The following is a 57,671-nucleotide window of genomic DNA, read 5'->3' as shown; positions in this document are numbered from 1 at the left end:
CCCAATTATTTTAGGCTGGGATGTCGCAGGGGATATCGTAGAAATAGGCGCTGACGTGACAGAATTCAAAGTTGGTGATGCAATCTATGCCCGCCCTGAAACGACTCGTTTTGGGACGTATGCTGATTATACCATCGTGGATGCTGAGTTAGCAGCGATTAAACCAGAAAACCAAAACTACGCAGAAGCAGCTGCAGTGCCATTAGCTGGTTTGACTGCTTACCAAGCGTTGTTTGAACACGGTCATTTAAAAGAAGGGGAAAAAGTCTTGATCCATGCCGGAGCAGGCGGAGTTGGTACCTATGCGATCCAACTGGCCAAAGCAGTTGGCGCTTACGTCATCACGACGGCTAGTCCACGTAACCATGAGTTATTGCAAAAACTTGGTGCCGATGAGATCATCGATTACCACACGACAGATTTTGAAGAAGTCTTGCAAGACATCGATTTGGTCTTTGATACGATGGGGGGCGACACCCAGAAGAAAAGTTTCACTGTCTTAAAACCTAAGGGCCGTCTGATCTCGATTTTGAGTATTGAAGACGAAGACTTGGCAAAAGAAAAAGACATCTTCGCCAAAGCAGTTTGGTTACGAACCAACGGCAAACAATTGGCAGAATTGACAGAGCTGATCGAAGCAGAAAAAGTCAACAGTGTCATCGGTGCAACCTTCCCATTGACGGCACAAGGAATTTACGATGCCCACACATTGAGTGAGACACATCATGCGGTCGGCAAGATCGTTATTGAAAATCAAGACAATTTCATCAGCCAAGACGCAGAATAAAGGAGGCTGAACCGATGCGCTTATGGCATGAAGCACTGATACCTGCTTTGCCTCGGCAGCAGCTGTTAGGCCAGCATCGTGAAGCAGCAGCCTTACGAGGGTTAGGCTGGGGCAAGAAGCATGCAACCGTCGATTACGTTTTTACTCATCCACCCTATAAATTGTTTCAATACCATCAGTTAGTGCTGGATGAAATGACCCGTCGAGGCTATCGGCCAGCACCTGAATGGTACGATCCGGCGTATCGTGGCAAAAATCTGCCGCTGGAATCATCCGTTCAAGCCGTCCCTTTGACTACGCCGATCTATCCAGAACATGATGAAGCATACTTGGAAGAATGCTTAGTGAATCTCCATCGTAAGGGGATCTATCTTTAAAGACCAAACACTTTCCTGAATTTTTGTTCGGGAAAGTGTTTTTTTCGCTTTAAAATCGTTAACTTACAAAAAGTAAGCATATTGTTCGCAACTTTTTTTGTTCCTTGTTATAGTGAGAACAGAGAATCAGTAATGAGAAATGAGAAATGAGGAAAAGAAAATGACCATCAATCACAGAAATCTTGAATTTGGGTTAGATACTTTTGGCGATCTAGCCTTTGATGATACAACGAAAGAACGAATCAGTTACAGCGAATCGTTGCGCAATATCGTAGCAGAAGGAAAATTAGCCGATGAAGTCGGCATCGATGTCATTGCCTTAGGGGAGCACCATCGGGAAGAATATTCGATCTCAAGTCCTGATACGGTACTAGCGGCTTTAGCAATGGTTACCAAAACCATCAAATTAGGTACCGGTGTAACTGTCTTGAGTTCGGATGATCCTGTGCGGGTCTACGAACGGTTCGCGACCGTTGATGCGTTGTCGAACGGTCGCGCACAAATCATGCTGGGACGAGGATCTTTTACTGAATCATTCCCTCTATTCGGCTACGACTTGCAAGATTATGAAGAACTATTTGAAGAAAAAACAGCAATGTTCAGTGAATTGAGAAAAGGCAAACCATTAACTTGGGAAGGCAAGTTTACGCAATCCTTAAAACATGCCGACGTTTTTCCAAAAATTGAGGGGCATCAACTAGATACCTATGTGGGTGTCGGTGGAACCCCTGAATCGATCATTCGTGCCGTCCGTTATGGGTTTCCTGTTATGTTAGCGATCATCGGTGGCGAACCCGCTCGTTTTGCGCCCTATGTTGACCTATATAAAAAGGCAGCGCAGCAACTAGGGCAACCGATTTTACCAATCGGCATGCACTCTCATGGTGTGATCGCCGATACCGACGAAGAAGCCTATGAAATCGGCTGGAATTACATCAAAAAGAGCATGGACAAAATCGGTCTTGATCGCGGCTGGCCAGCCATGAGCAAAGAGCGCTTTGACTTTGAAGTCGAACATGGGTCTTATTATGTAGGCAGTCCAGAAACCGTGGCGCAAAAAATCGCTCGTATGATGCCGCAAGTCGGTGTAGAACGCTTTGATCTGGTTTACGGTACTGGCGGCCAGCTGCAAAAAGACCGTTTCAAAACGATTGAATTGTATGGAACCAAAGTGATTCCACGGGTGAAAGAATTGTTGGCAGCAGGTGATGGCAATGCCTAAAACCATCGGTATTTTAGGCGCAGGCAAGTTAGGCTTAGCGCTCGCAAATCTTGGTGCCCAGGCGGGCTATCGGGTCTTGATCGCCAGTACGAAGCCAGCAGAAAAAATCGCCTTGTCCGTTTCTGTGTTGGCTCCGGGAGCGATCGCAAAAAATGCCGCTGAAGTGATGACAGAAGCCCAAACGATCATTTTGGCAATCCCATTGAGTAAGTACCAACTGCTGCCGGCAGAAGCATTGGCTGGCAAGCTAGTGATCGATGCCATGAATTATTGGTGGGAAGTCGATGGCAAAGAAACAGAATACTCATCCATCGAGCAGACTTCTTCGGAACGTGTGCAACGCTATTTTTCCCAAAGTAAAGTAGTCAAAGGATTCAATCATATGGGGTACCACGATATCCAGGAGGAATCCTTGCTGACGAGAACGGCTGCTCAAGGAACTGCCAAAAAAGCCATCGCCATTGCTGGTGATGACCAAACCGCCCTCGATCAGACAGACGAAATCGTTGACGCTTTCGGCTTTGATCCCTTTCCTATCGGTGCTTTAGCTAATGGCATCATGTTGGAACCCGGCAGTCCTTTCTTTGGTGCCAATCAAACCAAAGAGGGATTGACGGCATTGATGAAGGAGTTTTGGAGCAGTGAGAAAGGGCAAGCGTTTCTGGCGCGTCCTTCCGCTGTGAGTAACAAGCAGCAGGCTTCGCAGTAAAAGAGCCGCCTCCATGTACGACTGGATACGATAAAAACAACCCTCTTCTCAAAAAAGAAGAGGGTTTTTCCCATCCAGTCAAATCAGCACGTGGTCGCTAAAAAATACAATGTGATTGTTACGATTGTGATTCGTAAGCAGTGGTTGTTACGTTTACGTCTCTGCCAGACGTTCCATAGTGTACATATCAGCCTGTACCTGCTTTGTGCTCGCCTTTGACACCCACCCATATTGATTAAAGATCTACCAGCCAGTTGGTTTGTTGGATCTTTCCATCTAATTCTCGCAGCTGCTTGGCGGTCGCATTCAATTGCTCCGTTAGCGTTTTTGTATCGATCGTACGCACCAGTCGAATTTCGTTGCGACCTATTCGGGGAGCTGCTTTGGTTTCATCCAGTGCTTGCGTTAGCAGTGCATGCTTGCGCCGCAGCTGTTCTCGCTGTTCTAGTGCTTCCATCAGTAATAACGCACTATCTGCTAAAGAGGCAGTCGCATTTTTCCGATTGATGGCAACGACTAATTCTGAATATTGTTGATTGATCTCATCGTATTCCTTGAACAATTCTGTGATACTACGATCCAAGGTATCGCCTTCTTGGACTAACACACTGCTAGAGATCTCGTTACGTAATTGAAACAGACGATTGTTCAAATCCCGTCTTAAAAGTAACGCTTCTGCTAATTTCATTTTGGCACACTCCTTTTTACAAATGAGAACAGCTTATCTAGTTCTTATCCTAGAGAAGAACGTGATGAAAGGCAAGCAAGATGCAAAAAAAGTCTGCCAGAAAAATCATAAAAAACTGAATATTCGCAATTCTTGTTGACTTCCAAAAACACCAATAGTATACTTTATAACAATCATGAAATAGACAAAAAAACGTCATTTACCTGTTTTTTAGATAAAAAGAAAGACGATGAAGAGAAGAGTAGCTTTGGAATCTGTTAGAAGAGAACCCGGATGGTGAGAAAGGGCAGCAGAAAAAAAGTGAAGATGAGCTCTGAGTGATCTGATTTGTTCACGCAAATCAGACGGAAAGCAGCCGTTATCGTGCCAAGTATCTTAGCGTACTGTTGAGGTGCCATTTGTGAGGATGGTGCGAAAAAGGGTGGTAACACGAAAATCTCGTCCCTTTGTTTGTCAAAATTGATAAGCAAAGGGATGAGGTTTTTTCTTTTTATCGATGAATGCGTTTTTTGCCGTCATGAAAAACACTTGCGTTGGTTGCGCAATCACATAGGAGGAAGAATGGAAATGATCTGGAAGAAGCGTTTATTGGTTGCAGCAGGAGTGATTGGGTTGACCCTTTCCGGCTGCACGACAACAGGAAATACCGAGGGATCAGAGGCTGAAACTAACGGAGCGCCGAATCAAGCGATTGCGGTGAGTCTACCGGCTGAGCTGACGACTCTCGATACGACTCAAACGACGGATAAAGCAACATTTACCATCGTTCAACATTTATTCGAAGGGCTTTACCGTTTCGATGAAAACAGTGAACCAGTTCCGGGCTTGGCAGAAGGAGTCGAAATCAGTGAAGATGGCAAAACCTATACCTTTACCTTGCGAGAGGATGCGAAGTGGAGCAATGGCGAAGCGATCACTTCAGCTGACTTTGCTTATTCGTGGAAAAAGTTAGTCGATCCAGCAACGATGGGACCTAACGCCTATTTGTTAGATAATGTAGTTAATAGTAAAGACATTCGTGAAGGCAATGCTGATATAGAAACGATTGGTCTGGAGACCCCAGATGACGCGACCTTTATCGTGCAGTTGGAGCAGCCACAGCCATCCTTTTTATCCTTGATTTCCATCGGCTGGTTGGCACCGCAAAACCAAGCCTTTGTTGAAGAAAAAGGTGATACCTATGCTCGTACAAGTGAAGATTTGCTGTATTCTGGTCCCTTTACCTTGACCGATTGGCAACAGACTGGGGATGAGTGGACATTGGTGAAAAATGACCAATACTATGATGCTGATGTCGTTCAATTGGAGGAGATCAAAGGCTCCACCATCAAAGAAGAAAATACTGGGATCCAATTGTTTGAAAGCGGCGACCTGGATTTGCAAAAAATCAGTGGGATCTACGTTCAACAATATGGAGACAATGAAGAGCTAGTTACGCAAAATGATGTTGCGAACTTTTTCTTAGACTTTAACAAAACGGCCAACGATGCCTTGGCAAATGTTCATGTGCGTAAAGCGATCGCGTTGGCGATCGACAAAGAAAGTCTCGTGGATAATGTGTTGAACGATGGAGCGAAAGTTTTAAACGGGCTGGTCCCCACCGGCTTAGCTACGAATCCAAATACTGGCGAAGATTTTCGAGCATATAGCGGTGATTACAACTTGTATGATTTAGAGGCGGCCAAGGAAGAGTGGGAAAAAGCCCAAGCGGAAATTGGCGAAAGTACGACGTTGCGTTTATTAGTGACAGATGATGACAATGGTCAAAAAATCGGGGAGTACTTGCAAAGCCAACTGCAAGAAAACTTGCCAGGCTTGTCGATCTCCATCAACAAACAGCCACGTGCCAGCTTGAATCAATCAAGAGCAAATAGTGATTACGAGCTTTCCGTTTCTGGCTGGATCGCTGGAAGTAGTGACATGGATATGTTCTTTATCTTATACAAAAATGGCGCTTCCTTTAACTACGGCGGCTATGTCAACGAAGAATATACGGCATTGACGGAAGATGCTCGCACCGTTCATGCCAATGACCCCGATCAATATTTTGAAGATTACAAAGCGGCAGAAGAAATTTTGTTGGAACAAGATGCTGCGCAAGTCCCTCTATACCAGAGTGCTTCAAATTATCTGATCAAATCAAATGTAAAAGACATCCAATTCCCAGCCTATGGCGCGCATTTCTTTTTCCGCACCGCCTATGTCAGTGAATAAGGAGAAAAATAGCTGAATGAAGAGCGCATGTTTATTCGATGAACATGCGCTTTTTGCAACAAAAAAAGCAGTTCAGAAAGCTGAACTGCTAAATGCGGAAGATGGGAGTTGAACCCACACGAGATAAACTCACACGCGCCTGAAGCGTGCGCGTCTGCCATTCCGCCACTTCCGCATAAGATAAAGATAATCCTTTCTAGGAAGAAATGCAAGTCCAATCTCACAAAAAGGAGCCCGCCAGCGGGGACTGGCGGGATAGGAGTAAAAATGAAAAAGTGTTAGGGTTGTTTGTTGGTATGCATTTATAATAGCGTGTAAATGTGAAAAAAAATTGACGAATCAAACAGAATTCTGAGAAGAAATCGCCAAGAAAAAGTGAAACTAGATAAAACAATCAGAAGACAAAAAGGAGCCCGCCAGCGGGGACTGACGGGATAGGAGTAAAAATGAAAAAGTGTTAGGGTTGTTTGTTGGTATGCATTTATAATAGCGTGAAAATGTGAAAAAAAGTTGACGAATCAAACAGAATTCTGAGAAGAAATCGCCAAGAAAAAGTGAATCCATGTAAAACAGTCAGAAGACAAAAAGGAGCCCGCCAGCGGGGACTGGCGGGAAGGAGTAAAAATGAAAAAGTGTTAGGGTTGTTTGTTGGTATACAAGTATCATACCGAGAAAATATGAAGAATTTTCGAGCGAAATTTAGGAATTGCGTGAATCTTTTGACAAATTATGCCTTCTGTTTGAAATTTTTCTTAAAAGAGAATTGACAAAAGGCACAAGCTTTGATAATTTAAATGAAACAAAATGCAAACGCGATGAAAAAGAAAGTAGAATCAAGGAAGTTGTCTAGCAGAGAGTTCCGGTAGGTGGGAAGGAACGACAACGAATGATTTGAAAATGACTTTGGAGCGGATTTTCTGACTAATTAGGAAAATACGGTTGCCCCGTTAACAAGCGACAGTCTCCGAGTGTTTTCGGGTACTGAATGAGGTGAAGCCTGTGAAGGTTTTGCAGATTAAGGTGGTACCGCAGGTGATGCCCTTAGCTTTGGCTAAGGGCTTTTTTTGTGTCTGCACGGTCAGCTGTTTCAAGCGCAGGTTTTGTTAAAAAGGAGAAAGGTTGTTGGGAGGAGAGAAAAATGCACAAATTAGTGGTTCAAACCGATTTTGGTTTGCAAGATGGAGCGGTTAATGCGATGTACGGGGTAGCTTATCAAGTGGCACCAGAGCTGGTCATTGCTGATTTGACTCATGAGATCGAGCCATACAACATTCATGATGCCAGCTATCGTCTGCTGCAAAGCGTCACCTATTGGCCGGCAGGAACGGTCTTTGTTTCAGTGGTCGATCCTGGCGTAGGGTCTGATCGACGAAGTGTGGTTGCCAAGTTGGCGACCGGACAGTTGGTTTTGACACCAGATAATGGCACACTGACTTATTTAGCGACTTATATCGGAATCACTGAACTACGGGTGATCAATGAGGCAACTGAGCGGTTGGCAGGATCAGCCGAAAGCCATACATTTCATGGTCGGGATGTTTATATGTATAACGCCGCGCGTCTCGCCAGTGGCGCCATCAGCTTTGATGAGCTAGGAACACCCGAACCTAAAAAAGCGATCCAAGTCTTTGCCATTGAAAAGCCAAGCCAAACAGCAGAAACGATCACTGGCACGATCGATATTCTTGATATTCGTTTTGGTTCGTTGTGGACGAATATTCCCCATACGTTCTTTAAGCAATGGCAGGTACAGTACAATGAGCCGCTGCTCGTCAGTATTTATTACCAAGATACGCTGCGTTATCAAGAAGAAGTGCGTTTCGGACGCTCTTTTGCGCAAGTGTCGGAAAATGAACCTGTCTTATATGTCAATTCCCTATTGAATATTGGTTTAGGGCTCAACTTGGCTTCATTTGCTGAAACCTATAAAATCGGGACTGGCACGAATTGGAAAATTACCCTCAAAAAAAGGAGAAATGAAAAATGAATCAATCAAAATTTACAGTAAAACACATTGTTGCTATCGGAATCGGTGCTGCCGTCTTTTTCGTCTTAAAACGTTTCGTCACGATTCCGACTGGTTTTCCAAATACAGATATCGCCACAGCCTATCCTTTCTTGGCATTATTAGGCGTTGTCTACGGTCCAATCGTTGCTGGTTTAGCGGGCTTTATCGGCCATGCCCTAGGAGATTTGACGACTTATGGTCCGTGGTGGTCTTGGATCGCCGCCTCTGGGATCTTAGGTGTGTTCTTCGGACTTTTGACTCGTTGGATTCCAATCCAGCAAGGAACCTTTGGCGCTAAAGAAATTCGGACCTTCTTGATTGGTGAATCGATCGCAAATTTGGTCGTCTGGGTGATCATTGCCCCAATCGGTGATATTTTGATCTATGGCGAACCAGCGAACAAAGTCTTTGCGCAAGGAGTCATTGCGGGATTGACCAACGCAGTCGTAACTGGGATAATCGGAGTGATCCTGCTAAAAGCCTATGCCCAAACCAAAACCAAAAAAGGCAGCTTGAGCAAGGAATCCTAAACAAAGAAATGTGTGAAGGCTAAAAAATGAAACAAAAAATCATTCAATTTACGAATTTTTCTTTCCAATATGATGCACAAGCGGAACCGACCTTGAAAAACATCGATCTAACGATCTTTGAAGGAGAAAAAGTCCTGATCGTCGGTGCTAGCGGTTCTGGCAAAAGTACATTAGGAAAATGTTTGAACGGTTTGATCCCGCAAAATGACGAAGGTAGTAGTACCGGAGCATTGACGATCGGTACCAATGCCTTTGGGCAAGCTTCCATCTATGAGCTGTCTTTGACCGTTGGCACGGTGCTGCAAGACACCGATAGCCAATTTGTAGGTTTGACCGTAGCAGAAGATATCGTGTTTTCCTTGGAAAACGATCAGCGTAGTCAAGCTGTGATGCAGGAGGCGCTGCGCGTTTGGGCAGAAAAGACCGACTTAATGGATCATTTGGCAAAAAAACCGCAGGAATTATCGGGTGGCCAAAAGCAGCGTGTTTCAATGGCAGGTGTTTTGATCGACGAAACACCGATTCTACTATTTGATGAGCCCCTAGCCAACTTAGATCCGCAAACAGGTGTGGAAGCCATCAAAATGATCGACCAGCTGTATCAAGAGAAGCGTTTTACCACCATCATCATCGAACATCGCTTAGAAGAAGTGTTAGCCGCCGCTGTCGATCGCATCATCGTGATGGAAGAAGGCCGCATCATTGCCGACAGTACACCGAATGAACTATTAAAAACGGACATGCTGCAGCAAGTCGGCATTCGTGAACCACTGTATTTAGCCGCCTTAAAAAAAGTGGGGGTTCCTGTGACCGATGCTGCTGATTTGGTCGCGATAGAAGCATTTGCATCACCTGAGATTGCCGAAAAACTGACTAGGTTTCAAAAGGAATATCCGAAATCGGCACTTCCTAGCCAACAGCCGCCGTTGTTGGAAGCGAAGAATTTATCGTTTTCTTACCAAGTGGGCAAACCAATCTTGCAGGCACTGGATTTTACCATCCATCAAGGAGAGATGATTAGTTTGGTTGGGCATAATGGCGCAGGAAAATCGACCTTGTCCCATTTGATTACCGGCTTTTTGACACCGACTTCTGGCAAGTTGCTTTGGCAAGGAACAGACATGGGCAATGATTCCATCAAAGAACGAGCGCAAAAAATCGGGTATGTTTTGCAAAACAGCAATCAAATGCTGTCAAAAAACTTCCTGTTTGACGAAGTTGCCTTAGGCTTGCGCAACCGAAATGTCCCAGAGGCTGAAATCACAGAAAAAGTTCATCAGACCTTGAAAATTTGTGGTCTTTATCCGTTTCGCTCATGGCCATTGTCGGCACTAAGTCATGGGCAAAAACGCCGAGCCGCCATTGCAGCGATCCTCGTCTTAGATCCTGAACTCATTTTATTGGATGAGCCGACAGCGGGACAAGACTATCGCCATTACACCGAAATGATGCAATTTTTACAGGAGTTGAACCAGCGGGGATTAACGATTGTTATGATCACCCACGATATGCACCTGATGTTGGAGTATACACAGCGGACGATCGTTTTGACGCAAGGAACGATTTTGCTGGACGCACCGCCAGAAGTTGTTTTAGCAGACAAACAAGTGGTGAGTGCCGCGAACCTTAAAGAAACCAGCTTGTATACACTGGCGACCCTTAACCAGTTGACAGATCCCGCCGCTTTTACTGCCGCCTTCATTGCCAGCGAGAAGGAGGGACACGATGGAGAGTAATCTAATCGGCTATCTTGACCGCAAAACGTGGATCCACCAATTAAGCGGTGCCGCAAAACTGATTTGTTTTTTGCTGCTATCCGTTATCGGGATGATCTCTTATGATACGCGTTTTCTTATTGGACTGGCATTGTTTTCGGTCTTTCTATTTGCCAGTGCTGGAATTCGCTACCGAGATATCGCTTTTGTGTTGAAATTTATCATCTTCTTTTCGATTTTGAATTTGGTGGCGGTCTATCTTTTCGCTCCAGAATACGGGGTGGAGATCTACGGGACGCGCCACGTGATTTTCGAAGGGATCGGTCGGTATACATTGACCCAAGAGCAAGTGTTTTATGAGTTGAATCTGTTGATCAAATATTTTGTCACGATTCCGCCAGGGTTGATTTTCCTGTTTACCACTAATCCAAGCGAGTTGGCGTCCAGTATCAACCGCATCGGGATTTCCTACAAGATCGCCTATGCAGTCGCACTGGCTTTGCGTTACATCCCTGATATTCAAGAGGATTTTCGAACCATTGCCAAAGCGCAGCAAGCACGGGGCGTGGAGCTTTCTAAAAAAGCACCTTTGCGCAAACGAGTGGCAGGCAATGTCGCGATCGCGATTCCTTTGATTTTTTCCAGCTTGGAACGGATCGACCATATTTCTGCTGCCATGGAGCTAAGAAGGTTTGGCAAGCATAAGCAGCGTACCTGGCTGAAAGCTAAGCCGATCCAAGGCAAAGATCTCTTGGCGATTGCTGTCGTTTGCTTGATCGTGGCGCTTGGATTGTTCTTGATGGTCCTTAATGGCGGACGCTTCTACAATCCGTTTCGTTAACAAATCAACACATGAAAACTTAAAAAAACGGACTCATTGTCAATAATGAAAGTGGGACGGATGAATCAACTCTGATTCATCCGGTCCCATAAATGATCGAGACAAAAAACGCAGGACAGTCAGTCAATTGACTTTAGCGAGTGCTACATTTGCTAAAGCCAGTTGCTGCTAGGTCTGCGTTTTTTTGCCGATAAAAAAAAGGAGCCCGCCAGCGGGGACTGGCGGGATAGGAGTAAAAATGAAAAAGTGTTAGGGTTGTTTGTTGGTATGTATTGATAATAGCGGGAAAATGTGAAAAATATCGGAAGAGAAAGTAATAGAAGTGTGTCAATCTTTTGATGATTTTCGTAAAACATTCCAGCGGAACCCTTTTAGATCTTTGATTGACGGAAACACGAAATAAGGCTACACTGATGGCATCAAAGCAGTACAAGGAGGGGACAGGATGGATGCCATTACGATCAACGGATTAAGCAAACAATACAACAAGAAGTACGCCATCGAGAATGTATCATTGCAAGTGGCAGAAGGAGAGATTTTTGGCTTTATCGGACCAAATGGTGCGGGAAAATCAACGACCATCAAAGTATTGTTGAATTTTATTAAACCGGATGCAGGGCATGCGGCGATTTTTGGACGAGATTGCCAACAAGCAGCCAAAGAAATCAAGACGTTTACTGGATATGTTTCCAGTGATGTACGGTTTTATTCAAAAATGACGACAGCAGAATTGCTGGCATTTACGGCAGATTTTCATCAAGTCAAGCAGCCAAAAAAAGAGATTCAGAATTTGATGGAGCTTTTTCAAATTGATCCAAACAAATCGATCGCAGAACTTTCTTTGGGCAACAAGAAAAAAGTCGGGCTTGCGAGCGCCTTGATTGCACAACCGAGAATGTTGATTTTAGATGAACCGACCAATGGCTTAGATCCCTTGATTCAAAAACGGCTGTTTGAAGAGCTCCTTAGAAGAAACAAACAGGGGATGACGATTTTTCTATCTAGCCATGATTTGCATGAAATTCAGACCTATGCCCATCGGACCGCCTTTATTCGTGAAGGACAGATCATCACCGTGAAAGAACTGAGTGAGGAAGAAAATTTCGGCAAAGTTGTAACGCTCACGAATGAGGGGAGCCTCTCATTAGCCGGCTTGGAAAACGTGCAAGTTCTTGCTCAGGAATCACACACCTTGCGTTTTTTCTATCAAGGGGACATGAATCAGCTGGCACATTTTTTAACCAATCCTGCCATTAAAGAGTTCACGATCGAACACCCAACCCTTGAACAGCAATTTATGCTGCTCTATGAAGGAGGTTCTCAAAAATGACTTTAATGAAAATCGACCTTAAAAATACCTTCAAAGGCTGGCTGGTCTGGACGATCCTTTTTGCAGCAATCATTTTTGCATTTACGGCTATCTATCCTCAAATGATCACGCCAGAAATGAAAACGTCCTTAGACCAGATGTTGGGCTCTTTCAGCCCAGAATTACTAAGCATCTTTAACATCCAACTGACAGGACCCTCAAGCTTGGTTTCACCGACAGGCTTTTTCGGGTACTACTTTCAATACTTATTTATCGCCGCGTGTATTTATGGGATACTTTTAGGCTTGAACAGTCTGATCACTGAAGAATCAGAAGGAACGATCGAGTATTTATATGCTCAGCCTATTAGCCGCAGAGAAATCGTTGGGTGGAAGTTCCTCGCCCGATTGTTGCTGCTGACTGGCTTTTGGCTGATTGCCTATGGCAGTAGTCTGGCCTCGTTTGCTCTATTCAAACTACCAGGAGACGACCTGTCCTCTTTTATAGAAGAAATCAGCAAAATCTTCGTTGCCGAGTATGGTGTCTTAGTCTTCTTCCTCTGTCTAGGTTTCTTTTTATCCACGATCTTGCGTTCCAGCAAACAAACCGCAAGTGTCGGCTTAGGCTGCGTGTTCGGGCTGTATTTGCTTGGCATCGTGGGGGAACTCTACGATAAATTGGAATGGCTGGCAGGACTTTCGCCTGTGCGGATGGCATTACCCGTTCAACTCATGGATAACGGCGCCACATCAGTCCTATGGGTCCTGCTGATCGGTGTATTGTGTTTCTTTGGCACCTTTTACCGTTACGAGCGCAAAGACTTGCAGGTCTGAGCACAACAATCAAAAGACAAAAAAAGAGCCTGTCAGCGGGGACTGACAGGCAAAGGAGTAAAAATGAAAAAGTGTTAGGGTTGTTTGTTGGTATGCTTATATAATAGTCTCGAAATGTGAAAAAAGTATGACGAAGCAGGCACGTTTTTGCGAAAAAATCATTGCGAAAGTTAAGAAAGCGTAAAGCATCCCTTCACCAAAAGGCTTGAAGGGACAACAAGAACCTAAAATTACTCCGAAGCAGCAGGCGGTTCATGCTGTTTCGGAGTGATTTTTTAGTTGAAGCTACTTGCTCAAATCAAGGCTATCGACATTGAAGGTGTCGCCATGTGCTAAGTCACCATAATGATAGCCACGGTTAAACCAGTCCACGCGCTGCTGCGATGTGCCGTGCGTAAAACTATCTGGAACAACATAGCCTTGGTATTCTTTTTGCAGCGTATCATCCCCGATGGCATTGGCAGCCGTGATCGCTTCTTGAATATCGCCAGCTTCTAAAATCGGCTGTCCTTGATAGGTTTCGCCTTGCAAATATTTCGCAAAGGTACCAGCTAAGTAGTCAGCTTGCAACTCCAAGCGAACGCTGTACTGGTTGTACTCCTTCTCTGAAACTTGCTGGCGGATTTTGTCCAATTGTTGGGTGATCCCCAGCTCATTTTGCACATGATGACCGACTTCATGGGCGATGACATAGGCCATTGCAAAGTCGCCGCTTGCGCCATATTTATCAGAAAGCTCATTGGCAAAACTCAGATCAAGGTACACATTCTCATCTGCTGGGCAATAAAACGGACCAACCTGTGACGTGGCATAGCCGCATGCCGACTGGACACTTCCCGTAAATAATACGAGTGTTGGGTCTTGATAGGTTTCTTGCCGCTCTTGAAAAACGTCTTGCCAGTAATCTTCTAAATAGCCGAACACGACTGCGGAAAACTCTTTTTCTTCCGTGTACTCACTGGTGCCCACATTTTCTGTCTGGTAATTGGCTGCTTGTCCGCTGCCACCCAAGACATCCGGCAGCGAATTTAAATCACCACCGCTAAACAGGAAAAATAAAACAGCGATGATCACCGTACCGATCCCGCCACCAGCAGCCAACATCCCACCTGAGCCAGATGATCGCCCCGTTCGATCATCGACATTGCTGCTTTGTCTACCCCCACGCCATTTCATGTTATCTCCTCCTATAGAAATCCTAGCTTAATTATAAGAGAAAGGCGGCAGATTGTGAAAAAAAGCGCCTTGAAATTGTTATAAAATGCCTTCAGGAGCCTTAAAAATCAAAGTGTACACTCCTTTTAATCATTCTTTAATCTAACAATTAGCCTTCTAATTTGGTACAGTAGCAATAAAATAGATGTAGAGGGTGAGCGTATGAAAATGAATTATTCGGGGACATCGGAACGAAGGATTTTGATTTTTAAACGGTTGATTGCTGGCGAGCACCTCAGCTATCAGCAGTTAGCAGAGGATTATTTCGTTTCCCGCAGCAGTATTGCAAAAGATATTTCTTATTTAAAAGAGCTGTTTCAAAAAGAAAGCTTACGTCTGAGATTTGATAATTCAGGTACATTTTTTGAAGGAAGTGAATCCCAGATCCATCGAGTGCTCAAACGCTTTTGCTTAATGATGCTGGATCAACCAGCGGCGTTTTCCTTGTTGGTGGAACCTGCGAAATACCAGGAAGTAAATCAGGCCTTTCGTCGAGCGTTAATGGAAAAACAAGTGGAAATGCCCGACAGCTATATCCAAAGTATTGTCCTTTCCATCGTGCTGCTGATCGAGCGGGCGAGTCATGCGGAAAACTTAGTGATTGAAGAAAACCGCCAAGTGGGGAAGCTGTTTTTGGAGTTCGACAAATATCCGTTAGTCTATGAGCTACTGAAAGAAATCGAAGAACAACACATTTATCAATTTTCACCAAAAGAAGTGCAATATCTAACCTACCTGATTGTCGGTAGCGGCTTGAAATTTTTTATGAAAAGTGAAAAAGTTCCTTTCGTCTTTCGGGGAAAAGTGCGTAACTTGATTCAAAAAATCAGCGAAGGCTTAGGCACCGACTTGACCCAAGACAATCGATTGGAAGAAGATGTGACGATCCATCTGTATCAACTGCTGTTGCGGATCGAAGCGCAAACCACAGTCATCAACCCTTTGTTAGAGGAAATCAAACAAAACTATCCTGCCTTGTATGGCGTGGTCTGGTTCTCGCTCCATGATTTTTTGAAAGCGTATCAAGTGGGGATCTCTGATGATGAGATCGGATTTGTCACAATCCATTTTCAAGCAGCGATCGAGCGAATGCGCCGCATGAACAAAATCATTTTTGTCTGTCCTAATGGCGTCGGCACTAGCTCGTTTGTCTCTGCGAAAATTCGTCGCATTCTGCCAGAGATTGACAGTATCGAAACCGTTTCAGTAGAAAAATTAAAGCAGATGGACATCTCGGCGATCGATTTTATTATTTCAACCATCGATCTTGTCGGGATTCAAAAACCTGTGGTGCGGATCTCGCCTATGGTGACCAATCGCGACATGAAGCGGATCATGAATCACTACATCGATTTAGTCATCGATAATGAGGCGGTGGTCGATCAAAATGGTTTACTTCTTCAAGCCCAATCGATGATCCAGCCAACCGTCTTTTTCGAGCGATTTGCCAGCAAAACAGAAGCCATCAATTTTCTGATCGAACAAACCCCTTTTAGTGATGAAAAACGAAAAGCGCAGTTTCGGCAATCCGTCATTGAAAGAGAGCAGCTACAATCAACCTATTTAGATAATGGCTTTGCCATCCCTCATGGCAATCCGAATTATGTCGAAAAAACAGCGATCTCGATCCTGCTTTTGGATCAGCCAGTAGAATGGGGCAACCAAAAAGCCGACATCATTATTTTATTGATGATCCGAGAGGATGAGACGCAAAAGGTGGAACCAATGATGAAATTGATCATGCAAGGAATCGAAAACAAAGAATGGTTCCTATCAAAAATGTTGGAGGTTAAATCAGAATGAAAGTGAAGGATTCTTTGCCTGAGAAGCATATACAGACGGATGAGACAGTGGCAGATTGGCGCTCAGCCGTAAAATTAGCCAGTCAGCCCTTGCTCGATGAAGCGCTGATCACGTCAGCTTACATCGAAGCGATGATTCAAAGCGTGGAAGAAAATGGTCCTTACATGGTGTTGGCGGATTACTTTGCTCTGATGCATGCCCGTCCTGGAGAAGGGGTTTTGGAGCAAAGTATGAGCCTTTTAGTAACGAAACAGCCCATCGATCTTGAGGGCAAACCGGTGCGGATATTTCTTGTCTTAGCCGCCGCAGATAGTGAAAGCCATCTAGAAAGCTTGAAAGAGATCATGGCGATCTTTATGGATGAAGAAAAATACAACGTGATATTAAATGGCGATCGGGAACAAATTTGTCAATTATTCCAATAGGAGGAAAAGGATATGAAAATTTTAGCAGTATGTGGATTTGGTGTAGGAAGCTCAATGGTATTGAAGATGACGATCGATAAGGTGATCAAAGAGTTAGGGTTGACGGCAACTGCCGAGAATACTGATTTATCAACGGCAAAAGCGACACCAGCAGATGTTTATTTTACGAGTAATGAATTATTGAATGAGTTAAAAGCATCCGTGAAAGCACCCGTTTATCCAATCAAAAAGTATATGGATAAAGAAGAAGTCAAACAGCAAATGGAAAAATTTTTAGCTGAAAGAGAGGGATAATCATGAATTTTGTCACGGATTATATTTTAAAAAATCCGCCAGTCCTATTGGGGATCATTGCCATGATTGGGTTATTGGTACAAAGAAAGCCCTTCGCAGAAGTCGTCAAAGGAACCTTAACAGCTTCCTTCGGGATGGTGGCATTGACGGCTGGGGTAAACATGTTGGTGGGAACGATCGCACCGATCAATGCTGCGGTTCAAACCCAATTAGGCGTTGCTGTGTCAGATGGACTCTCTGACATCACCTTTACGGCAGAATATGGCGGAACAGTTGGTTTAGCGATGTTTTTCGGCCTGATCATTCATCTATTGATTGCTCGCTTTACACCTGTGAAGACGATTTTCCTCACCGGTCACATGTTGTGGTGGTTCCCATTCGTCATCGTCGCTGGGGGCGTTGAAGGCGGACTTACCGGAATCCCACTGTTGATCTTAGGGGCGGTTCTATCTGCTTGTTACTGGTCCTTCATGCCATGGATCATGCGTAAATATGTGTGGGATGCCACAGGCGATGATTCATTCTTGATCGGTCATCCAACGGGGATCTTGTCATTGGTTTCAGGCTTTGTTGCAAAACGGGTCGGAAACAAAGAAAAATCGACGGAAGATTTGAAAGTGCCAGAAAATCTATCGTTTTTCCGTGAAATATCGATTACTGGCGCGTTAGTGATGTTTTTGATGAATATCGTTATCGGTCTGATTGCGCCCGTATTAGTTCCTGAAGGGGGCAACTTGGTGATGTTTGCGGTTGATGCTGGCTTGAACTTCGGTGCAGGATTATTGATCATGTTGTATGGGGTACGTCTATTGATCAACCAAATCATTCCCGCCTTTCAAGGGATCGCAGAAAAAGTCGTTCCTGGAGCAAAACCAGCTTTTGATGTGCCAATCTTGTTCAACTACCGTCCAAATGCTGTAATCATCGGCTTTATCGTGGCGATGATCACCTCAACGATTTTAGTGGTGATTGCCAATACCACCAACGTCTTTGGCATTTTGATCGTTCCTTTAGTCATCACCAGCTTCTTTGAATGTGGCGGTGCTGCGGTGATCGGTGAAGGACAAGGGGGCTTGCGAGGGGCCATTATTGGTACGATCACAGCTTCTGTCGTTATGGTAGCACTCGTTGGGATCTCTGCAGCGTTATTCTCAACGACGATTCAAAACTGGATCTTGATTTTCGGTGGGAACGATTTATCTCTATGGGGCATCCTTGGTGAATTGATCGGCAAGCTGTTTGGAGGGTTTTAAATGTTTCAATACTTTGAAAAAGCAAAAGAACTATTGTCTATTGTAGAAGAAAAAGAAGCACCAGCGATTGAGCAAGCCATTGAATTGCTGACGCAAGCCAACTTGACCAAAAAAGCCATCTACATTTTTGGCGCTAGTCACGCTGGGATCTTAGCCGAAGAGATGTATTATCGAGCAGGCGGCATGATGACGATCAACGCGATCTTTGGAAGAGAACTGATGCTTGATCGCAGCCCAATCACCTTCACTAGTAAAATGGAGCGCTTAGAAGGCTACGGTAGTGCCTTGGCGGCGACCCAGCCCTTTACAGCAGGCGAAGTGCTGATCTTGCATTCGGTGTCTGGGCGAAATCCAGTTATCATCGATATGGCGCTTCATGCCAAAGAAAAAGGGGTCAAGATCATCGCATTAACGAACCTTACCTATTCGAAAACAGTCAGCAGCCGTCATACATCAGGCTTGCGTTTGTTTGAAACGGCGGATATCGTCATCGACAATCATGGGGAGATTGGCGATGCTGCGTGTACGATTTCAGACGTAGAACAAAAAGTCGGACCTACATCCACCGTAGTCGGCGCAACGATCTTAAATGCGATTATCGTTGAAGTTTGCCAAAAACTAAAAGAAGCCGGTGTCGACTATCCGCCGATTTTTTACTCAGCGAACCTAGACGGCGGGGATGAATTGAACCAGTCCCTGTTTGAAAAGTACCAAGAAGCGATCCATTATCAGCTGTGACTGTATAAGTAACTTATCTTTTTATTAGAACGATCAGAACGAAAAATTTGAAAACTACTAATAGAACGAATTTTCTTGGGGGAATCAATTCGTAAATGTAGTGGTCAAATCTCGTTCAGATCGTTTTTTTTGTATTAGAATTTTAGAGCTTAATGAATTTTATTGGTACGATAAGTACCAGGTGTCGACCCTTCAAATTGTTTGAATACCCGAATAAAGGAATTGGTATTTTTAAAGCCGACTTTACTAGCAATTTCATTGATTGAACTTTCTTGTTCGCTCATCAGACGTTTGGCTTTTTCGACACGTAGTTGATTGACGTATGGTTTGAAGGACATGGACAGTCGTTCTTTAATCAACCGGCTTAAATAGGCTTCACTTAGATGAAACTGCTGGGCAATATCTGTTAAACTGAGGTCACTGCAATAGTTGCTATTAATATATTGAATGATTTCATCTATTTTGGATCCATTATTTTTTTCCATGGTTTCGATCTGAGTGATCAGCGTGTCAAAAAGGGAAAAAATCGTTTTTTTCACATCGGGATCTGAAAAACCTTTTCTTAAATAAAGAAATTGTTTCTTATTTTGATTGTAGAATTCAGGATAGGAAATCTCTTTGATCACAGCAATTCGTTTTATTGTTAAGATCAGAGCGGTTGAAAATTCCTGAAGGAAGCCTAGGGAATGGTTGCTGGAAATATTGATCTCCACGATTTGTTGCAATAATTCTCTGGCATGGACAAAATCATCTACTTTGAAATACTGGATCAATAACTGTTCCTCATCAACGGTATAATTGATTTTATGAAGAGCATTGGATGTTGGAACCGGTATTTGATGGAACTGATCTTCGCCATTGCATTCATCTGACCACTGACAGGTTTCATGAAAGACTTCGATAAAATGTTCAAGAGAATGAAAAGGTTTTGATAGCAAGTAAGTCATTCTTAAGTTCAAACTGTCTTCGATTGTTAGTTTCAATTGATCGATCTCTTTCATGATTTGTGAAAATTCCTGATCATAAAAAAGAATGGCAAGGTGTTTTTCGGAAAAACTGATGATATCATAACACTTGATATGAAGATTTTTCTTGATCAACTGTTTTCGCACATGAATGATCTCTGTTTCATTAAAAGTGGCTTCTTCCGCCATCTCGCCTGAGAAGGTCAGAAAAGCAAAACTCCCACGTTTTTCTATGCCTTCAAGATGGAAAGTGGGCAGTAAACTCTTGCTCATATTGTACGTATATTTTCCGTAAAGCAGATTCTTCAAGAATAGTTCCTTTACTTCTTCTGAGACAGGGGATTGGAGCTGGTTGATCGAACTAGACGACTCGATTATCTGGTGCAAAGCTAAGTTGATATCATCAACTGTTAAAATATCAACATTACTCTTTTTGATTTCATCTAATATTTCTAGATAAGGTTTGTACATCCGCTTACTCAAGAAAATGACGATCAAAGCACCCAGTACGATCAAAACCATTAATGGAAGGAGAAAGGACGAAATTGTAGAGAGTGGAAAACTGCTTTGAATCGCGGTTGTCAATTCATAATTGGCAAAAGGGAGCACCTCTGAATTTTTTATAAAAACGATAGTATCTGATTGGGTCTCTTGCTGAATGGTATTTTGTGTAAAATCAGTAAGTATCGGTGAACTAGTCTTACTAGAAGGATATTGTTGATCGATAACTTGTAGTCCTTGATTCATTGGAGACAGTAGTTCATTTTTTTTCCAGTAGGCAAAGAAGTAGAGGGTCTGATTCTCTACTTGCTCTTTATGAAGCATGATCAGCCGTTGATCAAGGGTTTCGAAGATGGAGGAACTGAAGCTGGCATCTGCCAGCATTTCGGAAAGAAGCCCGGCTTTTGTTTCTATATTCAAGAAGGAAAAGAAATCATTGTAAACAAAATAGCCGTCAGAACTTACGATGATATGATTTTCTGGATTCAAGATTCCGATAGAGTATTCAAACTGATTCATTAATAAATAGTTTTCACGAATTTCATCATACATCGCTGAAAACAGCGCATAATCAGATTCAGTACTTTGGGAAAACAGTATAATACTTTCTTTTGTTGCTAAAGATTTCATTGAATTGAGGGCAAATCGAAGTTGCTGATCAATGCGAAAAGCACTGTTTTCTAGCGTCATAATACTTTGGGTAGTTTGTTCAGTTTTCCGCTGATTAACTTCATTATTGATGACAATCACCATAATAAAAATAGTATATGCAATGATTACCGTTAAAAAGGTTAAGAATATTTTTCGATATGTTTTTGATTTCATAAGTGCTCCTTTCTTTTTTTGGTAACGTTTACATTGATTATAGAGATAAATTAGCTTGAGTCAAATCATCATTATTTGTAGTTGTCTACAAAACTTGATATTAAGAGTAAAAAGTGTATATTTCAACGAATAATAATGATATTCAACAATGGCTAAACAGGCTATATTTAAAGCGCTTACTTTAAGCAAGAGAAAATGAAAAAATTTAGGAGGAACGATTATGTCGATGAAAAGAAAAGCTGTATCATTACTGTCTCTACTGACACTACCAATGGTTTTAGCTGCTTGTGGGAACAGCGACGGCTCGTCAAATGGGGACGGGGCAGAGGGGAAAACCGAGATAAAGGTTACTTGGCGCAATACCGGGGAAAACGATAAAATGACCCAATATTTGGAAGAAACATTTATTCCACAATTTGAGAAAGAAAATGAGGACATTAAAATCGTACTTTCTCCGATTACCGCAAGTGAGGGAGACTATTTTTCAAAAGTTGCTCTTTCTATGCAATCGGAGAGCACAGCACCCGATGTAGTGGCAGAGGATTCGTTTATGTTGAATTCTGATGCAAACGCTGGTTACTTAACCAATCTTGATGAATATGTTGCTGACTGGGATCAATGGGATAAATATACAGAAAACTTAAAAGCTGGTGTTATTGCTGAAGATGGTAGTACGTATGCCATTCCAGGAACTTCTGATTCTCGCGGGATTTGGTACAACAAAAATGTCTTTAAGAAAGCCGGTCTGCCTGAAGAATGGCAGCCAACAACTTGGAGGGAGATCATTGAGGCAGCTGAAGCAATCAAAGCTTCCGATGAGAATGTGATCCCCTTAGGATTAGGTGTGGCTAAAGCCAATGGTGAGTCGGTTTCCATGCAGACTTTCCAGATGCTCTTATATGGTACTCAAGATACATTATTTGATAGTGAAACGCGTAAATGGCAAGTAAATACACAAGGAATCATTGATTCATTGGCTTTCATTGATGAAGTGTATAACCAAAAACAATTAGGACCATCATTATCCGTTGCGATCAACAGCAATTACGGATCTGTGATGTTCCAAGATAAATTTCCTAATGACGAAGTTGGTATGCTTCTAGATGGCTTTTGGAGTGCCGGTAACTGGGCCGAAAATGGGGCAACTCCTGTTGAGAATATGACAGAACGCTTTGGTTTTGCAGCCATGCCTACACAAAATGGTGGTGAACCGCCATTTACGACCATGTCCGGAGGTTGGACATGGGCCATTCCTGAAAAAGCACAAAATAAAGAAGCTTCATGGCGAGTAGTTCAAGCACTCGGTGGAAAAGAACAGCAAGCTGCACGAGCAATCGCTGAAGGGAATTTAACCGTCCGAGACGATTCAGCAGAAATAGCTGAATATAAGGAGCAACCTTTTATTGAGCAAGCAACCTCTTTCTTACAATATGCTCATTTCCGTCCGGCAGATGACAAATATCCTAATGTTTCAGTAGAAATCCAAACAATGGTTGAAGCAGTTGCCACTGGCAGCAAGACACCGGAAGAAGCAGCTAGTGATTATGCCGCCAATGTAACAAGGATCGTTGGAGACGATGCCGTTAACTAAATCATTAATAAAGAGAAGGAATTGCAGCAAACAATCCGAATGGAGGCTAACGTTTCTTCTCTTTAAAAAAAGAAAGGAGAAAAGAATGGAAAATTCGCTAAAACGAGAGCAGCAAATGTCCAATAGTAAAAAAGCGTTGATTTTTTTATTTCCCAGTTGGCTCTTGCTGCTGATATTTTTTGTTGGTCCAGTTATCTTAACTTTTATCTTTTCCTTCACGAACTTGGCTCTGACCGGTGCTGAAGCAAGTCAATTGCGGTTCATCGGCTTTGAAAATTTTGTGCGCATGTTCAATGATCCGGCTTTTCAAACTAGTGTCGTACGAACCTTGATTTTTGTCATTTTTTCTGCAGTGATCGGTCAATGTTTCTTGGGTTTTTTGATTGCATTTATGATGCGGGAGAAAAATCGAGCCTTTCGGCGAGTCGTTGGTCTGATCATCATTGCTGCATGGGTTACGCCGGAAGTCGTTGTTTCCTTTTGCTGGGTCGCTTTTTTAGGAGATAGCGGAACAGCTAATTGGTTGATGGGACTGATGGGATTTGAGCCGGTTGCTTGGCTGTTTGCTTTTCCTATGATAAGCGTTGTGGTTGCCAATATTTGGCGAGGAACCGCTTTTTCAATGATGGTGTTTCAATCCGCTTTAGATGAGATCCCTAAGGAAGTAGAGGAAGCTGCAGTTATGGATGGCGCCAGCCGCTGGCAAGTGATTCGAAAAATTACGATACCGATGGTCAAAGGTACCATTGCAACGAATTTGATGCTCGTCACTTTGCAGACATTGGGTGTCTTTACGTTGATTTATACTATGACTGGTGGTGGTCCCGGCAATCAGACTGCAACCCTGCCGGTCTTCATGTACAAACAAGCTTTTGTGAGCTATCAGCTAGGATACGGAACAGCGATTTCGCTGGTCTTGCTACTGATTGGTGCTGCCGCAAGCTTGATTTATATGAAAATGCTGAAAGTGAAAGTGTAGGTGAAAAAAATGGTAAAACGCAGTGAAAAATTGGAGACCATGATTCATTATCTGCTTTTGGCAGTATTAGCCTTATTGTTTTTGCTCCCATTGTTGTGGATGCTGATCGCCTCTATTGATCCGGGCGCTATTCAAACTTTGAAATTACCTGAAGCAGTATCATTTGAAAATTTTGCTTCGATCCTTTCTGATCAAACTATCATTCGGTCATTCGGAATCGGCTTGCTTTTGTCCGGCTGTCAATCGATTTTAGTTGTTGTCTTATGTGTTTTGGCAGCATATCCCTTGTCGAGGTATCAGCTAAGATATAAAAAAAGTTTTTTGATGGCGGTGCTGTTCATGACCTCATTACCGATGACTGCTGTCATCGTGCCGGTCTATCAACTGTTTATCTTTTTGAAGTTTCAAGATTCGTTACTGGCGGTGACGTTCTTCTTGACGGCGTCCTCACTGCCTTATGGGATTTGGATGATGAAGAACTTTATGGATTCGGTACCAATCGACTTAGAAGAGTCCGCTTGGGTCGATGGGGCTTCAACATGGCAAGGGGTGCGAAAAGTCGTAGCGCCGCTAATGGTTCCAGGTATTTGTACGGTTGGTATTTTTACTTTTACTGGAAGCTGGGGCAACTTCTTTGTTCCTTATATTTTGATTCAGTCACCCGAAAAAATGCCGGCATCAGTCTCGATCTTTCAGTTTTTCGGCAACTTTGGTATGGTCAATTATGGCCGTTTAGCCGCTTTTTCGGTGCTATATACCTTACCAGTCGTCATTTTATATGCTTTGTCACAAACGTATATGTCTAAAGGATTTAGCATGGGAGGAGCGACGAAAGGATGAAAGATCCATTTCATACGACAAAAAAATTAACGAAACGAATCGCTGAACTAAAAGCGTATCGTTTTCAAAAAGTACAAGACCTTACAATGTGGTCGGCAAAAGAAGATAAGTCAAAAACGGAAAAACACCCACCAGAAGAGTGGGACTTTACACTTTCAGTTAGCGATTTCTGGCAAGGGAGAGACCGTTATATTTGGGCTCATCATGAATTGACAGTTCCAGAGGAGGAAGACTTATGGTTACTGATCGATTTTGGTCGTACAGGTGGTGGCTATAATTCAGGCTTTGAGTCCTTGCTGTTGATCGATGGTGAACCTTATCAGGGTGTCGATTCGAATCATACAGAGATTTTTCTGGCGGATCATTACCGAGGGGAAACCATCCGACTTGATTTAAAACTATGGTCGGGCTTGGAAGGCGGTGGGTCTGAAGTCATTCAACGGCATGAGTTTCGGCAAGCTTGTTTGGCAAAACGACACTTAGCTGCTGATGACTGTTTCTTTCTCGCTGATATGATGGCGAAAACTATCGATGGGTTACCGGAAAATGAACCGATACGATACAAGCTGTTGAATCTTTTAGATGATGCCTTTCGTTTGATTCAGTGGCAGGTACCCGGATCTATCTCTTTTTACCATAGCGTTGAGGAAGCTGATCATTATTTAAATCAAGAACTGCAAAAAATACCTAAACTTTCGGAGATCACTGTGACGGCTATCGGCCATACACATATCGATGTTGCTTGGTTGTGGCGGCTGAAGCATACAGGGGAAAAAGCTGTCCGCAGTTTTTCAACGGTTTTACGTTTGATGGAACAATACCCAGAATATATTTTCTTGCAAACCCAACCTCAGCTATACAAATATGTCAAAGAAAGCTATCCAGCACTTTATGAGAAAATCAAAAAGAGGATCAAAGAAGGCCGTTGGGAAGTGGACGGAGCCATGTGGCTGGAAGCCGATTGCAATATACCGTCAGGCGAATCCTTGGTCCGTCAGATACTCCATGGGAAGAAATTTGTGAAGGAAGAATTTGACAAAGAAATGCATTTCTTGTGGCTTCCGGATGTGTTCGGTTATTCTTGGGCACTGCCCCAAATCTTGAAAAAATCCGGCATTGAGACGTTTATGACGACCAAAATCAGCTGGAATCAATATAACCGGATGCCTCATGATACCTTTTATTGGCGGGGAATCGATGGGACAGATATTTTGACGCATTTTATCACCACGCCAGTTGATGGTAAAACGGATGAATGGGCAGAAGAATGGTTTTATACCTACAATGGAACGCTTTCTCCGGAGACCGTTCAAGGAATTTACGACGGATATCAAGACAAGCGTTTGAATCAAGAATTTCTGCTGTCTTACGGTCATGGGGACGGCGGAGGCGGTGTCACTAGAGAGATGCTGGAAAATCGACGACGCCTTGACCAGATTCCAGGATTGCCGCAAGTTAAAACAGGAAAAGCGAAAGCCTTTTTTGAACGACTGCATCAGACAGTAGAACAAAATAAGCCGCTGGTCTCTCGTTGGGATGGCGAATTGTACTTGGAATATCATCGAGGAACCTATACCTCGCAAGCGTTTGTCAAAAAAATGAATCGAAAAGCTGAAATTGCTCTACGGGAACTTGAGATTCTCTATACATGTTTAGCAGCCAGCAAAGAAGACGAGTATCCTAAGGATCCGCTTTTTGAAACATGGGAGACGGTTCTTCGTAATCAATTCCACGATATTATTCCTGGTTCTTCGATCAAAGAAGTTTATCAAGACCATAGAGCAGAGTTTGCCGTCGTGACTCAGACCATTCAACAGTTATTTGAACAATTAGATGGACCTGCTAATCAAAAGTATACAGTCATCAATACAGCTAGCTGGTCAAGGAATGAACTGATTGAACTTCCACTTTTACAAGAAGGTCGCTTTATTGATTCACAAGGAAAAGAACTTCCGGCTTATTTTGATGGAGAAAAACAGTCTGTTCTTGTGACAAATGTTCCGCCAATGAGTCAGGTGATGATAGAGTTTCAACCGATAGCAGAAAATAAAGACATCAAACCGCTCGCTGAGTTCACAGAGGGAGCGCTTGAGACCGATCGTTTGCGAATTTTATGGGAAACATCGGGAAATTTGATCAGCATTTTTGATAAGAAACTAGGTAGAGAAATGTTGGAAGGAAAAGGGAATGTTTTTCAGCTATTTGAAGACAAACCTTTAAATTACGATGCATGGGATATCGATAGTTTTTATCAAGAAAAAGCAACAGTGCTTCAAGCCGATCAAATACGATTACGCTCAAATAATGCGCTTTACGCTTCCGTAGTATTTGAGTATACGTTTGGTAATTCGCAGATACATCAGGAAATGCGGGTCTATGCTCATACACAACGAATCGATTTTTTAACAAACGTGCCATGGCATGAACGCCAACAACTGTTGAAGGTAAACTTTGATGCAGCAATTCGATCAACTGAAGCAGTATTTGACATTCAGTACGGAAATGTAAAACGAGCTACCCATGCTAATACCAGTTGGCAATTGGCTCAGTTTGAAACAGTAGGCCACCAATGGGCAGATCTTTCAGAAAAATATTGTGGGGTAAGTTTATTGAATGACTGTAAATATGGTTATGCTGTTAAGGAAAATCAATTAAGCTTGACCTTGCTTAAAGGCGCTATCTATCCTGATCCACTGGCTGACGATGGCGATCACAAATTTACTTACAGTTTTTATGCCCACGAGCACGATGCCATCGATGGGGGAACAATGGAAGAAGCATGGTCGCTCAACTCGCCATTAACGGTTATTAACGGAGAACATTCTTGGTTGCTTCCGTTGCAAATAGACTGTGAAACCTCAGTTACCATCGACGCCATCAAGCAAGCAGAAACCGGCAAAGGGTGGATTTTACGCTTACATGATCACACGGGAGGAACTAGAAAGGTTACATTGCAGTTGCCAAGCAGTTTTTGGCAAGAAACAGATTTAATGGAGATACCTTTAAATAATGAGCAGTGGAAAGATAAAGTCTCATTTACCTTGTCACCCTTCGAAATAAAAACATTTCATTTTTATCTAGACTGAAATAACACAAGTGGGTCTACCTATTAAATGTGTCGTGTGTTTAAAAAAGTATTAGGTTTCGCACCTGTCTGATACAGAGTACTACTTCTTATAAGTCTTAAAAACTTAGAAGGTTTTATAAAAAACTAAGAGAAACAAAAAGACATTTTTTCATTACGAGAGAATGTCTTTTTTGGTGATTGCTTGCTAGAGGAGGATATTGGTATAGATGGGACAAAGTGGTTTAAGTAAATAAATAAAGATTGATAGAGGTCTGGAGTTCATTTGCGGTATAATGGTCTTTAAAAATAAAAATACGTAAAATGATATATAAAATATGAATAAAATTCTGCGAAAACGATTGTTGTTTAACTTCCCGCTCGGTATAATTAGCTTGGGAGCTACAGCAAGACAACAAATAATGAATAAAAAATCTACAAACCGTTGATTAGAAAGGAGCAGCTTATGGAGTAGGTAGAGAGGAAGATCGAAAAAAGACAACATTGTAAGAGTAACAGATGGTGAATTCTTCCATATCTCTAACTTCCAACAATTAGCGGAAATTTTTGAAAAAATTCGTTACGAACTATTTGACGAAGATATCCAAAAGCTGCAAATCGAACTTTCAGATACTATTGCTCAAAATCTTCAGACGATCAATGTGGAGTCTGAACGTTTAGCAGCATAAGGTTCTTTTTAAGGAATCTGAATTTGTTGTTCATCAAATGGTTGTCAATTAGTTGATGTTTAACTAATGAAAAAATAATCATTTGATGAACATTTTTCATAAACTTCCAAAACCTTAGATGTAAGGAGTGAATTGAATGCAATCAGATAAACGCATAACCGCAATGAGTAAGAAAGAGGCTGATAGAGCAGATCCCTTATGTATCATTCTTTGTATTTTATTTATCTATTTCACCATCTGTCACTTTTTAGTTTTACCTGTAAAAGCAGCCGAGGTTTCAGATGCTGATTCAATTCAGATAGAAGGCACCTTAGCCGCCATCCTCAACAGCGAAAGGAATACCCCAGAGCCCACAGAGCCACTCACTGAACCATTGCTGGAAATCGTCACAGAGTTACCCGATTCAGAACTAATGATTCCCTTTTTTGAATTGATTTATGCAGTGACACCAAGTGAGGGGGAAATGCTGAAAGAAGTCTATGTCAATGTGAACGGTGAATATGATCGGCATTTGTATCAGAGAGCGATAGGGGAGACGAAGGTCATGGAGCGAACATTCGGTGAAGCTCGTCTCTTTCTTTCTGCCGATGAACAGGAGAGCCGATTTGAATTAGTCGCTGTCGATAGCAGTAACAAAAGGACTTATTATCCCATAGAGCAGTCATTTTGGTTATCCGAAAATCCCGAACCGCCGTTGCCGACTATTGCCGACATATCAATACTTGATCGTTATGAAGGAAAGATAGCTTTTGTACATAATCGTCTCCATCTCCAATATAATGACGAGATACTTACAGGAATAAACGAGCAAAACGGCGAAACGAGTTTAGATCAGCTGTTGGATGAACTTTCTTACTATGACATGGAGTTGATTGCTGGACCAGACAAGAATGAGAGAGTAACGATTCAGTTAAAGCAAACTCCTTATAGAGAGCTTAATAGATTTATTTATGATTTAGAAACATTTACTTCTGGTATTGTTACCGATGGAGAAATTGAAGAGATGACTTTAGCTGAGGTGGACCAGTTACCCAAAACAGCAGCATCCGTCGATCGCTCGGTTGAGTTTAAACGGCATATGTTAAAAATCGGCTGGGTACCGGGCTTGTTTTTCCGAAGGTATCAGGACAACGTGGTAGGTTTCAAGCTGCATGAAGAAACCATTTTTTTAAATCCCGAGTCGTTTCCTGAAACTTATCTCAGTAAGAAACTGATAAATGAAAAAATCGACGAAGCTGTTGCAGCGATTGACGGCATTCGTTTAGAAGAAAATCGACTTTATTATCCTTATGTGCAAATAGCTGTAAGAGGAAATACACCAAGGAATTTAGTGAAGAAAGGGCAGCAACTACTGACGAATTATCCCGAAGTCTTTTCAAAAGGGTATGTAATAATCAGAGGAAGGCAAAATATTTATGGCTATACTACCACAGCCGAATACAAACGACGATGGCGTGTTAGGAGTAATTTTGAAGAACGAAACTACCCTATCCGGGCAATCATCAACCCGAATGGCACAGTTTCTTCGTTAATGGATATAGGTTGGCACGGCGTGACTGTTAGCATGGCGTTAGTGATAGGATTTGGTTCTATCGGCTTTATTGTATTTATATGTGAACTTTTTGCTTGTCAAAGGGCAGAAAAACGAAAAAGGAATAGGCAATCAGGTAGAAACTGATACCCGTTTGTCATTCTTAAATTCTAATAGAATTCTGTTACCTCCAAAGAAGAAAGGAGCAAAGTGAATGCAATCCGCTGCGCAAATAAATTCAAACGACGAGAAAGGCATTAAAAACCTCTTTCGCAACCATAAAATCTTTAGTCTGTGTTTCTTTGCTCTTACCATCTATCATATGTCCAGTTGGCAAGTATTAGCAGCCGAAGAACCAACCGACCAGTCCCAAGGCGTCTTAGCCGACATCCTCAACAGCGAAAGGATTACCCCAGAACCCACAGAGCCACTCACTGAACCATTGCTGGAAATTGTCACAGAGCTACCCGATTCAGAACTAATGATTCCCTTCTTTGAATTGATTTATGCGGTAACACCAAGTGAGGGGGAAATGCTGAAAGAAGTCTATGTCAATGTGAATGGCGAATACGATCGGCATTTGTATCAAAGAGCGATGGGGGAGCCAAAGGTCACAGAGCGGAAATTTGGCGAAGCACGACTTTTTATTTCTGAAAATCAACAAAAAAGCCGATTTGAATTGGTCGCCGTCGATAGCAGTAACAAAAGGACTTACTATCCCATAGAACAGTCATTTTGGTTATCCGAAAATCCCGAACCACCATCGCCGACTATCGCTGATGTAACGACGGAAGAGTATTTCGATGAAGAAGTGACCTTCATTAACAATCGGATCCAGTTTCAACTGGATAGGGAGCGCTTTAATCAAGAATTCGGGTCAAACCATGAAACGGTTTTAGACAAATTGCTTTATGAACTTTCATATTTTGGTGGTGAACTTCTATCCGGTCCAGATAAAAATGATTTTGCAACAATTCGTTTGAAGGGAACTTCTTATGAAGAGCTTGAAAGGATTATACAGAAGTCAATCTCAGAATCCTATGGATTTATCGCTGATGGAAAGATCCAAGAGATAGCTTTAGCCACATCAGACTTATTGCCTAGTGAGGAAGAACCTGTCAACCGCTTCTTTGAGTTAAAACCTGAAATGGTGCGAGTTGGTTTTGTTCCTGGATTGTTTTTGAGAAGGTACCAAAACAATGTGTTGAGCTTTCAATTGCATGAAGAAACATCTTTTTTGAATGCTGAAACGTTTCCAGAGACTTACCTTAGTAAAAAACTGATTGAAAATAAGATTGATGAAACAATTACAGCAATAGATGGGATTCGATTGGAAAGAAATCCTTCTAGTTATTCTCTTTTCCGCGTAAAGGTTGCTGATGGGACACCTAGAGAATTGATAAAAAAAGCCCAAAAACTATTGGCAGAGCACCCCAACATTTTTGCAGAAGCACGTTTAGCTATATTGGCAGACATAAAAACACCACGTTATGCCACAATTCCTGAATACGAAAGAAAACCTCTTGATAGGCGATTAAATCACTTAGAACAACAAATATACCAATTTTGGGGAAGCATTAATGAAAATGGCACAGTTTCTTCAATGGCAGATATGGGCTTGAGAGGGCTGCCGACTATCGTGAAACTACTAGGAGGCGCCGGTCTATTTTGTGGCATTCTGAGTTTCGCCATCTTCATTTACCGAAAAAGACCTCCTCGCAAGAAACACGAGTTTTGGGGATAACGTTTACTGATGGGCATGTGGAAAGTCCTTTCAATCTGAAGGAGAACGGGGGAAACGTTGTTGTCTTTAAGTGTCGAAACAGTGAAAGACAACCATTTTTCGAGAAACCGCTATTCGATCAAAAGCTGTGATGAACGCCTAGCTGACGCTGGTCGTCTTTAAGAAAATCACACTGCTAGCAAGGGGATTTCTGCCAAAAAGAATATTTTGATCGTACGACTTTGATCCACGCAAAGCTAATCACTGGAGCCTTGATTACATAAAAAGCCTCTCAAAAGCAGCTGGTTGCTGATTTTTGAGAGGTTTTGTCTACCAAGAGATAGCTATGGTGTTTTTTTCAGTTGTAATTGTTTATTCAAATTCTTCATACTCATTTGGGTCTTGACCATCGATGCGGCCGTCTGCTTTGTTTAACTGATTGATTTGATTGATTTCATCTTCAGTCAGTTCAAAGTCGAAGATCGCAAGATTTTCTCGTTGATGGGCGAGGTTTCTTGATTTAGGTAGGGGCAAAATGCCACGTTCCACATGCCAGCGCAAGATGATTTGACCAGCTGATTTTTGGTATTTCTCAGCTAATTCAGTGATCAGTGGTTCTTTCAGGGCATCGCTGCCGCGGCCTAATGGGCTCCAAGCTTCCGTTACGATGCCGCGTTTTTTGTTCTCTGTAACCATTCGTTCTTGGACCCAGTAAGGATGGATCTCAATTTGATTTAGCGCAGGGGTCACACCAGTTGCTTCAATGATGGCATCCAAATGTTCTGGCTCGAAATTGGAAACGCCGATGGAACGGATCAAACCTAATTTCTGGGCGGTCACTAAGGCTTGCCAAGCTTCGACATATTTGCCGCGTTTTGGTAATGGCCAGTGGATCAAAAAGGCATCGAAGTAGTCGAGTCCCATGCGAGCAAGGGATTCTTGAATGCTGGTTAAGGCATCATCATAGCCATGGTATTTTCCCGGTAATTTTGAGGTGATATAAAATTCTGAACGTGGGATACCAGAGCGACGGATCGCTTTGCCGACAATGCCTTCATTGTCATAATTGGTTGAAGAATCGATCAATCGATACCCGTCAGCGATCGCTGCTTGCAGCTGGCTCAACCCTTCGCCACCGCGGATCTGATAGGTACCGATGCCCACGGCGGGGCGTAAATTGCCGTCGTTTAATGTCAGTAAAGGTGCTTTCATAAAATGATTCCTCCTTTTCTTTGCATTCTACTCTAACGCTTTTTTGCCAGGAACGTAACCAACTTGCTCAGACAAAGAAAAAAGAGCAACGGTTTCTGTTTCAGAAACAATTGCTCTTTTTGATTAAATTATTTTTCAGGCGGTGTGCCATACATTTTTGGTGTGACTTGATCGAGTTTTGGCGCTTTTCCTTCGATCTTTGGTTCGTCTAGCCATTGGTATTCGCCTTCACCATCAAGGGCTTTGCCTTTCGCCCAAGAGCCTTCTTTACTTTGGTCGCCTTCTGAGAAGTTATAGAAATCATAAGCGATATCTAAGCGTTCGTTTTTGCGGTCAAAGGTAGTCGGCACTAAAATCGAGCCTTCGTTTTCTTCCAATTCTTTCACGGCAGCTGCCCAAAGATTTTGGTGGTAGCTATCACGCGCTAATAAGACCGAAAGTAAGTCTTTGACCCCACGGTCATCGATCATTTCATAGATGCGTGCTACTTGCAGACGACCTTGTGATTCTGCATTTAAGTTGGCACGGAAATCAGCAAGCAAGTTGCCACTAGCAATGATATACGCACCTGACCATGGATTGCCGACGCTATCAGCAGGACGTGGTCCTAAGCCAGCAACGATGGCATGTTGCGGATTCATTCCGGAAATGATCGCACCGATCGTTGGGTCTTTTTTCATGGCAGCTTCCTGATCTTCCACAGGTGCACCTTCCAGCAGACGTGCAACCATCGTTGCCAACATTTCAACGTGTCCAAGCTCTTCAGTAGCGATATCCATTAACATGTCTTTGTATTTTTCTTCCCCACGGCAGCTCCATCCTTGGAATAAGTATTGCATGGCAACACTCATCTCTCCATATTGTCCACCGATTAATTCTTGAAGGTATTTCGCAACTAACGGATTTGGTTTTTCTGGTTTAGCTTCAAACTGTAGTTCTTTTTGATGACGAAACATACTATTCCTCCTAAAATTTTTTATTGGGCCCATAAAAAGTTTCTCATGAATCGAAAGGTTCGTCTAATAAAATGCACTTAGTTCAAAATGAAAAAAGCTCCAAAAAGAAAAGCCATTTACTTTGACAAAAAGCGAGAAGCGTTAGATAGTTAAATTAAGAGAGAATTAGAAAAGGAGCGAGTCACCATGTTTCAGTATTACAAAATGGACGACCGAAAAATAAGGGAATCCTCGGAGGAAGATTACAATTGGCTGGTGGTTTCTGGGACAGATCCAGAGGAACAACGCCACTTGTTAGATAAGTATCAACTGCCCGAAGATATTTTTATTGGCGCCAATGAACCGGAAGAAGTCTCACGTTTGGAATACTTACGTAACACTAAGTTAAATCATCCGATTCTTTATACCTTGATCGATTTGTCAGAAGTGACACAAGACCGCATCGAAGATCGTTTAGAACCGGTGACGTTTATTTATACCAAAGATCTTTTAATCACGTATGTCTCTCATCAATCTACACTGATTAAACGCCTGATTGAAAAGCATGAGCAAGATATTCAACGGTATGAAGATATTGTTGCCTACTCGACGCTGATGATCTACACCCATTACATCAAAGGTCTGCAGGAAATGAAGAAACAGATCGATGCACTAGATGAAGCAGCCCGTAAAACGACGGAAAACAACGAATTGTTTAATTTAGCCGATACCGAACGAGACATGGTCTATCTGGATCACACCTTACGGGATCAGAACCATACTGTCGATCGTTTGATGGATCGCAAAGAATTTTTGGATCGTTTGGATAATGAAGCACTCGTTTATGACATTAAGCTACGACAGAAGTTTGCCATGAAAATGGTCACTATCTATCGCGACTTGTTAGAAACCATTGGTGGCTTGTTCTCCGATATGATGGACAACAATCTAAACCATCTGATGAAATACTTAGATTCTGCGGCATTGGTGGTGGCTGTGCCGTCCTTGATCGCGGGGCTATGGGGGATCAACACCGGGGGACTGCCAGGAAAAGACAATGCCATCGGTACGATCATTGTCTTTGGTTTGGCTATTTTAGTTGGGATATTAACCGCCATTTACTTGTCACGGAAAGACTTTTCAAAATAAAAAGCGCCGCTGCTCTGTGGCACCGTTCATCCATAAAAGGAGAATGGTGCGACGAAGCAGTTGGCATTTTTTTATTTTAACCCGCTGTCCAAATTGCTGTCGAGAATCCAACGCTGAAAGGCGAGGAAGACCAGCAGCAAAGGCAAGATGTAAATTACCAAGGCAGCAATCAAAATCGTCCAATGGATATTTTCCGCGCCCACCAAGCTGCGGTTCGCCACTTGCAAGGTGTATTTTTTCGGATTATTCAAGACGATCAAGGGCCAGATATAATCATTCCATCGCTACTGGAAGGAGAAGATCTCCAGTGTCATAATGATTGGTCGGGCAATCGGCAGCATGGTGATGGCGATGATAGAGGAAGAAAAAAATGGCATCGTATTTTGTAAGCGCATAGCTGCAGTCGGCACTGACTAGAATCCTCAATAAATCCGCGTAAGGCAAATCAGGAACTTCTACAGTCACACCGTTTTTTTCTGAGTATTTTCCCGTCATTTTCAAATAAGTACCGCTTTCGCTGGGAGCTCTAGAAGCAAACATGGGAATCTGCGAAGACATTTCCAATCGGCAACGATCGAAACGTCCTCTAATGAAAAATAGCTGAAGTGCTGAAAAGATAGCTGTCCTAAAACGCACTGAGGAGTAAAAAGTGCCAATTATCTGACAAAATGAGAGTGGCTCTCCCTCAGTTTAGCGAAGAAGATGCAAAATGAAAAATAAAGCGATTTCAAAAAATGCACGAATATTAAAAAAAACGAATTAAAGCTCTTACAACGATAATTAAGAAGTACTGGTAAACGTTAATATAACAAGGTTTGAAATTTTTTTTTGCAAATTGAGTGCAAATCTTTTGTCTAAAACGGGGATTAAGCGTAACATAATATGTGTAATAACTACTTAAAAGAAAGAAGGAGAAAAATATGCATTGGTTATGGGTATTAATCGTAGGAGCTATTATCGGTTTGATCGCCGGAGCTATCACAAATAAAGGTGGATCAATGGGTTGGATCGCCAACATCGTTGCAGGTTTAGTAGGTTCAGCTATTGGACAAGCAATCTTAGGTTCTTGGGGTCCATCACTTGCTGGAATGGCAATCGTCCCATCAATTATTGGTGCGGTTATTGTAGTTGCTGTTGTTTCATTCTTCTTAGGACGTTCAAACGGCTAGTCCATTCAGCAATTGTTTCCATTCATTTATTTCGGGTAGTAATTACCTCGAATAGACAGGCAAATCCAGATTTTCTGGGTTTGCCTTTTTTGTTTTTAAGGAAGCATAAGCAATCCTTTTGTCATATCGGGAAATTGTCGTTACACTTGAAGTAGGTCAAAAAAAGAAAGGAAGAGATTCAATGAAAAAGCAATATGAAACAGCGATGATCAATCGAGGCGGACGTGTCGGAGAGGTCGAAGCACCAAATGGCAGTTTTCACCTGAAAATCGACAAACCGGGTCTTCACAGTGAGGGCACAAACCCAGAACAATTATTTGCCGCTGGCTATGCTTCTTGTTTCAACGGTGCCGTACAGCATATGCTGAAAGAGCATAACATCGAATCCGAATCCGAAGTTAAAGCAAGAGTGTCTTTGTATCAGCATGAGGACGGCAGTTACCAAATCGGCGTGATTTTAGAAGTGTCGTTACCAGGCGTTGAAAAAGCCGAGGCAGAGAAAATCGCAGAAGAAGCCCATGATTTTTGTCCGTATTCTCGGGCAACTCGTGGCAACATTGATGTCGAAGTACAAGTAGTCTAAGCATTATTGCAGCTAGACAAACAATCAGCGGCTGATGAATCAGCCGACAAGAGGGAATTCATCAAGGAGGCCAATCAATGAGACAAACAGAGATCTTGCTGCTTTTGGGCGTGTTTGTGGTTGGCCTTTTTGTGGTGTACTGGCTGAAAAAGCACCGACATGCGCGCCACAATCAAGCACTGGCAGCTCAGCTGAAGCGTTATCCCAGCGTGCGGAAAGCGTGGCTGGCAGCCGGGGCAAAAAGGGAAGCAGTCCTTTTGGTTCCCGGTTTAAAAAAAGCTACTGCCGCAGTTGCAACGACGGCAACGGCGAAAGCAGAAACGAGGCTGTACAAGCATGCGGATCAGTGTCAGGCAATGACTCCACAAGGGTTGGCCGTTTCGGAGGACTATTTGTTCCTCTCTGCGTACTGTTCGCAGCAGGAACATCACTCACAGCTTTATATAATAGAAAGAACGAGCGGACGGCATCTGAAAACGGTGGTTCTGCCAAAACGCCCCCATGTCGGCGGATTAGTCTTTGATCGAGCAACGCAAGTGCTGTGGCTAACCATCACTGGGAAAGGAATGGGACGAGTGGCGTGTGTTTCTTTGCAGACACTGCTGGAAGATGATTCCTTGGCAACCAGTCAGCCGATCGCTTATCAGCAAGTCATCGAATTGGCAGGCATCACTCACAGCTCCTATTTGGCAGCCGATAGCGGTGAACTTGTCTCAGGGACCTTTGCCTTGAAAAACGGTGGTGTGGTGGCGAATTATCCGCTGCCTGTTCTTTCAGACAGCGGTCGCAAAGCGTCTCTTCGCATCAAGCCGCATAAGAGAAGGATCACCACCACGAAAGTCCAAAGTATCGCCTTTACCACTGAATACTTGTTGCTGGCACGTTCCTTTGGACCAGGGTCGGCTGAGTTATGGGTCTTTTCAAAGGATGCAACGGTGCTGACCCGCAAACATGCGTTGCGGCGCATCAAGTTTCCCCATTACCTTGAACAGATCGTGGTAGAAAAAGGGCAGCTGTACTGCTTGTTTGAAAGTGGGGCATGGGCGTATCGGCAAAAAGGCGGCAGCATCGATGAAGTCGTGGTATTGGACCTTGCGACCTTACTTCAGAAAGATAACTGCTTAAAAAGAAAAAAGACCAGCCTCTTAAGAAGCTGGTCGTAAGTGCAGTAATTATTCCACGATTGCTCGTTGGATATCTAAGACGGTGCCGGTATGAGCATCTGCCAAAAATTCATAGGTGACAAGCTGTCCGTCTTCGGTGCGGGTGATGCCGCCAGTATATCCTTGGGAAGTGATCGCAAATTTGCGCAAAGGTTGTTTTTCGAAATTGATCCAAGAACCTTCGATCGGTCCTTCTTTGATAAACGCCGCTTTTATATTGTCTAAGACATCATCGGCATTCATGGCTTGCCTTTTCTTCAACCAGATCGTTGAAAAAATCCCTCCTGCAAAGCCAAGACCTAAACCGATGGTCAGTCCATTTTTAAAATAATGCAATGGATGCTCATTCTCCATCTAATGTCCCTCCTAAAGTAAGTTTTCCCGAATGTTTTGATCTCGGTGAAAGCACAGGTTCTCTTAACAATAGTTTACCATAGTTTAGAAATATTCTATAAGAAAAATAACCAACAATAGAAATTTGCGCTATAATAAAGAATATCAGTAGAAATAAGGAGGAAGAGAGCACATCCGTTGTTTCACCCGAAAATTGCTGGAAAACACAGCCACAGCAAGCGTTGCTTTTTCAAAAAAAGCAGCTTTGTTTCTTTGGGGCAGCAAACAACTGATACGTGTTTCTCGAATGATCATGGAAGAAAAAACATTTCAACGTATCAAAGAACTAACGGAGTTACAAGGAACCAGCGGGTTTGAACACGACGTGCGAGCGTATATGCGTGAAGCGATGACTCCATTGGTAGATGAAATCCAACAAGATGGCTTAGGCGGCATCTTCGGTTTGCGTCACCACCAAGAAGCAGATGCACCACGAGTGATGTTAGCTGCTCACATGGACGAAGTTGGTTTCTTATTGACGACGATCACCGATCGCGGCTTATTCAAAGTCACTCCTTTAGGTGGATGGAACCCTTATGTAGTTTCTGCTCAACGGTTTACATTGAAAACAGCGAAGGGCGATTACCCATGCGTTTCTTCTTCAGTACCGCCACATTTGTTGCGAGGAAGCAGCGGTCAAAAAAATGTCGAAGTGACAGATATTTTGTTTGATGCTGGGTTTGAATCAAAAGAAGAAGCAGAAAGCTTTGGCGTACGTCCTGGCGATACGATCGTTCCACAAGTGGAAACCATCAAAACAGCAAATGGGAAAAACATCATCTCGAAAGCTTGGGACAACCGTTACGGCTGTGCGGTCGTATTAGAAGCACTTGAAGCCTTGAAAGAGGAAACATTAGGCCATACGTTGATTGCTGGTGCCAACGTTCAGGAAGAAGTCGGCTTACGGGGTTCTCGTCCGTCTGTGACAAAATTCAAACCAGACTTGTTCTTTGCGGTCGATTGCTCGCCAGCGGATGACACAGTCACGAAAAATGGCACCTTTGGTCATCTAGGAGCCGGGACTTTGATGCGAATCTATGATCCAGGCATGATCATGTTGCCACGGATGAAAGAATTCTTGTTGGATACAGCAGAAAGCAACAACATTCCTTATCAATACTTTGTTTCAAAAGGTGGTACCGACGCTGGTGCGGCACACATGGCAAATGAAGGGATCCCAAGTTCAGTTATCGGTGTTCCTGGACGGTACATCCATACCCACCAAACCCTATTCAGTATCGCTGATTATGAAGCGGCACGGGAAATGGTGATTCAAGTCTTGAAAGGTTTGGATCGTTCAACCGTTGATACGATCTTAGCAGGACAATAAGCGAGAACGAACGAAAGCAAAGAGACAGCAATCCGTTGTCTCTTTTTTTCTGCAGGGGTTCTGAGACCAGCATGTCAGTTGGTAGTCCCTGAAAGAAAGGTGTATACTTAAAGAAAAGAAAGTGGTGAGTATTTGATTATTCCAAAAGATTTAGCAGAGTTAGCAACATATGTGGAGAAAGGCAAAAATGTCTTCTTTTTCACCGCCGATTGGTGTGGCGATTGTCGATATATCAAACCGCAATTGCCTGAGATCGAAGCGGATTTTCCAGCGCTTCAGTTTATCGAAGTCGACCGTGATGAATACATGGATGTAGCGGTTGAATGGAACATTTTTGGTATTCCTAGCCTCGTCGTTATCGAAGACGGCAAGGAGCTGGGACGGTTAGTCAACAAGGATCGCAAAACCAAAGAAGAGATCGAAGCCTTTTTAACCAGCGTACAATCAGCATAGGAGGGGAAAAAGATGGAAGCACAAAGATATCAAAATATTTTAGTAGGGATCGACGGTTCAGATCAAGCGATGTCAGCCTTCAAAAAAGCAGTGGAAGTCGCTCGTCGAAACCAAGGGAAGGTCTATGCCGCAACGATCATCGATCAGCAAGTGCCGACCATGATGGGCTATGCACCTTTGGATAGTTCCATCTTAGAACAAGAAAAAGACACGGCGAAAAATCTGATCGACGACTGCAAAGCCTACGCAAAATCAGTGGATTTTGATCTAGTAGAAGGCATCGTCGCTTACGGCTCCATCAAAGACGCCCTTGCCACCCAATTACCGGATCAATACGACATCGATTTGATCATGGTGGGGCAATCCGGGCTGAACGCCGTGGAACGCTTCATGATGGGGAGTGTCGCCAGCTTCGTTATCCGTGAAGCCCGGTGCGACGTGCTGATCGTATCACCCGAAGAAACCAAAGCGTAAGGTCATTTTGGAAAAAATAAGTTTGTCGTTGCCGTGTTCTTTTCCATAGTTTGCATGGTAGTAACAAGTGACAAAAGGAAGTTCCTGAGAACCAGCGGTTTTGCTCGCTAGTGAAGCATTGTCTTTAGCAAATGAGCAGTAGCTGGTTTTCAGGCTTTTTTGTCTTTGAAAATAACTAGAATTTCAAGGAAAACAAAGAAATTCCATGACGGATGCCGAAAAATTTGTTAAGATTATGGGCGGAATGTGTAAGTACCTAAGGAGGAAAAAACGTGATTTTTGCTTATAACAAAGAATATGTCAGTGATACACTGCTTGCCATCACAGCAGATGATAAAGGATTAGAACAAACCGTCGAACGCAAAGGCAATGTTGCCCAAATCAAAAATGAAGAAGGCACGATCGTTGGCTGGAACTTTTTTGCGATCTCAGAAGTGATGACGATCGAAGGGCGTGGTCAAGTGACGTTGACGAAAGAACAAATCCAACAATTGAACACCATGATCAAAGAAGCAGGATTCAGCGAAGAACTGCCAGCAGATACAGAACCAAAAATCGTCGTTGGCTATGTGAAATCTTGTGTGGAACATCCAGACAGCGACCATCTGTCTATCACGGAAACAGAAGTCGGGGATGGGGAAGTCTTGCAAATCGTCTGTGGTGCTGCCAATATCCGTAAAGGCTTGAAAGTCGTTGTCGCAAAACCTGGGGCAATGATGCCAGATGGCTTGATGATTTGGCCGGGGACGCTTCGTGGCGTAGAAAGCTTCGGAATGATCTGCTCTGCTAAAGAACTGCATTTAGAAGGTGCCCCAATGAAAAAAGGCATCCTTGAGCTGCCTCAAGATGCCGTTGTAGGTGAAGCTTTTCCAGTCGGTAAAGCCTAAAAAAATGAACTGCCGCTTCCTGTTTTTGCGGCAGTTCATTTTTTGATTGTTTCGATTGGTTTTGATGATTAGTTGCTGCTGTCTGTTGATTGTTCGTTGATCGACGTATCAACGGAAAGTTTTACTTCTGCTGTTTTTTCTTCATCGCCACGATAGAAGGTTACAGTGATCGTGTCACCGACTTTATGTTTGTACAACGCAGATTGCAGATCCGTTGTTGTGCTGACTTCTGTATCATCGATCTTCGTGATAACGTCATATTGTTGCAATCCTGCTTGTTCTGCTGGTGTTGCATTGTTGACTGAGTAGATCACAACGCCAGAAGTTACGGATGAAGGAACTTTCAAGATTTGTTCTTGTTGTTGTGATGTGATGGAACCTAAATCGATCGTTTGGATACCTAGTGCAGGGCGAACCACTTTGCCGTCTGCTTCTAGTTGATTGATGATTTCAACGACATCGTTACTTGGGATCGCAAAGCCCATCCCTTCGACACTAACACCTGAAGCAGAGCCAGAGGTGCTGGCGATTTTACTTGAGTTGATCCCAATCACTTGACCATCAACGTTGATCAGTGGACCACCTGAGTTCCCTGGGTTGATCGCAGCATCCGTTTGGATCGCATTGATGCTGATCGTACCACCAGATTCGTTTTGGCTTGTTACTTGACGATTCAAGGAAGAAACGATCCCTTGTGTCACAGAGTTTGCGTAGTCAGAGCCTAGAGGAGAACCGATCGCGATGGCTGGTTCGCCGACTTTCAAGGCACTTGAATCACCAAATGTTGCGGCAGTCTTCACATGCTCTGAAGAGATTTTTAAGACGGCTAAGTCTGTGTAAGAATCGGTACCTACCAATTCAGCTTTGACTTTTGTACCATCTGCTAAGACAACTTCCAAACCATCTTGACCTTCAACTACGTGGTTGTTGGTTACGACATAGGCATCGTCGCCATCAATTTTGTAGATGACACCACTCCCTTCGGAAGAAGCTTCTAAGGCGCTGTCGTCTTCGCTTTGGCTATCGCCTTCACTTTGTCCACCTTGCTGACCAAAGAGGCTGTTCCAATCGTTGCTTTGACTTTGTTGTAAATTAATGATGGAAACGACGGAATCTTGTACTTTTTCAACTGCTTCAGTGACATCACTGGTCACATCAAGTTTGACATTAGATACTTGTGTTTGCCCGTTAGAATCTTGGACCCCACTGTTGGTCGTGGTTTCTGGTGTTGAAGTCAAGGATGAACCCATTGCCAGATATAGACCGCCGAAGGTCAATAATCCGCCGACCATACCGCCTAAAATCCCAATACCTAATCGTTTTAATAAACCAGGAGAAGTTTTCTTACCTGGTGTGACATATTTTCTTGCCATTACTATTTCCCCCTTAATGAATAATTCGTTATAATCAGTATATTCCTTCTATCTGAGATTAGTCTACTAAGAGATTTTGAAAAAAATATGAAGAAGTTGCGTAAGAATCTGTTTCAAACGATGAAATTTTCTTCGTAAGACCCGTTCATTTTTGAATAAAAATAGCAGAGAAATCTGGGGAGAAGTAAAGGTCTTTTTATCCACAGTGTGTGGACAAACTTGATGGGGTTGGTTGGGTGGATGAAGAAATCGTTGAAGTGTCGCAGTTTTATAGATAAGATATAAGGATTTCAAAGAAAGTCAAAGTGTGTAAAAGGTTGTGGATAGCATTGTCCACATTTTCATAAAATAAGGGGATAACGAGGAGAAATCTATGAAAATCAAAATCGTCACGGTAGGAAAACTAAAAGAAAAGTACCTCGTTCAAGGAATCAACGAGTACGCCAAACGATTGGGGGCATACGCAAAGCTTGAGTTTATCGAAGTACCAGATGAAAAAGCACCAGAAACCTTGAGTGAAGCCCAAATGCTGCAAATCAAAGAAAAAGAAGGCCAGCGTATTTTAGCCAAAATCAAAGACACCGAATATGTCTTTGTCTTAGCAATCGAAGGCACCAATCCCACCAGCGAAGCCTTCGCCAAACAAATCGATCAACTCGGCATCCAAGGAAAAAGCCAACTGACCTTCGTCATCGGCGGATCCCTAGGCTTAAGCCAAGAAGTCATGAGCCGCAGTGATGCCAAAATCTCCTTTGGCAAAATGACCTACCCCCACCAACTCATGAAACTGATCTTATTGGAGCAGATTTATCGCGCGTATCGAATCAATACGGGAGCGCCGTATCATAAGTGATAAATCTTGATGGTTATTTTTAATACTTTTAAAGTTTTTATGCAGACTTGCCAGTAAAAGAGTCTGTTTATTTTGAGGTCGTAAATGATAAAAATACTGTATATTGATTTATTTAGAAAGGAAAGTAAAAATGGGAAAAATTGGATTTCTTTTTGGTGCTGGAGCAGAAATTAATTATGGTATGCCTTCTGGTGGAAAGTTTGCTTTAGATATATTCAGACAAGATCCAAATAAGGCAAGGAAAAAAATTAGAGACTTAAGAGATAACATTGATAATTCCTCTAGATATGCTTCGAATTGGTTACCCAAAAACTTTGAGAGAAATAATATACATGTTTTTGGTGAAAGAATATATGATTCATTAATAAAGGATACTGTGGGAAATAATAGAGATAGAATCATTAAAAAAATCAATAATTTTGATGTAGTTGCAAAAGAATCAATGAAAGTGGTTGAAACTGAGTTAAATATAAATTTCGAAGAATTAATAAAAAAAGATTTAGGGCGTGAAGTTGAGGATATAAATATTAATCATAAATTAGAGTATTCAGAAATGTTTAAAAGTGGTGATGAACTTTTTTCCAATCATTATTTCGCAGTTTTATTGAAATATTATGAGGAATATGTTTTCGAAACTAGCTCAGTTAAAAGGCTTTTAGGCGAAATAATTAAGTCTATTTTCCAACTGCAATTGGGGGCGATGAGTGAGGAATTATCTAGACAGAACGAGAATAATATTTTTAAGAAATCTGATATTCAATTGGATATTTTTGAGGACTTAGGTGGAAATTTAAGTGTGAACTATGAGAAAGCTGGAGTAAAAGGATTAGAATTACTTGCTAAAGATCGAGATCCAGATGATAAGAGTCATCCTATTGTAGAACTAGCATTTGAAATTATTGAAAGAATCTATTCAGAAGTTTTGGATTACAAGTCATTAATAGATACAAACTGGCATTACCTATACAATCCTTACAGTGAATGGGCAAAATTCTGTAGAATATCCACTTTTTTATATACGGTTCAGATTTATATAAAAGAGCAAGCGGAAGAATTGATATGCGAAAAAGAGGGATACTATGATGATTTGAAAAAATCAGGCATAGAGATAAATGTAATCGGAACTACTAATTATAATTCATTAATCGAGGATAAAATAGGGGAAAATGTAATTTTTTTAAATGGGGGAGTGAATCAGTACTATGATCCTTATTTAAACGCAATAGGCTCCTATGAAGAGTTAACTTCTGAAGAAAAACATTTTATTGTACCATTATTATTTACTCAAAGTGGAACAAAACCCATGACATCAATAGATATGTCATTAAAGTATGTGGAGTATTATACTGCTTTAAAAAATTCGGAAATTATTTGTTCAATTGGATTTGGCTTTAATTATGACGATGAACATATTAACGGTATTATAAGGACTCTTATAAATAGAGAAGATAAGAAATTATATATAGTAGATATTAATGGCGAAGATGATATGCAGGACAAGAGAAAAGAATATGCAAAAAAATTAAAAGTAACTAAAAGCTCTAATATAGAATTTATCACAGTGAATAAATCTAATAGAAAAGTTGGTGATAAATTATGGACAGAATTTTTAAAGGAAATGTGTTCACAGTGATTAAACTTAATAGTTTCACTTATTAATTCGGCATGTAATTAAATCTTTTGGTACTAAATTTTAAGTGAAAATGTCCAATATCTATTAAAAGTATGTTAAATATCAGAATTTGCAGGAATCAAGATAATTAACTTATTGTGAGGTTAGACGGATATAAAAGATCACTTTTTCATTTAAAGGTAGTCAAAAATCAAAAAGTTTATCATTTCTATTAACTTTAAAAGGAGCAACAACCATGCGAAATATCAAACTAACGATTGAATACGACGGCAAGCGCTACTTAGGGTGGCAACGACTAGGAGATTCTGAAAAAACGATCCAAGAAAAAGTTGAAGGGGTCATCAAATTATTGACGGGAGAAGAAATTGAGATCGTGGGTTCTGGTAGAACCGATGCGGGCACGCATGCTCGAGGACAAGTGGCAAATTTCAAGACGACCCATCAAATGAGTTTGCCAGAGATGCAGCAGTTCTTTAACCGCTATTTGCCGCAAGACATCGTTGTCAACAAGATTGAAGAAGTGCCTGAACGATTCCATGCACGCTATCACGCCAAAGGCAAGCAATACAGCTATTATGTTTGGAACAACGCGATCCCATCGGTCTTTGATCGCAATACCAGTTTTCATTGCCCGCAGCCCCTTGATTTGGAAAAAATGCAGCAAGCGGCTGAGAAGTTGATCGGCACCCATGATTTTATTGGCTTTTCTGCGTTGAAAAAATCAAAAAAATCAACGGTGCGCACAATCGATGAAATCACTATCATACCAGAAGGCGACCTATTGCGGTTTACCTTCAAAGGCAACGGCTTTTTGCATAAAATGGTCCGAATCTTGACAGGCACACTGATTGCCATTGGCGATGGCACGCTACCGCCAGAAGTGATCGATCAAGTGTTAGCCGATAAAGTACGACAAGTAGCTGGTGAAACAGTGCCTTCTCATGGCTTATTTCTAGATGAGGTGTATTATTAAAAGAAACTTGATTATGGCTATTTAAGGAAAGGAGATCATCTATTGATCACATTAAAATCCCCACGAGAGATCGAACAAATGAAAACTTCTGGTCGTATCTTGGCAAGTATTCACGAGCAGCTACGGGAAAAAATCGTTCCCGGTATCACCACGAACCAAATCAACGCCTTTGTCCATCAACAGATAGAAGCTGCAGGGGCAACAGCCGCGCAAATCGGGTTTGAAGGGTATGAATTTGCGACGTGTATCAGTGTCAATGAAGAGATTTGTCATGGTTTCCCTTCAGAATATGTTTTAAAATCAGGCGATGTTGTCAAAGTCGATTTTTGTGTCGATTACAAAGGAGCAATCTCTGATAGCTGTTGGACGTATGCGGTAGGAGAGATTTCACCAGAACATCAAGCGCTGATGGAAGTAACGAAAGAAGCCTTGATGAGAGGTATCGAGCAAGCACAGGTTGGCAACCGTGTCGGCGATATTGGTTATGCGATCCAAAGCTTCGCTGAAGAAAAAGGGTATGGTGTCGTGCGGGACTTTATTGCTCACGGCATTGGCCCAACCATTCATGAAGAACCATTCTTTCCTCATTTCGGCTTGCCTGGCAAAGGAATTCGGTTGAAAGAGGGCATGACGATCACTATCGAACCGATGATCACGACCGGCACTTGGCGCATGAAGATGGACCCGAACGGCTGGACAGCACGCACGATTGACGGCAGTTATTGTGCCCAATATGAACATTCGATCGCCATCACCAAAGAAGGTCCAGTCATCATGACGTTGCAAAAGGAAGAAACGTGAATATCACTTAATGTCTTTGAAAAATAACTGTGTGTAATTTCCGTAACATGTATACTTTCTACATCTCTTAAAAGGGCTTATCTAACTGATGGTACGCCCTTTCGAACTGTGCTTTTTTCAAAAAGACTCATAAAAGAACTCAGTAATCAACGAGTGCTTGTCTATTCATATTGGTATTTTTGATGGAGTCGTTCATATAGTATATCGTGTCCTTAGTTGTTTTGGGGTGATTTAAACAAACTAGAGAATGATCTTTTTTCTACTTAAAATGAAAATGAGATTGGAGAGTCAATTCTGATTCATCAGTCCCATAAATTATAGCGCCTTTTTTATAGATTAAGAAAAGAGGGGCAGAAACTTAAAATTTTGATCTCTATTTTATTAATATTTTCATAGATTATTAGTACTAGCGATCTATGAAAATATATTAACTTAAGTTTACAAATAATAATACTTTATATGTCAAATTTCAATAAAGCATAAAAAGACTAGCCATATAGAGCTAGTCTTTTTTATATCTTATTTCTTGTAACCTTTTCTACTTTTAAATGATAAACCTAACAGACTTAGACTAGCCAAAACAAAACCAATGATTCGTAAACTTTCTTGAAAAGTAAAAGAGTCGGCGTCTCCTGTTTTAGGCATCATTGCTAGGCTTGAAGATTTTAAGAGTGTGGATTTCACGTCATGCCTTGAAGACCTAGTAGGCAGGGGAATCGTCTCTCTATTTACCTGATTTTCTTTTTTTGTTAAAGATTGCGCTGTTTGTTTACTTTCAGATTTCATGAGCGCTGTTTTGAATTGGATTGTTTTAATTGTTTGCTTTTCTTCAGAAGTCTTAGGGACAGGTCGGCTTGTTTTCTGTTCACTTAGTTGTTCCAATTTCATAATTACTGGTTTTTCAATAATTGGTACTCTACTAGCTTGAATAAACTGTTTATGATCAAAAGGGTTTAAATTTTTAGGGATATCTCCATCGATAAGTGATGGCTGTTTTTCGACTAGTACATTAGTTGCAGGAGTAATCTTTTCTGTATTTGTAGAGAATGTATTATCAATTATAGTAGTCGCAAAAGTATTGATTGCTTGCATAGAAAAATTAAAAGTATTCATTTGTGGAAATTTTTTAATAGGAACATTTATTGTCATTTCTACTGGTTGGCTAGGTATCATACTAGGTACTTCTTTTAGCTGTTTATTTATTGGATCCTCGTATTTTTTATTCGGTACTTTTTGCTCAGAGATAGGTTTAGCCGGTGCGATATACTCAGCTTTTGTAGGAACAGCAGGAGTAGCAGGAACCAATTGAACCGATGCATTCGGCTGCAAATCAGGCACGTTTATCACAGGAGTTGCAGGAACAGCTGGCGTATTCGGTACTTTTTGCTCAGAGACAGGTTTAACTGGTGCGATATACTCCGCTTTTGTAGGAACAGCAGGAGTAGCAGGCACCAATTGCACAGGCGTATTCGGCTGCAAATCAGGCACGTTTATCACAGGAGTTGCAGGAACAGCTGGCGTATTCGGTACTTTTTGCTCAGAGACAGGTTTAACCGGTGCGATATACTCGGTTTTTATAGGAACAGCAGGAGTAGCAGGAACCAATTGAACCGATGCATTCGGCTGCAAATCAGGGACATTTATCACAGGAGTAGCAGGAACAGCTGGCGTATTTGGTACTTTTTGCTCAGAGACAGGTTTAACTGATGCGATATACTCGGCTTTTGTAGGAACAGCAGGAGTAGCAGGAACCAATTGCACAGGCGTATTCGGCTGCAAATCAGGCACGTTTATCACAGGAGTTGCAGGAACAGCTGGCGTATTCGGTACTTTTTGCTCAGAGACAGGTTTAACCGGTGCGATATACTCGGCTTTTGTAGGAACAGCAGGAGTAGCAGGAACCAATTGAACCGATGCATTCGGCTGCAAATCAGGGACATTTATCACAGGAGTAGCAGGAACAGCTGGCGTATTCGATACTTTTTGCTCAGAGATAGGTTTAGCCGGTGCGATATACTCGGCTTTTGTAGGTACCGATGGTGCAGATGGGGTTTCTTGCTTAATAATCGGCGGTGTTTGATTAGGTTCAGCAGGCGTTAAAGACTGCTCAGGTTTTTGCTGATCGGGAGTATTCGGTGGTGTAATGATACCGTTATCCCCTGAAGTTTGGTTATACCATACATTATTATCATTAACCCAAGTTTCACCATTTTCACTGGTGGCTTTTTTTTTGTGTTTGATCAGTTGTTACATCAACGCCATTGATGGAGTCTGCATTGGCTTGAGCCTCAGTCGCGATTACGGTAGTTATGCTAGCTAATATGATTGATGTGGCAATGATTTGTTTTTTCATGATTAAAATTTCTCCTCAAATTCGATTTGTGATTGGTTTTTCTCGTAGAAATACAAGTATCTTGTCCAAGAACTTAGAATAAGATAGTCAATCCACGGCAAAATAAAAGACAAATCTCCATGAACACCAGTGAAAATGGAAGTAAATACTGAATGGTATTTAAATTCAATGAATTATTTCATGAAAATTTCTTGATTCTGTCTGACAAAACTTATCATATAAGGTTTTGGCTTATTCTACATAGAAGGTCTTAAATTTAGTACCTCAATGATAATTATGGTGAGTGCTATTATATTATTTATTGAAATTCTTGTTCTAAAACAGCCCATTGTTTCTTCTTTTGTTTCTAGTAATCATATTCTTACTTGTATTCAAAGATAATAAGGACAAAATGGTTAATTAATTTTTCTGAATATGTGTGTACATAAAGATGATTAATATCTCTTTTGTAACTCAATTCCATGAATAACAATAAACTTTCAAAGTCATATGTTCTTTTATAAGTCCTAAATTAAAGACTTTTTTTTCTTTGACCAAATTCAAGAGGTAAAATAAATGGAAATTCGCAGACTGCTTTTAAAATGACAAGTAGAAGAGGAAACATTTTGAATAAACGAATAGGTATTGTGCGGATCTCTTAGAATAAATTTGAAAGGAGATAACAAGTGACAATAAAATCAGCTAACGAATATTTCTTATTTTTCGATGATTTTTTCGAAAAATATAACTATCCATTAATTAACGAGTACTATATAACGACAAAAGAAAATTTCATTAAATTGATTCAGAATATTTCTACCAAAAATGCGTTTGCAACCATCAAAGAATTGGTACGAATCGATGCTAAGTTGCAAATTTTATCTAGTTTAATTGATGACAATATTTTCAAATTATCTGAAACTGAAATAATAAGATTGGCAGAAATAGATAGCGGAACTTACTATGAAGAAATATTCAGGATGGATGGAATGACAAATATTAGTAAGATTCACTCACTTATACTTCTATAAAATAAATGACTTCAGGAGACTGTTCAAAGTGAATTTTATTCAGATAATATAAAATTTTAATATGCGATTTAAATATATATTTACAATAAAAAGACAGGACAGAACTTTACTCTCCTGACCTGACATTTTTATTTATGACGGGTTGCTTTTTTATTATTTACCTCAAAGTTTATTATCTATTGAGCATAATACTTTGAATAAACCTATTTAATGTTAGGGTTTATGATTTACAGTTTGATATTAGAAGAACTAAACAAATTTATGAATTACCTTGATTCACTTTTTCTGTTTGATTCTTATTGGCGTCATCGACAGCTTTTGCTGCATCATCGCTACCTTGTAATGCTTCTACACTATCTTTATTACTGTCAGGAAGCCCATTGTGCTCAGACAGGATACTATCAACTGCAGTTTTAAGGGCGCATAGTTGTTCATCTTTTGCAGCTGCTACGGCACTTCCTTTATCTTCAGCAGTTTTTTTATCAAGAGCTGCACTGGCTTGCGCTTCTGTGACAGCGTTATTGGCATTTGTAAGTTGTGTTCTTAAATCAGTAATTGTGTTATTTGCCGTTTCGAGATTATTTTCGACAGCTTTCTTCTCATTCTCAGCTTTTATTTTATCAGCTTCTGCTTTTGCTTTATCTACTAACGCTGTTGCCAAGTCTGTCTTAGTGCCGCTTAAAGTTCGGGATAAGGCATGAACACCTTGGTAGATAGCTTCTGTAGTTGCCGTGGAGTCACGATAAAGTGCAGTGCTGGCTGCAAATGTTGTAACACTCCCGAATATTGTACAAAGTAAGCCAGTGGCTATTAAAGATTTTGATAATTGCTTTTTTTTCATGTTCTAAATTCTCCATTTATTTATTTTGTTGCAAAATCTATTTTAGGTTATTTTAGGTTCAAATTACCTAAAAAGACAGATATTTCATACTTCAAAAAAGTAAAATATAGGTATATATAATATAAATAATGATTTATCTATATGATCGTATGTTTCATTTTTAGCAAGCACGATATTGCTGGGAAAATTAGTTGTCCTTGGTATAGTATCAGTCTTTCTCAATCTTCCTGGTATTCAATATGAATATGTTATAATTAAAATACAAAACTTTACAAAATTTTGTATGAAACAGAAAATTAGTATGTATATTTATTTTTCCCGAGAAGGCTACCATGTTTGAATAGTTTTAAAATAATAATCAGATAAAAATAAGGAGGTTGGGTAAATATGAAAAAACAATCAGCTAATTTCTTGTTATTGACTACTATAGGAATTGCTTTGATTTATCAAATTTTATCTTTTATAAATTTTCCCGAGCTACTTCATGTCGTTTTTGGAACGGTTTGCAATTTAGTATTTGCCTTTATTGCCGGGTATTGTTTATTAAGAAAGGACTTTCTAAATCAGTTCAAGCACTTCAACTTTAAATCATTCGCCTGGGGATTACCTCTTGTTTTGTTTTCTGGAATGCTTTTTTCATTCCTCTATTCATTAATTTTTGGGCAACCTACGCCGAATGCGATTAATGATACACTTTCAGTAAAAATGATTTTGTTTCAAGTGCCCTTTATGCTGATGGGAGAAGAACTATTAAGTACAAATATCCTAATCGCTCTTCAGAAAAAAGGCCTTTCTTTTTTCTGGTCAACAATTATCTGCAGCATTCTTTTTGCATTCTGGCACATTCCTGCGTATGGATTTCACCCTATACAATTAATATTCACCCTAGCACCGGCTAGGTTAGCACTAAACTATGTATGGAAGAAATCATCTAGTGTTTGGGTGAGTTGGATCTGTCATTTTATCTATGACTCGCTAGGCTTTATTATCTTTTTTCTCAAATAGTGTTTTTTTAATTCCTATATTGATATATAGACGAATAAGAGAATTAGCAAGAACTTGCTAGTTCTCTTTTTTTCTATTTATATAAAGAACCTTATTGTTCAATACATGACTCGTAATAGTTATAAAAAAATTATTGTTTCGAATTTTTCGGTCTCATATTTCATACCTGATGATCCAAAAAAAGAAAGATTACTATAATAAGAAATGTAAGAAGTTTTTTAATACAATCTTATGATAGGAGGATAATAAATGTATGGAGAAACGTTAAGGAAAATTCGTCTGAAAAAAGGGTTAACTCAAAAAGAAGTGTATGAAAACATCATATCAAAATCATATGCAGTAGAATTCGAAAAAGGAAAGCATCAAATTTCTACTTATATATTGCTTGAAATTTTACAGAATCTATCTATAGAAATAGACGAATTTTTATTTATTGCTAATAACTATAATATGAACGAAAAAACGTATTATGATTATACGTACAGTAAGTTAGCCAACAAGCATGATATTGAAGGTCTAGAAGATTTATTAAAAACATTAAAAAGTAGGGAAGGTAGATTAAATGATATTAGAATAGCTGAAGTAAGGTCTCGTCTCCGAATTTTACGAAATTTCAGAGACAATGGTGTTTATGATACAAATGTGATTTTACAAGAAGATAGACAGACTATTTTAACCTACCTAATTGAGAGGGAAAGTTGGACACTTCAAGAAATTAAGCTTTTCGCTAATACGCTAGATTTGTTAGACAATGAATCAATATTTATTCTTTTTAAAAGAGTTTCTCGTGTGCTTGAATATTATGCCGATCTAGAGAAGGGGAAAGAAATATATTGCGCATTGATTATAAATTTATTGGAATATACATTTAAGAAAAAGCAATACGACTATACAGAAATATTACTTATCCAATTGGATCTTCTATCATCCAACTATAAAGAGTTTTTTTATAGAACCGTTTATAATTTTTTTGAGGGACTCTTGGTAATGAAAAAACTTGATCAAGAAAAGGGAAGAGCTATTGCAGAAAATATGTTAGATATTATGAAAAAATTAAACCAAGAACCACTAGCGAAGTTGTACGCCCTTTTATTGATTTAACGGATTTTTTCATAGATGATAATAAATCCATTACTTGTTAAACTGAACCAATCATTTAAATAAATTAAAAAGCAGGAGGAATATAAAATGAAACAATTTGGCAGTTCAATTTTCTTTTTTTTATTAGCAGTAGTGCTCTTTATGGTTAGTAACTTGGTAGGGTCGCATCTGGACTCAAGAGGATTTGTTGTAGAGCCAGCATTCTTTTGTATACCACTAGGATATTTATCAATCTTTATTTCAATTTCTATAACTACTACTAAGCTATTAAGAAATAAATTAAAGACTAAATGATACAGATGAGATGTTTTTCACGATTAGGACTTCTTGTTTTTAATCTAAACGAAAGAAAAAGAGGAGCGAATGAGATGTATCCAAGTCATTCACTCCTCTTTTTCTTTCATCTTATAGGTTAAGTCACTATAATGATCAGAAAACAAATTGTATAATAAGATCAAATATTATTTTAAAGAAATTTAATGAATAATATGCTAGCATACATATTTCTTTGTTGATATGGATGAGAGAATCTTGAATGCGAGAGGAGTACTATATGTACGGAGAAACTATAAGGGAAATAAGATTAAAAAAAGGATTTAGCCAGAAAGATGTATATGGAAATATTATATCTAAATCATATGCTATTGAATTTGAAAAAGGAAAACATCAAATATCAGCCAATATACTGGTGCAAATATTAGACAATATTTCTATGGACATTGATGAATTTATGTTTATTTCTAATGGATACCAATTAAATGAACAGAATAACTATAATTATATTTATAATAAACTGGCGAACAATCAAGATATCAAAGGACTCAAACATCTTTTAGAAGATCTGCAAGTAAAATCCGGCAAGTTAAATGGAATTAGAATTGCTGAGGTCAGATCTCGGATACGCCTCTTAGAATATTTTGAAGAGTATGGGGAATATAATACCAAAGTAGTTTTAGAAGCTGATAGACATACCATTTTAACCTATCTGATCGATGTGGAAAGTTGGTCTCTGCAAGAAATTCAACTATTTACGAATACACTCGAATTTTTAGATAGTGAAATTATTCTAGTTTTTTTTAAAAGAGTTTCAAAATTGATGGAACGTTATGTGAAACTTGAAAAAGGAAGAGAAATATATTGTGTTTTGTTGATCAACCTAATTGAATATACATTTAAAAGGCAGCAGTATGACTATACAGAAGTATTATTAACACAGCTAGATTTACTATCAACCGATTATAAAGAATTTTTTCACCGAACGGTATATAAGTTTTTTAGCGGGTTACTATTAATAAAAAGAGGGCCTGAGCAAGAGGGAAGAGATCTTACACAAAAAATGCTTCAGATAATGAGAGATTTAAATCAAGACTCTTTAGCTGAGCTTTATTCACAATTAGTTTCATAATTATATAGGGCATGTAGTTTTCGATTGTGCATCTATTTAAAAGTAAATATTAAGACTTAAATTAGAAAGCTATTTAAGTTTTAAAATACAATGGTTTATTTTTCATTCTAAATATGTTTACTAATTTGAATTAGATGGTCAAATTAGATGAATTTGCCCAAATAGGAAGCTGAAGGTATTTAAAGAGAATTATGATTTATATTAATTAAAGGGATAATAACTATAAACATAGTTGTCAATAACTTATTTGGGGAATGAATATTTATATAGAAATTGTTGGGAAGTCCATTATATCGGACTTTTTTTATTTTCTTCTTAAATAGCCTTATTATAAGATTTACATTGTAAGGAAAGAGGAAATCAAATGGAAGAATTAACATATAAAACATACCGATGCGGATCCCTTAAGTTCAAAAGCCCAATCGATCAGAAACGTCAGAAAGAAATTGAGAGAAAAGGTAATCGACAAGAGGTTCAAAAGTTAGCACAGATACTCTTGAAGCAAGAGTTATTATTAATAGGAAATTAATCTATGAAAAAATCAACTCTTTCATCTGTGATTGTATCTGGTATAACTTGCGCATTGGTAATTTTATTTGGCTATGTCTTGGCAAAATCGGAGCACCCAATAAATCGGTTTGTCGAGGCGATGAAGGAACCAACGTTTATGGAGTCTATTGGGAGTACCGAACAATCAGGAAGGAGCACAAGCGAAACTATGGCGCCATCTACATCGGAGCCGCAATGGTATAACCAAGCAGAAAGTTTGATATCGGATTTTCATGAACGGATGACTTTGGCACAAAACCAAAACACTACTTTCAATATTGGCGCCACTGTCGACGAGTTAGAACATGCTATTCAACTGATGGCACGGTCTAATCAAGATAGTGGCATGTTATTAATCTATTCTAGGCAAATATTATATGACCACGGCTACCCTACAGATAATCCAAATTTTGTTGAAGATTTAATAACAAGAGCATTTCATAGTGCTGGGTGGCAAGTTGCGCCTAATGAAGATGGTTTCACCGAATCAAGCAACTAATCATAGTATGATATTACGCAATTTTGATTTTTAAGAATGCGACAGAGTCTAATTTATGTATTTTGTTCTTGTTGTGAGATAATATTGGTACAATATTATTGAGGATCAGAAACTTAATAATTTTTGATCCTTTTTCTATTCTTCATTTCAAAATTCCTTTAGTAGCTCAATTAGTTAGGATAGAAAGATCCTAATTTAGGACAGAAGAGTAAACTTTTAAGAACAATTCTTTTTAAATGAATTTAGGTGCTTCGACAAAAGGATAATTATGTATATACTCCGTCGTGATATATCTTATACTATGTATATATAGAAAGAGGTGTCGCGCATGGAAATGCTACCTATAAAAAAGTGGGGCAATAGTAACGGTCTTAGATTGCCAAAGTACATTATGGAGTATCTTGGCATTCATACTGATGACAAAGTGAAGATAATGCAAGAAGAAGTAAACGGGCATAAGCGATTAATCATCGAAGCGGCGAAATCAGAAAACGAGTTAACGATTGAAAAGTTATTTGAAAATTACACTGCTGAGAGAAATCAGGAGGAAATTCAACATTTAGGTGAAGCAATAGGAAATGAAAAATGGTAAGAAAACCTAGATAAGGTGATATTTTGTTATTGGATACAGCTCCTCGTTCTGGACAAGAACAAACGGGAAAAAAGACCCTATATAGTTTTAAGTTATGACATGATTGCAGATTATAGTAACGTTGCCACCATTGCTCCGATTTCTAGTACAAGTAGAAACTATCCGTTATATGTAAGTATTGATCCAGATTATGGCATGAAAACAACAGGAAAAGTATTGCTAGATCAATTAACGACAATTGATTATGAGGCCAGAGCGTGTGTTTTTTTGGAAAAAGCGCATGAGAGATTGGTTGAGGAGTTATTGATGAAAGTTAGAACAATATTTCAAAAAGTAAGTAAATAAAAACAACATGGTCATCTTATCTATGTTGACCATGCTGTTTTCTTTTATTCTATAGACAGTGTGTCCGTAAACTTATACTCCTTTGTAATCTTTGAGATAGCAACGCCATTCTCAAAAGCCTGAACGATTTATACGCTAACCCATACAAAAGCCAAAAACGTTCGAGGATTTCTCTCGAACGTTTTTTGGGCATCAAATTGGGCGAATCGGCGAAACTATGGTACAGTGCAACCAAACAAGGAGTGAGAGCCGCTCCTTCATGAGACAAAGGGGCAATGGTGATGAAGCAAACAACGATGGCGTGGCTGTCAGAAATCTATAATTTGATCTTGCATCCTGGCACGAGACAGTGGGAACGAGAACAACTGGTGCAAGCAAAAAATACACTGGAAACTCAGCTGGCGACCAAACAAAAAGCAGGCAAACACGAAAAGGAATCGTTAAATAGCCTTGAAGACCAACAGACCAGACGGGTTTTGGAAAAACTAGAAGCGTCGTTGCGTCCTTTGGCACTGAGAAACAATCTGACCCCGAATGTCGCCGAGTTTTATCAAACAATCAGCCAGCCAGCACCGAAAAAGGCAATGAATGAAGAAACAAGCAAAGTCCAACCAGCAGAAGTTTCCGTGGAGCCGACCGAAACAGGTGGAAAAGCACAAGAAGTGGCTATTTTTGCTGGCGGCTGCTTTTGGTGTATGGTAGAGCCTTTTGAAGACCAGCCGGGCATTCTTTCCGTTTTGTCGGGGTATACTGGGGGAACAGTCCCGAATCCGACGTATGATCAAGTACTAAGTGGAACAACAGGGCATGTCGAAGCAGTAGAGATCATTTTTGATCCCAAAATCATCACCTATCAGGACTTGTTACAGTTGTATTGGCAAGTGACAGACCCGACAGATGCTTTCGGACAATTTCAAGATC

General features: G+C 40.9%; 55 protein-coding genes, 1 tRNA gene, 1 pseudogene and 1 other annotated feature (2 of these 58 only partly in view). Of the genes and pseudogenes, 44 read left to right on the top strand and 13 right to left on the bottom strand.

Going from position 1 to position 57,671, the window contains the following annotated elements:
- The 4 genes from IGJ01_RS12130 to IGJ01_RS12115 form a co-directional block, all read left to right on the top strand.
- Positions 1-787: the 3' portion of an NADP-dependent oxidoreductase gene (locus IGJ01_RS12130; RefSeq protein ID WP_042890454.1), read on the top strand. Its footprint begins 182 nt before the window's first position; only the last 787 of its 969 coding nucleotides appear in the window; its start codon lies beyond the left edge, outside the window; it ends in the stop codon at positions 785-787.
- A gap of 14 nt (positions 788-801) precedes the next feature.
- The gene (locus tag IGJ01_RS12125) at positions 802-1,164 is read left to right on the top strand and encodes a TIGR02328 family protein (protein ID WP_016613668.1); all 363 of its coding nucleotides are present in this window, start codon (positions 802-804) and stop codon (positions 1,162-1,164) included.
- Positions 1,165-1,324: 160 nt separating this feature from the next.
- The gene (locus tag IGJ01_RS12120) at positions 1,325-2,386 is read left to right on the top strand and encodes an LLM class flavin-dependent oxidoreductase (protein ID WP_008379161.1); all 1,062 of its coding nucleotides are present in this window, start codon (positions 1,325-1,327) and stop codon (positions 2,384-2,386) included.
- Positions 2,379-3,095 (top strand): NADPH-dependent F420 reductase, encoded by a 717-nt coding sequence (locus tag IGJ01_RS12115; protein ID WP_034872352.1) that lies wholly within the window; start codon positions 2,379-2,381, stop codon positions 3,093-3,095. Before IGJ01_RS12120 ends, IGJ01_RS12115 begins: the two co-directional genes overlap by 8 nt.
- A gap of 235 nt (positions 3,096-3,330) precedes the next feature.
- Here IGJ01_RS12115 and IGJ01_RS12110 read toward each other — a convergent pair whose 3' ends face one another.
- A complete protein-coding gene (locus IGJ01_RS12110) occupies positions 3,331-3,783 on the bottom strand; it encodes a DIP1984 family protein (protein ID WP_005234539.1) in 453 nt (150 codons plus the stop codon).
- Between the two features lie 561 nt (positions 3,784-4,344).
- Between IGJ01_RS12110 and IGJ01_RS12105 the strand changes: the two genes are divergently transcribed.
- Positions 4,345-5,997 (top strand): peptide ABC transporter substrate-binding protein, encoded by a 1,653-nt coding sequence (locus IGJ01_RS12105; RefSeq protein WP_016613664.1) that lies wholly within the window; start codon positions 4,345-4,347, stop codon positions 5,995-5,997.
- 93 nt (positions 5,998-6,090) lie between these two features.
- Here IGJ01_RS12105 and IGJ01_RS12100 read toward each other — a convergent pair.
- Positions 6,091-6,172, bottom strand: a tRNA-Leu gene (locus IGJ01_RS12100).
- 631 nt (positions 6,173-6,803) lie between these two features.
- Positions 6,804-7,043, top strand: a binding site (T-box leader).
- Between the two features lie 92 nt (positions 7,044-7,135).
- Here IGJ01_RS12100 and IGJ01_RS12095 point away from each other — a divergent pair.
- The 6 genes from IGJ01_RS12095 (at position 7,136) to IGJ01_RS12070 (ending at position 13,233) form a co-directional block, all read left to right on the top strand.
- Positions 7,136-7,984 carry an SAM hydrolase/SAM-dependent halogenase family protein gene (locus IGJ01_RS12095; protein ID WP_008379156.1) on the top strand — a complete coding sequence of 283 codons (849 nt, stop codon included), beginning with the start codon at positions 7,136-7,138 and terminating at the stop codon, positions 7,982-7,984.
- Positions 7,981-8,535: an ECF-type riboflavin transporter substrate-binding protein gene (locus IGJ01_RS12090; RefSeq protein ID WP_005234545.1), complete on the top strand. Its 555-nt coding sequence runs from the start codon at positions 7,981-7,983 to the stop codon at positions 8,533-8,535. Before IGJ01_RS12095 ends, IGJ01_RS12090 begins: the two co-directional genes overlap by 4 nt.
- Before the next feature lie 26 nt (positions 8,536-8,561).
- A complete protein-coding gene (locus IGJ01_RS12085) occupies positions 8,562-10,271 on the top strand; it encodes an ABC transporter ATP-binding protein (RefSeq protein ID WP_429969728.1) in 1,710 nt (569 codons plus the stop codon).
- Complete coding sequence (locus IGJ01_RS12080) at positions 10,261-11,091, top strand: energy-coupling factor transporter transmembrane component T family protein (RefSeq protein ID WP_005234547.1); 831 nt, start codon at positions 10,261-10,263, stop codon at positions 11,089-11,091. The genes IGJ01_RS12085 and IGJ01_RS12080 overlap by 11 nt, the downstream gene beginning before the upstream one ends.
- A gap of 445 nt (positions 11,092-11,536) precedes the next feature.
- Positions 11,537-12,421, top strand: coding sequence for an ABC transporter ATP-binding protein (locus IGJ01_RS12075; RefSeq protein ID WP_016621435.1), 885 nt, complete (start codon positions 11,537-11,539; stop codon positions 12,419-12,421).
- The gene (locus tag IGJ01_RS12070; RefSeq protein ID WP_429969729.1) at positions 12,418-13,233 is read left to right on the top strand and encodes an ABC transporter permease subunit; all 816 of its coding nucleotides are present in this window, start codon (positions 12,418-12,420) and stop codon (positions 13,231-13,233) included. Before IGJ01_RS12075 ends, IGJ01_RS12070 begins: the two co-directional genes overlap by 4 nt.
- A 285-nt stretch (positions 13,234-13,518) precedes the next feature.
- Here IGJ01_RS12070 and ypfJ read toward each other — a convergent pair whose 3' ends face one another.
- On the bottom strand, positions 13,519-14,409 hold the full coding sequence (ypfJ, locus tag IGJ01_RS12065) for a KPN_02809 family neutral zinc metallopeptidase (RefSeq protein ID WP_008379150.1): 891 nt from the start codon (positions 14,407-14,409) through the stop codon (positions 13,519-13,521).
- Between the two features lie 201 nt (positions 14,410-14,610).
- Here ypfJ and IGJ01_RS12060 point away from each other — a divergent pair, with 201 nt between their 5' ends.
- The 5 genes from IGJ01_RS12060 to IGJ01_RS12040 are packed head-to-tail and all read left to right on the top strand — an operon-like array spanning position 14,611 to position 18,961.
- Complete coding sequence (locus IGJ01_RS12060) at positions 14,611-16,251, top strand: BglG family transcription antiterminator (protein ID WP_016621432.1); 1,641 nt, start codon at positions 14,611-14,613, stop codon at positions 16,249-16,251.
- Positions 16,248-16,676, top strand: coding sequence for a PTS sugar transporter subunit IIA (locus IGJ01_RS12055; protein WP_061054433.1), 429 nt, complete (start codon positions 16,248-16,250; stop codon positions 16,674-16,676). Before IGJ01_RS12060 ends, IGJ01_RS12055 begins: the two co-directional genes overlap by 4 nt.
- Positions 16,677-16,688: 12 nt before the next feature.
- Positions 16,689-16,970, top strand: a complete 282-nt coding sequence (locus tag IGJ01_RS12050) for a PTS sugar transporter subunit IIB (protein WP_005225413.1) — start codon at positions 16,689-16,691, stop codon at positions 16,968-16,970.
- 2 nt (positions 16,971-16,972) lie between these two features.
- Positions 16,973-18,223, top strand: a complete 1,251-nt coding sequence (locus IGJ01_RS12045) for a PTS ascorbate transporter subunit IIC (protein WP_005234555.1) — start codon at positions 16,973-16,975, stop codon at positions 18,221-18,223.
- Positions 18,224-18,961, top strand: coding sequence for an SIS domain-containing protein (locus IGJ01_RS12040; RefSeq protein WP_244732252.1), 738 nt, complete (start codon positions 18,224-18,226; stop codon positions 18,959-18,961).
- Positions 18,962-19,110: 149 nt separating this feature from the next.
- Here the strand turns inward: IGJ01_RS12040 and IGJ01_RS12035 are convergent, their stop codons facing one another.
- Positions 19,111-21,252: a helix-turn-helix transcriptional regulator gene (locus IGJ01_RS12035; protein ID WP_244732250.1), complete on the bottom strand. Its 2,142-nt coding sequence runs from the start codon at positions 21,250-21,252 to the stop codon at positions 19,111-19,113.
- 220 nt (positions 21,253-21,472) lie between these two features.
- On the opposite strand from IGJ01_RS12035, the gene IGJ01_RS12030 reads away from it, so the two are divergent.
- The 6 genes from IGJ01_RS12030 to IGJ01_RS12005 all read left to right on the top strand — a co-directional run bounded on the left by IGJ01_RS12030 (position 21,473) and on the right by IGJ01_RS12005 (position 31,690).
- Entirely contained in the window at positions 21,473-22,843 is a 1,371-nt protein-coding gene (locus IGJ01_RS12030) for an extracellular solute-binding protein (RefSeq protein ID WP_086332595.1), read from the top strand.
- Positions 22,844-22,928: 85 nt separating this feature from the next.
- A complete protein-coding gene (locus IGJ01_RS12025; RefSeq protein WP_008379138.1) occupies positions 22,929-23,822 on the top strand; it encodes a carbohydrate ABC transporter permease in 894 nt (297 codons plus the stop codon).
- Between the two features lie 9 nt (positions 23,823-23,831).
- Positions 23,832-24,662, top strand: a complete 831-nt coding sequence (locus IGJ01_RS12020) for a carbohydrate ABC transporter permease (protein ID WP_008379135.1) — start codon at positions 23,832-23,834, stop codon at positions 24,660-24,662.
- Positions 24,659-27,748: an alpha-mannosidase gene (locus IGJ01_RS12015; RefSeq protein ID WP_430601118.1), complete on the top strand. Its 3,090-nt coding sequence runs from the start codon at positions 24,659-24,661 to the stop codon at positions 27,746-27,748. Before IGJ01_RS12020 ends, IGJ01_RS12015 begins: the two co-directional genes overlap by 4 nt.
- Before the next feature lie 803 nt (positions 27,749-28,551).
- Entirely contained in the window at positions 28,552-30,093 is a 1,542-nt protein-coding gene (locus IGJ01_RS12010) for a hypothetical protein (RefSeq protein ID WP_430601117.1), read from the top strand.
- A 385-nt stretch (positions 30,094-30,478) separates the two neighbouring features.
- Positions 30,479-31,690 carry a hypothetical protein gene (locus IGJ01_RS12005; RefSeq protein WP_244732244.1) on the top strand — a complete coding sequence of 404 codons (1,212 nt, stop codon included), beginning with the start codon at positions 30,479-30,481 and terminating at the stop codon, positions 31,688-31,690.
- A 351-nt stretch (positions 31,691-32,041) separates the two neighbouring features.
- Here the strand turns inward: IGJ01_RS12005 and IGJ01_RS12000 are convergent, their stop codons facing one another.
- Together IGJ01_RS12000 and IGJ01_RS11995 are read right to left on the bottom strand one after the other, a co-directional pair.
- On the bottom strand, positions 32,042-32,881 hold the full coding sequence (locus tag IGJ01_RS12000; RefSeq protein WP_016621425.1) for an aldo/keto reductase: 840 nt from the start codon (positions 32,879-32,881) through the stop codon (positions 32,042-32,044).
- A 128-nt stretch (positions 32,882-33,009) separates the two neighbouring features.
- Complete coding sequence (locus tag IGJ01_RS11995; RefSeq protein ID WP_034872349.1) at positions 33,010-33,837, bottom strand: manganese catalase family protein; 828 nt, start codon at positions 33,835-33,837, stop codon at positions 33,010-33,012.
- A 186-nt stretch (positions 33,838-34,023) separates the two neighbouring features.
- Here IGJ01_RS11995 and IGJ01_RS11990 point away from each other — a divergent pair, with 186 nt between their 5' ends.
- Complete coding sequence (locus IGJ01_RS11990) at positions 34,024-34,965, top strand: magnesium transporter CorA family protein (protein ID WP_016621424.1); 942 nt, start codon at positions 34,024-34,026, stop codon at positions 34,963-34,965.
- A gap of 71 nt (positions 34,966-35,036) precedes the next feature.
- On the opposite strand, the gene IGJ01_RS11985 is transcribed toward IGJ01_RS11990, so the two are convergent.
- Together IGJ01_RS11985 and IGJ01_RS11980 are read right to left on the bottom strand one after the other, a co-directional pair.
- The gene (locus IGJ01_RS11985) at positions 35,037-35,216 is read right to left on the bottom strand and encodes a hypothetical protein (RefSeq protein WP_225869306.1); all 180 of its coding nucleotides are present in this window, start codon (positions 35,214-35,216) and stop codon (positions 35,037-35,039) included.
- Between the two features lie 22 nt (positions 35,217-35,238).
- Positions 35,239-35,505, bottom strand: coding sequence for a hypothetical protein (locus tag IGJ01_RS11980; RefSeq protein WP_082741614.1), 267 nt, complete (start codon positions 35,503-35,505; stop codon positions 35,239-35,241).
- 380 nt (positions 35,506-35,885) lie between these two features.
- Here IGJ01_RS11980 and IGJ01_RS11975 point away from each other — a divergent pair, with 380 nt between their 5' ends.
- The 3 genes from IGJ01_RS11975 (at position 35,886) to IGJ01_RS11965 (ending at position 37,880) form a co-directional block, all read left to right on the top strand.
- On the top strand, positions 35,886-36,134 hold the full coding sequence (locus IGJ01_RS11975; protein WP_005225422.1) for a GlsB/YeaQ/YmgE family stress response membrane protein: 249 nt from the start codon (positions 35,886-35,888) through the stop codon (positions 36,132-36,134).
- Between the two features lie 181 nt (positions 36,135-36,315).
- Positions 36,316-36,717: an Ohr family peroxiredoxin gene (locus IGJ01_RS11970; RefSeq protein WP_005225423.1), complete on the top strand. Its 402-nt coding sequence runs from the start codon at positions 36,316-36,318 to the stop codon at positions 36,715-36,717.
- 77 nt (positions 36,718-36,794) lie between these two features.
- Positions 36,795-37,880, top strand: coding sequence for a hypothetical protein (locus IGJ01_RS11965; protein WP_244732242.1), 1,086 nt, complete (start codon positions 36,795-36,797; stop codon positions 37,878-37,880).
- A gap of 9 nt (positions 37,881-37,889) precedes the next feature.
- On the opposite strand, the gene IGJ01_RS11960 is transcribed toward IGJ01_RS11965, so the two are convergent.
- The gene (locus IGJ01_RS11960; protein WP_005234590.1) at positions 37,890-38,234 is read right to left on the bottom strand and encodes a peptidase; all 345 of its coding nucleotides are present in this window, start codon (positions 38,232-38,234) and stop codon (positions 37,890-37,892) included.
- Between the two features lie 292 nt (positions 38,235-38,526).
- On the opposite strand from IGJ01_RS11960, the gene pepA reads away from it, so the two are divergent.
- The 4 genes from pepA to ytpR all read left to right on the top strand — a co-directional run bounded on the left by pepA (position 38,527) and on the right by ytpR (position 41,417).
- A complete protein-coding gene (gene pepA, locus IGJ01_RS11955) occupies positions 38,527-39,603 on the top strand; it encodes a glutamyl aminopeptidase (protein WP_034878843.1) in 1,077 nt (358 codons plus the stop codon).
- Positions 39,604-39,735: 132 nt separating this feature from the next.
- On the top strand, positions 39,736-40,056 hold the full coding sequence (locus tag IGJ01_RS11950) for a thioredoxin family protein (RefSeq protein WP_008379116.1): 321 nt from the start codon (positions 39,736-39,738) through the stop codon (positions 40,054-40,056).
- Positions 40,057-40,068: 12 nt separating this feature from the next.
- Positions 40,069-40,530 carry a universal stress protein gene (locus tag IGJ01_RS11945; RefSeq protein ID WP_005225429.1) on the top strand — a complete coding sequence of 154 codons (462 nt, stop codon included), beginning with the start codon at positions 40,069-40,071 and terminating at the stop codon, positions 40,528-40,530.
- A 272-nt stretch (positions 40,531-40,802) separates the two neighbouring features.
- On the top strand, positions 40,803-41,417 hold the full coding sequence (gene ytpR / locus IGJ01_RS11940; RefSeq protein ID WP_005225431.1) for a YtpR family tRNA-binding protein: 615 nt from the start codon (positions 40,803-40,805) through the stop codon (positions 41,415-41,417).
- A 68-nt stretch (positions 41,418-41,485) separates the two neighbouring features.
- Here the strand turns inward: ytpR and IGJ01_RS11935 are convergent, their stop codons facing one another.
- Positions 41,486-42,790, bottom strand: coding sequence for a S1C family serine protease (locus tag IGJ01_RS11935; RefSeq protein WP_244732240.1), 1,305 nt, complete (start codon positions 42,788-42,790; stop codon positions 41,486-41,488).
- 373 nt (positions 42,791-43,163) lie between these two features.
- On the opposite strand from IGJ01_RS11935, the gene rlmH reads away from it, so the two are divergent.
- From rlmH to map, 4 genes are all read left to right on the top strand, one after another.
- Positions 43,164-43,643, top strand: coding sequence for a 23S rRNA (pseudouridine(1915)-N(3))-methyltransferase RlmH (rlmH, locus tag IGJ01_RS11930; protein ID WP_244732238.1), 480 nt, complete (start codon positions 43,164-43,166; stop codon positions 43,641-43,643).
- Positions 43,644-43,773: 130 nt separating this feature from the next.
- Positions 43,774-45,276, top strand: coding sequence for a hypothetical protein (locus tag IGJ01_RS11925; RefSeq protein ID WP_244732236.1), 1,503 nt, complete (start codon positions 43,774-43,776; stop codon positions 45,274-45,276).
- Between the two features lie 235 nt (positions 45,277-45,511).
- Complete coding sequence (gene truA / locus IGJ01_RS11920; RefSeq protein ID WP_244732234.1) at positions 45,512-46,249, top strand: tRNA pseudouridine(38-40) synthase TruA; 738 nt, start codon at positions 45,512-45,514, stop codon at positions 46,247-46,249.
- A gap of 42 nt (positions 46,250-46,291) precedes the next feature.
- Positions 46,292-47,050 (top strand): type I methionyl aminopeptidase, encoded by a 759-nt coding sequence (gene map / locus IGJ01_RS11915; protein ID WP_005234612.1) that lies wholly within the window; start codon positions 46,292-46,294, stop codon positions 47,048-47,050.
- A gap of 519 nt (positions 47,051-47,569) precedes the next feature.
- Here map and IGJ01_RS11910 read toward each other — a convergent pair.
- Together IGJ01_RS11910 and IGJ01_RS11905 are read right to left on the bottom strand one after the other, a co-directional pair.
- Complete coding sequence (locus tag IGJ01_RS11910; protein WP_430601116.1) at positions 47,570-48,979, bottom strand: hypothetical protein; 1,410 nt, start codon at positions 48,977-48,979, stop codon at positions 47,570-47,572.
- Between the two features lie 283 nt (positions 48,980-49,262).
- Positions 49,263-49,403, bottom strand: a complete 141-nt coding sequence (locus IGJ01_RS11905) for a hypothetical protein (protein ID WP_430601115.1) — start codon at positions 49,401-49,403, stop codon at positions 49,263-49,265.
- Between the two features lie 665 nt (positions 49,404-50,068).
- On the opposite strand from IGJ01_RS11905, the gene IGJ01_RS11900 reads away from it, so the two are divergent.
- Positions 50,069-50,413 carry a DUF7006 family protein gene (locus IGJ01_RS11900; RefSeq protein ID WP_005234616.1) on the top strand — a complete coding sequence of 115 codons (345 nt, stop codon included), beginning with the start codon at positions 50,069-50,071 and terminating at the stop codon, positions 50,411-50,413.
- Between the two features lie 259 nt (positions 50,414-50,672).
- On the opposite strand, the gene IGJ01_RS11895 is transcribed toward IGJ01_RS11900, so the two are convergent.
- Positions 50,673-51,254 (bottom strand): hypothetical protein, encoded by a 582-nt coding sequence (locus IGJ01_RS11895; RefSeq protein ID WP_430601114.1) that lies wholly within the window; start codon positions 51,252-51,254, stop codon positions 50,673-50,675.
- 387 nt (positions 51,255-51,641) lie between these two features.
- Here IGJ01_RS11895 and IGJ01_RS11890 point away from each other — a divergent pair, with 387 nt between their 5' ends.
- The 9 genes and pseudogenes from IGJ01_RS11890 to msrA form a co-directional block, all read left to right on the top strand.
- Complete coding sequence (locus tag IGJ01_RS11890) at positions 51,642-52,259, top strand: CPBP family intramembrane glutamic endopeptidase (RefSeq protein ID WP_244732228.1); 618 nt, start codon at positions 51,642-51,644, stop codon at positions 52,257-52,259.
- Positions 52,260-52,508: 249 nt separating this feature from the next.
- On the top strand, positions 52,509-53,360 hold the full coding sequence (locus IGJ01_RS11885; RefSeq protein WP_244732226.1) for a helix-turn-helix domain-containing protein: 852 nt from the start codon (positions 52,509-52,511) through the stop codon (positions 53,358-53,360).
- 87 nt (positions 53,361-53,447) lie between these two features.
- Entirely contained in the window at positions 53,448-53,654 is a 207-nt protein-coding gene (locus tag IGJ01_RS11880) for a DUF3955 domain-containing protein (protein WP_194188424.1), read from the top strand.
- Between the two features lie 259 nt (positions 53,655-53,913).
- Positions 53,914-54,765, top strand: coding sequence for a helix-turn-helix domain-containing protein (locus tag IGJ01_RS11875; protein WP_430601113.1), 852 nt, complete (start codon positions 53,914-53,916; stop codon positions 54,763-54,765).
- Between the two features lie 364 nt (positions 54,766-55,129).
- Complete coding sequence (locus IGJ01_RS11870; protein WP_005234632.1) at positions 55,130-55,294, top strand: hypothetical protein; 165 nt, start codon at positions 55,130-55,132, stop codon at positions 55,292-55,294.
- A 3-nt stretch (positions 55,295-55,297) separates the two neighbouring features.
- Positions 55,298-55,813 (top strand): hypothetical protein, encoded by a 516-nt coding sequence (locus tag IGJ01_RS11865; protein ID WP_005234634.1) that lies wholly within the window; start codon positions 55,298-55,300, stop codon positions 55,811-55,813.
- Between the two features lie 328 nt (positions 55,814-56,141).
- Positions 56,142-56,405 carry an AbrB/MazE/SpoVT family DNA-binding domain-containing protein gene (locus tag IGJ01_RS11860; RefSeq protein ID WP_005234636.1) on the top strand — a complete coding sequence of 88 codons (264 nt, stop codon included), beginning with the start codon at positions 56,142-56,144 and terminating at the stop codon, positions 56,403-56,405.
- 20 nt (positions 56,406-56,425) lie between these two features.
- A pseudogene (locus tag IGJ01_RS11855) lies at positions 56,426-56,750 on the top strand (type II toxin-antitoxin system PemK/MazF family toxin).
- Between the two features lie 275 nt (positions 56,751-57,025).
- Positions 57,026-57,671: the 5' portion of a peptide-methionine (S)-S-oxide reductase MsrA gene (gene msrA, locus IGJ01_RS11850; protein ID WP_005234639.1), read on the top strand. It continues 278 nt past the right edge of the window; only the first 646 of its 924 coding nucleotides appear in the window; its start codon is at positions 57,026-57,028; its stop codon lies off the right edge, out of view.

The organism is Enterococcus sp. AZ089 (assembly GCF_050547225.1).
In the GTDB taxonomy this organism is placed as follows: domain Bacteria; phylum Bacillota; class Bacilli; order Lactobacillales; family Enterococcaceae; genus Enterococcus_D; species Enterococcus_D entomosocium.
This window is presented reverse-complemented; position numbering and strand designations above follow the sequence as displayed.

Excerpts from the sequence above, each read along its gene's own strand:
- IGJ01_RS11975 (WP_005225422.1), top strand. The coding sequence starts at position 35,886 with ATGCATTGGTTATGGGTATTAATCGTAGGAGCTATTATCGGTTTGATC.
- rlmH (WP_244732238.1), top strand. The coding sequence starts at position 43,164 with ATGAAAATCAAAATCGTCACGGTAGGAAAACTAAAAGAAAAGTACCTC.
- IGJ01_RS11890 (WP_244732228.1), top strand. The coding sequence starts at position 51,642 with ATGAAAAAACAATCAGCTAATTTCTTGTTATTGACTACTATAGGAATT.
- truA (WP_244732234.1), top strand. The coding sequence starts at position 45,512 with ATGCGAAATATCAAACTAACGATTGAATACGACGGCAAGCGCTACTTA.
- pepA (WP_034878843.1), top strand. The coding sequence starts at position 38,527 with ATGGAAGAAAAAACATTTCAACGTATCAAAGAACTAACGGAGTTACAA.
- IGJ01_RS11905 (WP_430601115.1), bottom strand. The coding sequence starts at position 49,403 with ATGAAAAAACAAATCATTGCCACATCAATCATATTAGCTAGCATAACT.
- IGJ01_RS12110 (WP_005234539.1), bottom strand. The coding sequence starts at position 3,783 with ATGAAATTAGCAGAAGCGTTACTTTTAAGACGGGATTTGAACAATCGT.
- IGJ01_RS12075 (WP_016621435.1), top strand. The coding sequence starts at position 11,537 with ATGGATGCCATTACGATCAACGGATTAAGCAAACAATACAACAAGAAG.
- IGJ01_RS12080 (WP_005234547.1), top strand. The coding sequence starts at position 10,261 with ATGGAGAGTAATCTAATCGGCTATCTTGACCGCAAAACGTGGATCCAC.
- IGJ01_RS12105 (WP_016613664.1), top strand. The coding sequence starts at position 4,345 with ATGGAAATGATCTGGAAGAAGCGTTTATTGGTTGCAGCAGGAGTGATT.
- IGJ01_RS11875 (WP_430601113.1), top strand. The coding sequence starts at position 53,914 with ATGTACGGAGAAACTATAAGGGAAATAAGATTAAAAAAAGGATTTAGC.
- IGJ01_RS12055 (WP_061054433.1), top strand. The coding sequence starts at position 16,248 with ATGAAAGTGAAGGATTCTTTGCCTGAGAAGCATATACAGACGGATGAG.
- IGJ01_RS12070 (WP_429969729.1), top strand. The coding sequence starts at position 12,418 with ATGACTTTAATGAAAATCGACCTTAAAAATACCTTCAAAGGCTGGCTG.
- IGJ01_RS11970 (WP_005225423.1), top strand. The coding sequence starts at position 36,316 with ATGAAAAAGCAATATGAAACAGCGATGATCAATCGAGGCGGACGTGTC.
- IGJ01_RS12050 (WP_005225413.1), top strand. The coding sequence starts at position 16,689 with ATGAAAATTTTAGCAGTATGTGGATTTGGTGTAGGAAGCTCAATGGTA.
- IGJ01_RS11870 (WP_005234632.1), top strand. The coding sequence starts at position 55,130 with ATGGAAGAATTAACATATAAAACATACCGATGCGGATCCCTTAAGTTC.
- IGJ01_RS12005 (WP_244732244.1), top strand. The coding sequence starts at position 30,479 with ATGCTGAAAGAAGTCTATGTCAATGTGAATGGCGAATACGATCGGCAT.
- IGJ01_RS11935 (WP_244732240.1), bottom strand. The coding sequence starts at position 42,790 with ATGGCAAGAAAATATGTCACACCAGGTAAGAAAACTTCTCCTGGTTTA.
- ypfJ (WP_008379150.1), bottom strand. The coding sequence starts at position 14,409 with ATGAAATGGCGTGGGGGTAGACAAAGCAGCAATGTCGATGATCGAACG.
- IGJ01_RS11860 (WP_005234636.1), top strand. The coding sequence starts at position 56,142 with ATGGAAATGCTACCTATAAAAAAGTGGGGCAATAGTAACGGTCTTAGA.
- IGJ01_RS12040 (WP_244732252.1), top strand. The coding sequence starts at position 18,224 with ATGTTTCAATACTTTGAAAAAGCAAAAGAACTATTGTCTATTGTAGAA.
- IGJ01_RS11945 (WP_005225429.1), top strand. The coding sequence starts at position 40,069 with ATGGAAGCACAAAGATATCAAAATATTTTAGTAGGGATCGACGGTTCA.
- IGJ01_RS12035 (WP_244732250.1), bottom strand. The coding sequence starts at position 21,252 with ATGAAATCAAAAACATATCGAAAAATATTCTTAACCTTTTTAACGGTA.
- IGJ01_RS11925 (WP_244732236.1), top strand. The coding sequence starts at position 43,774 with ATGGGAAAAATTGGATTTCTTTTTGGTGCTGGAGCAGAAATTAATTAT.
- IGJ01_RS12120 (WP_008379161.1), top strand. The coding sequence starts at position 1,325 with ATGACCATCAATCACAGAAATCTTGAATTTGGGTTAGATACTTTTGGC.
- IGJ01_RS12085 (WP_429969728.1), top strand. The coding sequence starts at position 8,562 with ATGAAACAAAAAATCATTCAATTTACGAATTTTTCTTTCCAATATGAT.
- IGJ01_RS11980 (WP_082741614.1), bottom strand. The coding sequence starts at position 35,505 with ATGTTTGCTTCTAGAGCTCCCAGCGAAAGCGGTACTTATTTGAAAATG.
- IGJ01_RS11960 (WP_005234590.1), bottom strand. The coding sequence starts at position 38,234 with ATGGAGAATGAGCATCCATTGCATTATTTTAAAAATGGACTGACCATC.
- IGJ01_RS12060 (WP_016621432.1), top strand. The coding sequence starts at position 14,611 with ATGAAAATGAATTATTCGGGGACATCGGAACGAAGGATTTTGATTTTT.
- IGJ01_RS12045 (WP_005234555.1), top strand. The coding sequence starts at position 16,973 with ATGAATTTTGTCACGGATTATATTTTAAAAAATCCGCCAGTCCTATTG.
- IGJ01_RS11895 (WP_430601114.1), bottom strand. The coding sequence starts at position 51,254 with ATGAAAAAAAAGCAATTATCAAAATCTTTAATAGCCACTGGCTTACTT.
- IGJ01_RS12010 (WP_430601117.1), top strand. The coding sequence starts at position 28,552 with ATGCAATCAGATAAACGCATAACCGCAATGAGTAAGAAAGAGGCTGAT.
- IGJ01_RS12020 (WP_008379135.1), top strand. The coding sequence starts at position 23,832 with ATGGTAAAACGCAGTGAAAAATTGGAGACCATGATTCATTATCTGCTT.
- IGJ01_RS11880 (WP_194188424.1), top strand. The coding sequence starts at position 53,448 with ATGAAACAATTTGGCAGTTCAATTTTCTTTTTTTTATTAGCAGTAGTG.
- IGJ01_RS12030 (WP_086332595.1), top strand. The coding sequence starts at position 21,473 with ATGTCGATGAAAAGAAAAGCTGTATCATTACTGTCTCTACTGACACTA.
- IGJ01_RS12015 (WP_430601118.1), top strand. The coding sequence starts at position 24,659 with ATGAAAGATCCATTTCATACGACAAAAAAATTAACGAAACGAATCGCT.
- IGJ01_RS12095 (WP_008379156.1), top strand. The coding sequence starts at position 7,136 with ATGCACAAATTAGTGGTTCAAACCGATTTTGGTTTGCAAGATGGAGCG.
- IGJ01_RS12125 (WP_016613668.1), top strand. The coding sequence starts at position 802 with ATGCGCTTATGGCATGAAGCACTGATACCTGCTTTGCCTCGGCAGCAG.
- IGJ01_RS12115 (WP_034872352.1), top strand. The coding sequence starts at position 2,379 with ATGCCTAAAACCATCGGTATTTTAGGCGCAGGCAAGTTAGGCTTAGCG.
- IGJ01_RS11865 (WP_005234634.1), top strand. The coding sequence starts at position 55,298 with ATGAAAAAATCAACTCTTTCATCTGTGATTGTATCTGGTATAACTTGC.
- IGJ01_RS12025 (WP_008379138.1), top strand. The coding sequence starts at position 22,929 with ATGGAAAATTCGCTAAAACGAGAGCAGCAAATGTCCAATAGTAAAAAA.
- IGJ01_RS11995 (WP_034872349.1), bottom strand. The coding sequence starts at position 33,837 with ATGTTTCGTCATCAAAAAGAACTACAGTTTGAAGCTAAACCAGAAAAA.
- IGJ01_RS11990 (WP_016621424.1), top strand. The coding sequence starts at position 34,024 with ATGTTTCAGTATTACAAAATGGACGACCGAAAAATAAGGGAATCCTCG.
- IGJ01_RS11885 (WP_244732226.1), top strand. The coding sequence starts at position 52,509 with ATGTATGGAGAAACGTTAAGGAAAATTCGTCTGAAAAAAGGGTTAACT.
- IGJ01_RS11965 (WP_244732242.1), top strand. The coding sequence starts at position 36,795 with ATGAGACAAACAGAGATCTTGCTGCTTTTGGGCGTGTTTGTGGTTGGC.
- IGJ01_RS12090 (WP_005234545.1), top strand. The coding sequence starts at position 7,981 with ATGAATCAATCAAAATTTACAGTAAAACACATTGTTGCTATCGGAATC.
- IGJ01_RS12000 (WP_016621425.1), bottom strand. The coding sequence starts at position 32,881 with ATGAAAGCACCTTTACTGACATTAAACGACGGCAATTTACGCCCCGCC.